This is a genomic window from Streptomyces sp. JH34 (assembly GCF_029428875.1).
Classification (GTDB): Bacteria; Actinomycetota; Actinomycetes; order Streptomycetales; family Streptomycetaceae; genus Streptomyces.
The window spans coordinates 4329418-4386296 of sequence record NZ_JAJSOO010000001.1 but is presented as its reverse complement, the minus strand read 5'-3'; the positions used below and the strand labels follow the sequence as shown (position 1 = coordinate 4386296).

Annotated in this window: 49 protein-coding genes and 2 pseudogenes (2 of these 51 only partly in view); 22 read left to right on the top strand and 29 right to left on the bottom strand. The window is 71.3% G+C overall.

From position 1 onward, the window contains the following. Positions 1-899, bottom strand: the 5' portion of a protein-coding gene (locus LWJ43_RS19640) for an N-acetylmuramoyl-L-alanine amidase (protein WP_277333533.1). Its footprint begins 532 nt before the window's first position; only the first 899 of its 1431 coding nucleotides appear in the window; its start codon is at positions 897-899; its stop codon lies beyond the left edge, outside the window. Positions 900-1037: 138 nt separating this feature from the next. Between LWJ43_RS19640 and LWJ43_RS19635 the strand changes: the two genes are divergently transcribed. The 4 genes from LWJ43_RS19635 to LWJ43_RS19620 all read left to right on the top strand — a co-directional run bounded on the left by LWJ43_RS19635 (position 1038) and on the right by LWJ43_RS19620 (position 7044). Continuing rightward, a complete protein-coding gene (locus LWJ43_RS19635; RefSeq protein ID WP_277333532.1) occupies positions 1038-1790 on the top strand; it encodes a TIGR03089 family protein in 753 nt (250 codons plus the stop codon). A 186-nt stretch (positions 1791-1976) separates the two neighbouring features. Next, entirely contained in the window at positions 1977-3392 is a 1416-nt protein-coding gene (locus tag LWJ43_RS19630) for an LCP family protein (RefSeq protein WP_277333531.1), read from the top strand. A 223-nt stretch (positions 3393-3615) separates the two neighbouring features. Continuing rightward, positions 3616-5313: an LCP family protein gene (locus tag LWJ43_RS19625; RefSeq protein ID WP_277333530.1), complete on the top strand. Its 1698-nt coding sequence runs from the start codon at positions 3616-3618 to the stop codon at positions 5311-5313. 63 nt (positions 5314-5376) lie between these two features. Next, a complete protein-coding gene (locus LWJ43_RS19620) occupies positions 5377-7044 on the top strand; it encodes an LCP family protein (RefSeq protein ID WP_462100954.1) in 1668 nt (555 codons plus the stop codon). Between the two features lie 60 nt (positions 7045-7104). Here the strand turns inward: LWJ43_RS19620 and LWJ43_RS19615 are convergent. Next, positions 7105-8128, bottom strand: a pseudogene (locus LWJ43_RS19615) (glycosyltransferase family 2 protein). Between the two features lie 190 nt (positions 8129-8318). Here LWJ43_RS19615 and LWJ43_RS19610 point away from each other — a divergent pair. Beyond that, positions 8319-9830 carry an LCP family protein gene (locus LWJ43_RS19610; protein ID WP_462100896.1) on the top strand — a complete coding sequence of 504 codons (1512 nt, stop codon included), beginning with the start codon at positions 8319-8321 and terminating at the stop codon, positions 9828-9830. A gap of 156 nt (positions 9831-9986) precedes the next feature. On the opposite strand, the gene LWJ43_RS19605 is transcribed toward LWJ43_RS19610, so the two are convergent. Then, positions 9987-10535: an acyl-CoA thioesterase gene (locus LWJ43_RS19605; protein ID WP_277333527.1), complete on the bottom strand. Its 549-nt coding sequence runs from the start codon at positions 10533-10535 to the stop codon at positions 9987-9989. 119 nt (positions 10536-10654) lie between these two features. On the opposite strand from LWJ43_RS19605, the gene LWJ43_RS19600 reads away from it, so the two are divergent. Then, complete coding sequence (locus LWJ43_RS19600; RefSeq protein WP_277333526.1) at positions 10655-11947, top strand: LCP family protein; 1293 nt, start codon at positions 10655-10657, stop codon at positions 11945-11947. A 396-nt stretch (positions 11948-12343) separates the two neighbouring features. Beyond that, positions 12344-13207 carry a hypothetical protein gene (locus LWJ43_RS19595; RefSeq protein ID WP_277333525.1) on the top strand — a complete coding sequence of 288 codons (864 nt, stop codon included), beginning with the start codon at positions 12344-12346 and terminating at the stop codon, positions 13205-13207. A 190-nt stretch (positions 13208-13397) separates the two neighbouring features. Here LWJ43_RS19595 and LWJ43_RS19590 read toward each other — a convergent pair whose 3' ends face one another. From LWJ43_RS19590 to LWJ43_RS19580, 3 genes are all read right to left on the bottom strand, one after another. Further along, a complete protein-coding gene (locus LWJ43_RS19590) occupies positions 13398-14681 on the bottom strand; it encodes an HTTM domain-containing protein (protein ID WP_277333524.1) in 1284 nt (427 codons plus the stop codon). A 1-nt stretch (position 14682) separates the two neighbouring features. Continuing rightward, positions 14683-15327, bottom strand: coding sequence for a DUF5819 family protein (locus tag LWJ43_RS19585; protein WP_277333523.1), 645 nt, complete (start codon positions 15325-15327; stop codon positions 14683-14685). 105 nt (positions 15328-15432) lie between these two features. Beyond that, positions 15433-16155: a hypothetical protein gene (locus tag LWJ43_RS19580; RefSeq protein WP_277333522.1), complete on the bottom strand. Its 723-nt coding sequence runs from the start codon at positions 16153-16155 to the stop codon at positions 15433-15435. Between the two features lie 340 nt (positions 16156-16495). On the opposite strand from LWJ43_RS19580, the gene LWJ43_RS19575 reads away from it, so the two are divergent. Beyond that, entirely contained in the window at positions 16496-16897 is a 402-nt protein-coding gene (locus LWJ43_RS19575; protein ID WP_277333521.1) for a thiol-disulfide oxidoreductase DCC family protein, read from the top strand. A gap of 663 nt (positions 16898-17560) precedes the next feature. On the opposite strand, the gene LWJ43_RS19570 is transcribed toward LWJ43_RS19575, so the two are convergent. After that, positions 17561-17779 carry a helix-turn-helix domain-containing protein gene (locus LWJ43_RS19570; RefSeq protein ID WP_277335944.1) on the bottom strand — a complete coding sequence of 73 codons (219 nt, stop codon included), beginning with the start codon at positions 17777-17779 and terminating at the stop codon, positions 17561-17563. A 271-nt stretch (positions 17780-18050) separates the two neighbouring features. Here LWJ43_RS19570 and LWJ43_RS19565 point away from each other — a divergent pair, with 271 nt between their 5' ends. Then, a complete protein-coding gene (locus tag LWJ43_RS19565; RefSeq protein WP_277333520.1) occupies positions 18051-19145 on the top strand; it encodes a tyrosine-type recombinase/integrase in 1095 nt (364 codons plus the stop codon). A gap of 199 nt (positions 19146-19344) precedes the next feature. Here LWJ43_RS19565 and LWJ43_RS19560 read toward each other — a convergent pair whose 3' ends face one another. Further along, complete coding sequence (locus LWJ43_RS19560) at positions 19345-20502, bottom strand: acyl-CoA dehydrogenase (RefSeq protein WP_277335943.1); 1158 nt, start codon at positions 20500-20502, stop codon at positions 19345-19347. Positions 20503-20687: 185 nt separating this feature from the next. Here LWJ43_RS19560 and LWJ43_RS19555 point away from each other — a divergent pair, with 185 nt between their 5' ends. Continuing rightward, positions 20688-22031: a UDP-glucose dehydrogenase family protein gene (locus LWJ43_RS19555; RefSeq protein ID WP_277333519.1), complete on the top strand. Its 1344-nt coding sequence runs from the start codon at positions 20688-20690 to the stop codon at positions 22029-22031. A 55-nt stretch (positions 22032-22086) separates the two neighbouring features. Here the strand turns inward: LWJ43_RS19555 and LWJ43_RS19550 are convergent, their stop codons facing one another. Genes LWJ43_RS19550 through LWJ43_RS19540 form a run of 3 tightly spaced genes read right to left on the bottom strand, consistent with a single transcriptional unit; the run spans position 22087 to position 24960 of the window. Next, on the bottom strand, positions 22087-23280 hold the full coding sequence (locus LWJ43_RS19550) for a dipeptidase (protein WP_277333518.1): 1194 nt from the start codon (positions 23278-23280) through the stop codon (positions 22087-22089). A 7-nt stretch (positions 23281-23287) separates the two neighbouring features. Then, entirely contained in the window at positions 23288-23824 is a 537-nt protein-coding gene (gene purE, locus LWJ43_RS19545; RefSeq protein ID WP_277333517.1) for a 5-(carboxyamino)imidazole ribonucleotide mutase, read from the bottom strand. After that, positions 23821-24960, bottom strand: a complete 1140-nt coding sequence (locus LWJ43_RS19540; protein ID WP_277333516.1) for a 5-(carboxyamino)imidazole ribonucleotide synthase — start codon at positions 24958-24960, stop codon at positions 23821-23823. Before LWJ43_RS19540 ends, purE begins: the two co-directional genes overlap by 4 nt. A gap of 165 nt (positions 24961-25125) precedes the next feature. Between LWJ43_RS19540 and LWJ43_RS19535 the strand changes: the two genes are divergently transcribed. Beyond that, entirely contained in the window at positions 25126-25644 is a 519-nt protein-coding gene (locus LWJ43_RS19535) for a GtrA family protein (protein WP_033305076.1), read from the top strand. A 36-nt stretch (positions 25645-25680) separates the two neighbouring features. Here LWJ43_RS19535 and LWJ43_RS19530 read toward each other — a convergent pair whose 3' ends face one another. Together LWJ43_RS19530 and LWJ43_RS19525 are read right to left on the bottom strand one after the other, a co-directional pair. Further along, entirely contained in the window at positions 25681-26949 is a 1269-nt protein-coding gene (locus LWJ43_RS19530) for an ATP-binding protein (RefSeq protein ID WP_277333515.1), read from the bottom strand. A 14-nt stretch (positions 26950-26963) separates the two neighbouring features. Further along, positions 26964-27641 carry a response regulator transcription factor gene (locus LWJ43_RS19525; protein WP_147963753.1) on the bottom strand — a complete coding sequence of 226 codons (678 nt, stop codon included), beginning with the start codon at positions 27639-27641 and terminating at the stop codon, positions 26964-26966. A gap of 489 nt (positions 27642-28130) precedes the next feature. On the opposite strand from LWJ43_RS19525, the gene LWJ43_RS19520 reads away from it, so the two are divergent. Next, complete coding sequence (locus LWJ43_RS19520; protein ID WP_277333514.1) at positions 28131-29621, top strand: oligopeptide:H+ symporter; 1491 nt, start codon at positions 28131-28133, stop codon at positions 29619-29621. Between the two features lie 79 nt (positions 29622-29700). On the opposite strand, the gene LWJ43_RS19515 is transcribed toward LWJ43_RS19520, so the two are convergent. Both LWJ43_RS19515 and LWJ43_RS19510 read right to left on the bottom strand, forming a co-directional pair. Then, the gene (locus LWJ43_RS19515; RefSeq protein WP_277333513.1) at positions 29701-30192 is read right to left on the bottom strand and encodes an ATP-binding protein; all 492 of its coding nucleotides are present in this window, start codon (positions 30190-30192) and stop codon (positions 29701-29703) included. Between the two features lie 202 nt (positions 30193-30394). Next, entirely contained in the window at positions 30395-30763 is a 369-nt protein-coding gene (locus LWJ43_RS19510) for an STAS domain-containing protein (protein ID WP_277333512.1), read from the bottom strand. Between the two features lie 291 nt (positions 30764-31054). On the opposite strand from LWJ43_RS19510, the gene LWJ43_RS19505 reads away from it, so the two are divergent. The 3 genes from LWJ43_RS19505 to LWJ43_RS19495 all read left to right on the top strand — a co-directional run bounded on the left by LWJ43_RS19505 (position 31055) and on the right by LWJ43_RS19495 (position 35396). Beyond that, positions 31055-32035, top strand: coding sequence for an RNA polymerase sigma factor SigF (locus LWJ43_RS19505; RefSeq protein WP_277333511.1), 981 nt, complete (start codon positions 31055-31057; stop codon positions 32033-32035). A gap of 129 nt (positions 32036-32164) precedes the next feature. Further along, positions 32165-33373: a DegT/DnrJ/EryC1/StrS family aminotransferase gene (locus LWJ43_RS19500; protein WP_462100895.1), complete on the top strand. Its 1209-nt coding sequence runs from the start codon at positions 32165-32167 to the stop codon at positions 33371-33373. Beyond that, positions 33366-35396, top strand: a complete 2031-nt coding sequence (locus LWJ43_RS19495; protein WP_462100894.1) for a lipopolysaccharide biosynthesis protein — start codon at positions 33366-33368, stop codon at positions 35394-35396. Before LWJ43_RS19500 ends, LWJ43_RS19495 begins: the two co-directional genes overlap by 8 nt. Here the strand turns inward: LWJ43_RS19495 and LWJ43_RS19490 are convergent. The 10 genes from LWJ43_RS19490 to hutU all read right to left on the bottom strand — a co-directional run bounded on the left by LWJ43_RS19490 (position 35371) and on the right by hutU (position 48120). Next, the gene (locus LWJ43_RS19490) at positions 35371-36504 is read right to left on the bottom strand and encodes a glycoside hydrolase family 26 protein (protein ID WP_277333510.1); all 1134 of its coding nucleotides are present in this window, start codon (positions 36502-36504) and stop codon (positions 35371-35373) included. The genes LWJ43_RS19495 and LWJ43_RS19490 overlap by 26 nt on opposite strands. Then, positions 36501-36923, bottom strand: coding sequence for a hypothetical protein (locus LWJ43_RS19485; protein WP_277333509.1), 423 nt, complete (start codon positions 36921-36923; stop codon positions 36501-36503). Before LWJ43_RS19485 ends, LWJ43_RS19490 begins: the two co-directional genes overlap by 4 nt. Before the next feature lie 60 nt (positions 36924-36983). After that, a complete protein-coding gene (locus LWJ43_RS19480; protein ID WP_277333508.1) occupies positions 36984-38873 on the bottom strand; it encodes a hypothetical protein in 1890 nt (629 codons plus the stop codon). A 145-nt stretch (positions 38874-39018) separates the two neighbouring features. After that, positions 39019-39849 carry a polysaccharide deacetylase family protein gene (locus LWJ43_RS19475; protein WP_277333507.1) on the bottom strand — a complete coding sequence of 277 codons (831 nt, stop codon included), beginning with the start codon at positions 39847-39849 and terminating at the stop codon, positions 39019-39021. Beyond that, on the bottom strand, positions 39846-41123 hold the full coding sequence (locus LWJ43_RS19470) for a glycosyltransferase family 2 protein (RefSeq protein WP_462100953.1): 1278 nt from the start codon (positions 41121-41123) through the stop codon (positions 39846-39848). Before LWJ43_RS19470 ends, LWJ43_RS19475 begins: the two co-directional genes overlap by 4 nt. Before the next feature lie 125 nt (positions 41124-41248). Next, positions 41249-42331, bottom strand: a complete 1083-nt coding sequence (locus tag LWJ43_RS19465; RefSeq protein WP_277335940.1) for a GNAT family N-acetyltransferase — start codon at positions 42329-42331, stop codon at positions 41249-41251. 155 nt (positions 42332-42486) lie between these two features. Further along, positions 42487-43668: an imidazolonepropionase gene (hutI, locus tag LWJ43_RS19460; protein ID WP_277333505.1), complete on the bottom strand. Its 1182-nt coding sequence runs from the start codon at positions 43666-43668 to the stop codon at positions 42487-42489. A 125-nt stretch (positions 43669-43793) separates the two neighbouring features. After that, a complete protein-coding gene (locus LWJ43_RS19455; RefSeq protein WP_277333504.1) occupies positions 43794-45164 on the bottom strand; it encodes a formimidoylglutamate deiminase in 1371 nt (456 codons plus the stop codon). Then, positions 45155-46369: an allantoate amidohydrolase gene (locus LWJ43_RS19450; protein ID WP_277335939.1), complete on the bottom strand. Its 1215-nt coding sequence runs from the start codon at positions 46367-46369 to the stop codon at positions 45155-45157. The genes LWJ43_RS19455 and LWJ43_RS19450 overlap by 10 nt, the downstream gene beginning before the upstream one ends. Positions 46370-46455: 86 nt before the next feature. Then, entirely contained in the window at positions 46456-48120 is a 1665-nt protein-coding gene (hutU, locus tag LWJ43_RS19445) for a urocanate hydratase (RefSeq protein ID WP_277333503.1), read from the bottom strand. Between the two features lie 302 nt (positions 48121-48422). On the opposite strand from hutU, the gene LWJ43_RS19440 reads away from it, so the two are divergent. From LWJ43_RS19440 to LWJ43_RS19425, 4 genes are all read left to right on the top strand, one after another. Further along, on the top strand, positions 48423-48827 hold the full coding sequence (locus LWJ43_RS19440; protein WP_277333502.1) for a hypothetical protein: 405 nt from the start codon (positions 48423-48425) through the stop codon (positions 48825-48827). Next, positions 48824-49630: a helix-turn-helix domain-containing protein gene (locus LWJ43_RS19435; RefSeq protein ID WP_277333501.1), complete on the top strand. Its 807-nt coding sequence runs from the start codon at positions 48824-48826 to the stop codon at positions 49628-49630. Before LWJ43_RS19440 ends, LWJ43_RS19435 begins: the two co-directional genes overlap by 4 nt. 38 nt (positions 49631-49668) lie before the next feature. Beyond that, a complete protein-coding gene (locus tag LWJ43_RS19430) occupies positions 49669-50136 on the top strand; it encodes a roadblock/LC7 domain-containing protein (protein WP_277333500.1) in 468 nt (155 codons plus the stop codon). Positions 50137-50243: 107 nt separating this feature from the next. Beyond that, positions 50244-50618, top strand: coding sequence for a hypothetical protein (locus LWJ43_RS19425; RefSeq protein ID WP_033305094.1), 375 nt, complete (start codon positions 50244-50246; stop codon positions 50616-50618). An 11-nt stretch (positions 50619-50629) separates the two neighbouring features. On the opposite strand, the pseudogene LWJ43_RS19420 reads toward LWJ43_RS19425, so the two are convergent. Together LWJ43_RS19420 and LWJ43_RS19415 are read right to left on the bottom strand one after the other, a co-directional pair. Continuing rightward, positions 50630-50936: pseudogene (locus tag LWJ43_RS19420) on the bottom strand (hypothetical protein). A gap of 149 nt (positions 50937-51085) precedes the next feature. Then, the gene (locus LWJ43_RS19415) at positions 51086-51934 is read right to left on the bottom strand and encodes a MurR/RpiR family transcriptional regulator (protein ID WP_277333499.1); all 849 of its coding nucleotides are present in this window, start codon (positions 51932-51934) and stop codon (positions 51086-51088) included. 167 nt (positions 51935-52101) lie between these two features. On the opposite strand from LWJ43_RS19415, the gene LWJ43_RS19410 reads away from it, so the two are divergent. Then, entirely contained in the window at positions 52102-52683 is a 582-nt protein-coding gene (locus tag LWJ43_RS19410) for a thioredoxin domain-containing protein (RefSeq protein WP_277333498.1), read from the top strand. 42 nt (positions 52684-52725) lie between these two features. Here LWJ43_RS19410 and LWJ43_RS19405 read toward each other — a convergent pair whose 3' ends face one another. Continuing rightward, positions 52726-53529 (bottom strand): maleylpyruvate isomerase family mycothiol-dependent enzyme, encoded by an 804-nt coding sequence (locus LWJ43_RS19405; protein ID WP_277333497.1) that lies wholly within the window; start codon positions 53527-53529, stop codon positions 52726-52728. Between the two features lie 129 nt (positions 53530-53658). Here LWJ43_RS19405 and LWJ43_RS19400 point away from each other — a divergent pair, with 129 nt between their 5' ends. Continuing rightward, positions 53659-54078, top strand: a complete 420-nt coding sequence (locus tag LWJ43_RS19400) for a hypothetical protein (protein WP_277333496.1) — start codon at positions 53659-53661, stop codon at positions 54076-54078. Positions 54079-54426: 348 nt separating this feature from the next. Here LWJ43_RS19400 and LWJ43_RS19395 read toward each other — a convergent pair whose 3' ends face one another. After that, the gene (locus LWJ43_RS19395; RefSeq protein ID WP_277333495.1) at positions 54427-55830 is read right to left on the bottom strand and encodes a cystathionine beta-synthase; all 1404 of its coding nucleotides are present in this window, start codon (positions 55828-55830) and stop codon (positions 54427-54429) included. A gap of 155 nt (positions 55831-55985) precedes the next feature. Between LWJ43_RS19395 and LWJ43_RS19390 the strand changes: the two genes are divergently transcribed. Then, on the top strand, positions 55986-56879 hold the 5' portion of the coding sequence (locus LWJ43_RS19390; RefSeq protein ID WP_277335938.1) for an SGNH/GDSL hydrolase family protein. Its footprint extends 201 nt past the window's final position; 894 of the gene's 1095 nt are visible here — the first part of the coding sequence; its start codon is at positions 55986-55988; its stop codon lies off the right edge, out of view.

Here is a 56879-nt window from a genome sequence, read left to right as displayed (position 1 = left end):
AAGGCGCGCTCGCGCAGGCTCTCGTCGGCACCCCAGCCCTTGCGGGTGACGATGCGCGGGCGCGGTCCCACGAACGGCTTGGCGCCCGCCGCGACGACCGCCTGCTCCTCCGACTCGGCCTTGCTCAGGGCGGGGATCTCGGCGGCGCCCGGCGGCGCGAGGTCGGCGTTCACCGCGGAGCTCTCGGCAGCGGCCGCGGTGAGTCCGGCGCCGTCCGGGAGCGCTCCCGGCTGGGCCGCCGTGGCGGGCGTCGCGATGCCCGCCGACGGGGTACCTGTGGCGGGGGTGGCCTCGGCTCGCGGCTGTACCGGGTCGTCGCCCGGGTCGACGAGCTCCACCTGGAGGCCGGCCGGAAGAGGGGCGGAGTCCACGGGACCGCTTCGCGGTCCGGCGTTCTCGGAACGGACGCGCACCTCGACGCCGTCCGAGTCTCCGACCCAGAGGGGGGCGGTGGAACCGCGCACCGTGCCGGACTCGCGCTCGGGGCTGCCCGCGTCGGCGCCGTGGTCGGTGTTGTGGGTCTCGAGGGACTGCCAGCCGGACCACTGGGTGGTGCCGGCCGCGCGGGTGCGGACCTGGACGGTGCCGTGGAGTTCGGCGTCGGCGTCGTCCCAGACCACGCCGACGAGGGAGAAGCGGTGGGCGTCGCGGCGCAGGAGCCCCCGTGCGGAGTCGGGGTGCATGGACTCGGTGGGTTCACCGGTGGCCCGCGGGAGTGCGCCGAGCGGCCGCAGGGGCAGTGACTGGGTCGAACCCGCGGGTTCTCCGGGAGCTGCCGCGGGCGTCTGTGCGACCGGGGCCCGGGCGTGGGCAGGGGCGGCGGGGGCGGGCGCGGCGAGCGGAAGGGTGAGCGCCGTCGCGCAGGTTACGCCGATCGAGGTTGCAAGAAGTGCACGCATACAGAAAATACTTGGCAGAGTCGGGCATTTCCGGCTACTGGAGTAAAGCCACCACCAGTTGACGCACCGTCTGCCGACCGGTGTACGGGGCACCCGTCGCGCCCGTCGGCCCGGCGCCCGCCGCGTACCCTTGCGCGGATGAACGCCAGTGATCGCACCCCCGCCGACCTGCTGCGATCCGCGCTCGCCGCGGACCCCGCCCGACCTCTGGTCACTTTCTACGACGACGCAACCGGAGAGCGCGTCGAACTGTCGGTGGCCACCTTCGCCAATTGGGTGGCGAAGACCGCCAACCTGCTCCAGGGCGACCTGGCCGCGGAGCCGGGTGACCGGCTCGCTCTGCTGCTCCCCGCTCACTGGCAGTCGGCCGTCTGGCTGCTCGCCTGTTCGTCGGTGGGTGTCGTCGCCGAGGTACAGGGCGACCCGGCCGGCGCCGATCTGGTCGTCAGCGGACCGGACACGCTCGACCGGGCCCGCGCCTGCCGGGGCGAGCGCATCGCCCTGGCCCTGCGCCCGCTGGGCGGCCGCTTCCCGCAGCCTCCCGAGGGGTTCGCGGACTACGCGGTGGAGGTCCCCGGCCAGGGCGACCGCTTCGCCCCGTACGCCCCGGTGGATCCGGCGGCCCCCGCGCTGACCGTGGGCGGGGTGGGCCTGACGGCGGACCAGCTGGTCTCGCGGGCCCGCGCGGACGCGGCGGAGCTGGGACTCGGCCCGGGGTCCAGGCTGCTGACGGGACGTACGTACGACACCTGGGAAGGACTGTCCGCCGGCCTCTTCGCGCCGTTGGCGGCCGGGGGCTCCGTGGTCCTGTGCCGTCACTTGGACCGACTGGACGCGGACGGGCTGGCCAAGCGCGCCGAAAGCGAGCGGATCACCGGTACAGCGGTATGACAAGCGCTCCGAAGGCCACCCGTCCGGCCCATGGCGGGCCGAGTCCCCGGGACTGAGCCCCGGTGGCGGTACATGATCGGGCGGTACGGGGCATCGTCGAGAACGCGGCCTGAATGCACAACCAAGCGTGAGGTTCAGCCGTCTACTTCTGCGACCGGCGGCCCCTCGCGCCGCCGAACGTGAAGGATGGACGCAGACGTGAGCGACAGCCCCGGCACCCCGGCCGAACCGGACCGCCCGGACCACCCGGCCGGGGGCGAGCCGGCCGAGGGGTCGGGGGACGCGTCCGGTCCGGCCCCCCAGGACGGGACGTCCGCCGGGCCCCCCGACGCCTCCGCGACGGGGGACACCGCCGAGGAAGCGGGCGGGACCGACGACGCTTCGGGGCCGGGCGGGAGCGGTGACGGGCCTGCCCCCGGGACCTGGGGTGAACGGCCCGGGCGCGGGCCGCAGGACGGCAGACGCCACTGGCTCCGCTGGACCGCCCTCGCCGCCTCGTTCCTCGTCCTGGTCGCCGCAGGGGTCGGCTGGTGGCTGTACAAGAAGCTCGACGGCAACATCACGACCGACACGAGCGCGGCCGCCGAGCTCAAGGCGTACGAGAAGGACCGCCCGCAGCCGATCGCGCGGAACGCCCAGAACATCCTGCTCATCGGCTCCGACACCCGCTCCGGCGACAACAGCGCGTACGGGCGCGACGACGGCGGCAGCCAGCGTTCGGACACCACGATCCTGCTGCACCTCGCCGCGGACCGCGGGAGCGCGACGGCGGTGTCGATCCCGCGCGACCTGATGACCCGGATCCCCAGCTGCCACACGGACGAAGGCAAGGCGACCGAGGAGCAGTTCGCCCAGTTCAACTGGGCCTTCGAGCTCGGTGGCACGGCCTGCACGATCCGTACGGTCGAGAAGATGACCGGCGTCCGCGTCGACCACCACATGGTGGTCGACTTCAACGGCTTCAAGGACATGGTCGACGCCGTGGACGGTGTCGAGGTCTGCCTCAAGGAGCCGGTCGACGACGCCGATGCCCACCTCAAGCTCCCCGCGGGCCGTCAGGAGCTCGACGGGGAGGACGCCCTGGGATACGTCAGGGCCCGTAAGTCGATCGGCAACGGCAGCGACACCGAACGCATGGACCGTCAGCAGAAGTTCCTGGGTGCGCTGGTCAACAAGATGCAGAGCAACGGGGTGCTGCTGAACCCGACGCGGCTCTACCCGGTGCTGGACGCGGCGACCAAGTCGCTCACCACGGACCCGGGCCTGGACTCGCTGAGGGACCTGTACGACCTGGTGCGCGGAATGCGGAACGTGCCGACGGAGAAGGTGCAGTTCCTGACCGTCCCCCGGACCGAGTACCGCGCCGACCCGAACCGCGACGAGCTCGTACAGCCCGACGCGAACCAGCTGTTCACGCGGTTGCGCAAGGACGAACCCGTCGCCGTGGTCCCCGCCGACAAAGCCGGTTCAGCGGATTCACAGGCGGACCACAGCTCCGAGAAGGATCCGTCGGGCCGGGAGCCCGGCGGTACGAGCGGGAGCCCGACCCCCGCCCCCACCTATTCGGGGTCGAATGCCGCGGACGACCCGTGCGGCTCGTAAAACAATGGCCAAGCCATGGACAGTAATCGGAGCGGAACAGGCGGAATGCCCGGTTGTAAGGAGCGTGGAATGTGTCACGCGCGTCCCCTCTGGCCGATTCCGCCGGATAGTGTGACGCGATCCGGTGCTCGCGGCCATCAGGCCGCGCACAGCCGGACCGAGCGACCGAGCGCCCGGCCGGGGAAGGCGCTTCGCGTGGCACCGACGGAGGATCCAGGAAACCGTGGACGGGAATAGCCGTGGGCGGGCGGACGAAATCGATCCCGCCGACCAGTGGGTGCTCAACCGGCGGACCGGCAATTACGAATTGCGACTGAACCACTCCGGAACAGAGTCGTCGGACCCTTCGCGTGCACGGGACCGCTCCGGCAGCCGGAGGGAATCCTCTTCGCGCCGCGGTGAGGTGCCCGCCCAGCGGAGCCGCAGGCAGACGGGGCGCGGCCAGCAGCCGCCGCCCGGCAGCCCGGGCCGCAGGCCGGTCCCGTCGCGGCGGAAGAAGGCCCTGCTGTGGACCGGCGGGGTCACGGCCTTCGTGCTCGTGGCCGGATCGACGGGCGCCTACGCGCTCTACCAGAAGTTCGACGGCAACCTGGACACCGTCGACGTCGGTGACGCGGGCAGCAAGAGCGTCGCCGCCGACGGACCGCTCGACATCCTGGTCATCGGCACGGACAGGCGGACCGGCGAGGGCAACGAGGGCTACGGCGACAAGGGCAGCTCGGGCCACGCCGACACCAACATCCTGTTCCACGTCTCCGCCGACCGGACCAACGCGACGGCGATGAGCATCCCCAGGGACCTGATAACGGACATCCCGGACTGCACCACCAAGCAGGCGGACGGTTCCGGGAAGGTCGTACCCGGCACGCGGAACGTGCGCTTCAACGTCAGCCTCGGCCAGGAGGGGCGCGACCCGGGCTGCACCATGCGGACGGTCAAGAAGATCACCGGCCTGTCGGTGGACCACTTCATGATGGTCGACTTCAACGCGGTGAAGACCCTCTCCACGGCCGTCGGCGGGGTCAAGGTCTGCCTGGACAAGGCGGTCAAGGACCCGGACTCGCACCTCGACCTGCCGGCGGGCGAGTCCACGGTCGAGGGCGAGGACGCGCTGGCCTTCGTCCGCACCCGGCACAGCTTCGGGAACCAGAGCGACCTCGACCGGATCAAGGTCCAGCAGCAGTTCATCGGCTCGATGATCCGTCAGATGAAGTCCGACGACACGCTCACCGACCCGGGCAAGCTCTTCGAGCTCGCCGACGCGGCGACCAAGGCGCTGACCGTGGACTCCGGGATCGGGTCGATCAAGAAGCTGACCTCGCTCGCCCAGGAGCTGGGCAGGATCGACACGAAGAACATCACCTTCGTCACCCTGCCGGTGAAGGACAACCCGGCCGAGCCGACACCGGTCACCGTGGTCGTCGAGCCGCAGAAGGCCGCACAGCTGTTCGCCATGATGCGCTCCGACACCTCACTCACCGAGGTGAAGAAGAAGGAGAAGGCGGCCGAGAGCAAGCAGCAGGCGGTCCTCGAGGGCAGCAGGGCCGCCGCGGCCGGCATACGCGTCGACGTCCTCAACGGCGGGGACATCACCGGCGCGGCGGGCGCGACCGTCGAATGGCTGCGGAGCGAGCACGGTGTCACACGGTCCACGAACAAGGCGAACGCCCCGGCGAAGATCGACACCACGACGCTGGCGTACACGCCCGGCCAGGCGGACCAGGCCCGCGCGCTCGCGGACATCATGGGCCTGCCCGCCACCGCACTCAAGCAGGGAGCATCCGACGCCGAAGGCTTGCAGGCGATGGTGCTGACCCTGGGAGCGGACTTCGAAGGGGCGGGAGTCCCTGTCACGGGTCCGGCGAAGGCGCCGGAGGACATGCAGAGGGCCGACGCCGACAAGGCGGTATGCGCGAAGTGACGACGGGTCGTCGCGCCACATCGGAATTCAGAGGAGCAGGGGGCCCTGGTGGGACGAAGCAGCATGCGCGGGGAGGGAACGCGGTCGCGCGGACGGCACGACGGGCCGCGCGGCGACGGCGGAACCGGCACGTCCGGCGGCCGGGCAGCCGCACGCGCCGGTCGCGGCCGGCGGGAGCGGTCCGCCCCACCGGAGGACGGGGACAGGCCGTCGGGGACCGACCGGCGGGCACGCCGGACGCCCAAAGGCGGTAAGCGACGCATACTGCGCTGGGTGGCGTCGGTCCTCGCGCTGCTGATACTCGGCACCGGCGGCGCCGGTTACCTCTACTACCGCCACCTCAACGGCAACATCAAGAAGGAGGACCTGACCCTCGGCGACAAGGAGATGGCCGACCACAAGGCCAACGCCGCCGGGCAGACCCCCCTGAACATCCTGATCATCGGCTCCGACGCCCGGGACTCCAAGGAGAACCAGAAGCTCGGCGGCGCCAAGGAGACCTTCGGCGGCACGCCGCTCGCGGACGTGCAGATGCTGCTCCACCTGTCCGCGGACCGCAGCAACATCTCCGTGGTGAGCATGCCGCGCGACACGATGCTCACGATGCCGAAGTGCACGGACCCGGACTCGAAGAAGGTGTACGCGGCGAGCACGACGCGCGTCCAGACGAACGAGAGCCTCGGCCGCGGCGGGCCCGGCTGCACCGTGGCCGCCTGGTACGAACTCACCGGGATCACGATCGACCACTTCATGATGATCGACTTCGCGGGTGTGGTCTCGATGGCCGACGCGGTCGGCGGCGTACCGGTGTGTGTCGACGCCAACGTGTACTCCCACGGCGCCGACGGCAAGGGGTCCGGACTGAAGCTGAAGGAGGGCACCACACCCGTCAAGGGCGAGCAGGCCCTCCAGTGGCTGCGCACCCGGTACGGATTCGAGGACAACACCGACCTGGGGCGGGCGAAGGCCCAGCACCAGTACCTGAACTCGATGGTGCGTGAGCTGCGCAAGGGCACGAAGCTCACCGACCCCGGCAAGCTGATGAACCTCGCCGAGGCCGCCACGAACGCGCTGACCGTCGACGAGGGGCTCGACACGGTCAAGAAGCTGTACGACCTGGCCGAGGAGCTGAAGAAGGCCCCGACGAACCGCATCACCATGACGACGATGCCGAACGTCTACGGAACGGGTGTTCTCGACGGCCGGGTGCTGCCCAAGCCCGGCGAGGCCGAGCAGCTGTTCCGGATGGTCCGGGAGGACATTCCGCTGGACGGCAAGGCCTCCAAGCGCAAGGCCCCGGTCGCCAAGGACGCCTCCGCCCCCGCGGGCGAGATCGCGATCACCGTGCGCAACGCGACCGGCACGGACGCCCAGGGTCCCGCCCAGGGCAGGGCGAGCACGGTCCAGGGACTGCTGGCCGACGCGGGCTTCACCAAGACGGGCATCGACTCCCAGAACATCGAACCCGCGGCCACGACGGGGGTCCTCTACCCCAGCGCGGAGCTGGAGGGCGACGCCCAGGCTGCCGCCAAGGCTCTCGGGATCCCGGTCTCGCAGGTCAAGAAGTCGGCCGAGGTCTCGGGCATCGTGCTGGCGGTCGGTGCCGACTGGCGTGCGGACGGGGCCTACCCGGCCAAGACGGGCGAGGAGAAGACGCCCGAGTCGGCGGGTGCGCTCAACGGCGCCAACGAGGAGGCGTGCATGCACGTCAACCCGAACTACACCTGGTAGACCACGAACGAGGAGGGCCCCGCCGTTCACGGCGGGGCCCTCCTCGTTCTCCCGGCGCGGTCAGGCCGTCTGCTCCCGCACGGCCGGACGGCGGCTGGCGATGACCTTCCTCGCCAGCGAGCGGGGGCTCGTCAGGAAGCCGTATCCCCACGACATGTGCATGGTGGCCAGCGCCACCGGGATCTGCGCCCGTGCCTTCACCGGCAGGCCCTTGCCGGCGGGCAGCGATCCGACGGCGATCGCCGCGGCGTACCCGGCGGGCACGACGAACGCCCACGGGGTGACGGTGGCGCCCACGACGATGCCGGCCGCTATCGCGCAGACGGCGGTCGGGGGGGGCCAGGTAGCGCAGGTTGATCGAGCCGGAGTGGTAGCGGGCCACGACGTGGCGCCAGCGGCCGTACTCCTTGTACTGCTTGGAGAGGGCGCGGATGCTGGGCCGCGGACGGTACTGGACCTTCAGCTCGGGCGAGAACCAGATCAGGCCGCCCGCCTCGCGGATGCGGAAGTTCAGCTCCCAGTCCTGGGCGCGGATGAACTCCACGTTGTAACCGTCGGCGCGCTCCAGCGCCTCGCGGCGGAAGACCCCGAGATACACGGTCTCGGCCGGGCCCGCCTTCCCGCCTGTGTGGAAGGCCGCGTTGCCGACACCGATCTTCGACGTCATCGCGGCGGCGACGGCGTCCTCCCAGGCGTTCTCGCCCTCGGCGTGCATGATGCCGCCCACGTTCTGCGCGCCGGTCTCCTCCAGGAGCCGCACCGCCGTCGCGATGTAGTTCGGCGAGAGCATGCCGTGGCCGTCCACGCGTACCACGATCGGGTGATGTGACGCCTTGATCGCGGCGTTGAGCGCGGCAGGGGTGCGGCCGGTCGGATTGGGGACCGTGTGGACCCGGGAGTCCTCCCGGACCAGCTCGGCGGCGATCTCGTCCGTACGGTCGTCCGACGGGCCGAGGGCGATCACCACCTCCATCTCGCCGGCGTACTCCTGCTCCAGGATGTGCCGGACCGAGTTCCTGAGATGGCGTTCCTCGTTGAGCACCGGCATGATCACGGAGACGGCGGGGTACTGCGCGGCAGACATGTGGTCCTCGGGGGGTCCTCGGGGGCGCCGGGGTTCCGGGGGATTTCGCACCCCAGGAGGCGGCGTGATTCGGCCGCCACGTTACCGCGAACGGGGGACAGCGGCGCGCGCCGCCGGTTCTCCTCCCGGTCTGCAAGTCGTATGGGCCTACCGTGCGAAAGTCCCACTCGCTCGCGCGGAGGTGTCCCTCGTGCCCACGCCGCACCGATCGCCCCGTCCACCACACCCCCGCACCGCTCCACCGCAGCGCAGGTCCTCACGGCAGCAGGTTCCGCCCGGCGGTCGCCCCGCCGGGCGGAACCGGAACGGGAAGCGCAAGCCGCCGCCCCGGTGGGGCATGCGGATCGTCACCGGGCTGTCCGTGCTGGTGCTCGGCGCCGGCGGGATCGGCCATGCCGTGGTGAGCGGTCTGGAGACGGGGATCGACCGGGTCGACCCCTTCAAGGACATGAAGAACCGTCCCGCGGGCGGTCACGGCATGAACTTCCTACTCGTCGGCACCGACGGCCGCGACAGGATCAGCCCCGCGGAGAAGAAGAAGTACAAGCTGGGCGGCGCGCCCTGCCACTGCACCGACACCCTCATGCTCGTACACGTCTCGGCCGACAAGCAGCGCGCCAGTGTCGTCAGCCTGCCGCGCGACAGCTACGCCGAGCTCCCGGAGCACACCGACGGCACGACCGGCAAGGAGCACTCCGCCCATCCGGTGAAGCTGAACGCCGCCTACGCCGAGGGCGGACCCCATCTCACGGTGCGGACCGTCGAGCAGATGACGGGCGTGAAGATCGACCACTATCTGGAGGTCGACTTCACCAGCTTCATGAAGACGGTCGACACCCTGGGCGGGGTGGAGATCTGCACGGCCAAGCCGCTCAAGGACTCCTACACCGGCCTGGACCTGACGGCGGGCACCCACGAGCTGGACGGCGGGCAGGCCCTTCAGTACGTACGCTCCCGGCACCTCGACGGGGCTGCCGACCTGGGGCGGATGCAGCGGCAGCAGAAGTTCATGGCCGCGTTGATCAAGCAGACGACCAGCAGCGGTGTGCTGATGAACCCGGTGAAGTTCCAGGAGGTCGCCTCGTCGATGCTCGAGTCGGTCCGCGCGGACAAGGGCTTCGGCACGGAACAGATGCTGGAGCTCGGCAAGGCCATGCGCGGCTTCACCCCGTCCTCGTCCGAGTTCGCCTCGGTGCCCCTGGAGGAGGAGGGCTTCCAGGTGAAGGGCATCGGCTCCACCGTGAAGTGGGACGCCGAGAAGTCGCAGAAGATGTTCCGAGCCCTGCGCGAGGACCGGCCGCTCGCCCCGCACGTGCCGAAGCAGCCCAAGGCGACGCTCGTCGACGTGGCCCCGGAGCAGATCCGGGTGCAGGTCTACAACGGGACGCCGAAGGACGGGCTCGGGCAGGACGTCGACGAGGCGCTGCGCTCCACCGGTTTCGACACCACGCGCTCCCCGCTGGGCGGCGCGTCGGGCGATCTGAAGCGGACGGTGGTCTCCTACGACCCGCGCTGGGACCGGTCGGCGAAGTCCCTGGCCACCGCACTGCCCGGGTGCGAGCTCCGGGCGGTGAAGGGGCAGGGCGGGACCATGAAGGTGACGGCGGGTTCGGACTTCACCGAGGTGCGGCGGGTGAAGGCGGAGGACCCGCAGCGGGGTGAGTTCGGCACGGTCACGGGTGACCAGGTCGTCTGCCCCTGACCGTGCCTCCGGGGGTCACGCCTCGCGGCGCCGTGAGGACACGGCCGCCGCGAGGGCGATGACCGCCGAGGCCGCCGGCCTGGGAGCGGTGTGGCCACCCTCGTCCGTTCGCCGGCCCGCCGGCCGGAGCGGCAGGACGGTCCTCGCGCGGCGTCCTCAGTCGCCGATGCCCTCGGCAACGCGCTGTTCCCGCAGCTCCTTGATCGCACGCCGCCTGGCGAGACGGTGGGTGCGCCGGATCTGCGCCTCCTGGTAGCGCCGCTTGTCGCGCTCCGTCTCCGGCACGACCTGCGGCACCTGCCGCGGTTTGCCGTCCTCGTCGACCGCCGCGAACACCAGGTAGGCGCTGCCGACCTGCTGGGCCGGGGTCGACTCGTTCCACCGTTCCGCCATGACGCGGACGCCGACCTCCATGGAGGAGCGGCCGGTCCAGTTCACCTGGGCCCGGACGTGAACAAGGTCACCGACGCGGACCGGCTCCAGGAAGACCATCTCGTCCATCGAGGCCGTCACGGCCGGGCCGCCGGAGTGCCGGCCCGCGACCGCCCCGGCCGCGTCGTCGACCAGCTTCATGATCACGCCGCCGTGCACCGTACCCAGGAGATTGGTGTCGTTGCCGGTCATGATGTGGCTGAGGGTGGTCCGGGAGGCCGAGGTCGGCTTGGCCGGAATCTCACCCTCCGGTGGCTGGGGCTGATCTGTCATACGGTCCACCTTATGCGGGGGCTTGCCCCCGGTTGCATTGCATCAGCTTCGCAACAGCCGTGACCCGATCCCCGGTACACCCTGTAAGAGGCACAGGTCGAGACGGCACACTGGTCGGCATGAGCGAATGGCCCGAAGGACGGAACGGCCGACCCGACGAGCGCTACGGGCGGGGCAGTGCGAGCCCGCGGCCCGAGAGCGCCCGCGCCATGCCGCACGTCCGGCGGCGCCCCGCGCCGCCACAGTCCCCGCCCCACATCCCAGCGCAGCAGGGTCAGGGGTACGACAGTCACGGCGAGGCACCCGGCTACGACAGCGGCTACAACACGGGCCAGGTCTACGGAGGCGGCCAGCGCGGCGGCGGCCAGGGCGGTGGTCACGGCGGTGGCGGCTTCGGCGGCGACGGCGGCTACGTCCGGCCCCGCCCCGCCCCGAACTGGGGCCGGCGCCTCAAGGTCGGCACCCTGACGCTCGTGGTCGCGCTGCTCGCGGTCTCCATCGGCACGTACTTCTGGGCCGACGGCAAGCTCAAGCGCGAGGTGGACCTCTCCAAGGTCATCGAGCGCCCCTCCGAGGGCGACGGCACGAACTACCTCATCGTCGGCTCCGACAGCCGTGAGGGCATGACGGCCGAGGACAAGAAGAAGCTGCACACCGGCTCCGCCGAGGGCAAGCGGACCGACTCGATGATGATCCTGCACGACGGGTCCAACGGCCCGACGATGATCTCCCTGCCCCGCGACTCCAACGTGGAGATCCCCTCGTTCGTCGGCTCCGAGTCCGGCAAGAAGTTCGCGGGCACGGGCCGGACGACGAAGCTGAACGCCGCGTACGCCGAGGACGGCCCGGAGCTGCTGGTCCGCACGGTCGAGTTCAACACCGGACTGCGCATCGACCACTACGTCGAGATCGGCTTCGGCGGCTTCGCCAACATCGTGGACGCCATCGGCGGCGTCGAGATGGACATCCCGAAGGCCTTCAAGGACAAGAAGTCCGGCGCCGACTTCCAGGCGGGCAAGCAGACGCTGAACGGTGAGCAGTCCCTCGCCTTCGTCCGCACCCGGTACGCCTTCGCGGGCAGCGACCTGGACCGCACGAAGAACCAGCAGAAGTTCCTCGCGGCCCTGGCCTCCCAGACGGCGACCCCCTCGACGGTCCTCAACCCGTTCAAGCTGTACCCGACCATGGGCGCGGGCCTGGACACACTGATCGTGGACAAGGACATGTCGCTCTGGTCCCTCGGCAACATGTTCTTCGCGATGAAGGGCGTCACGGGCGGCGAGGGCAAGTCGATGAACATCCCGCTCTCCGGCCAGAGCGTGAACGGCAACCTGGTCTGGGACAAGGACCAGGTCAAGAAGCTCGTGGAGCAGCTCAAGAACGACGAGCCGGTGACGGTCAAGGGCAGCTGACCCGCGACACCCAGTAGGTCCGGACGGTCCGCCGTCCGGACCTTTCCGTTTCTCCGGCTCCCAGGCTGCCGCAGCCCTCGGAGGCGTACGTCACAAAGGCCGCCGAGCCGGTCGGCGTGAAGCCGCGGTCGTCGCCGTCGCTGCGGCTACCAGCCGGAGGCACCACCCCGACCGACGGCTCCCCCGGACCCCGAGGCGCCCGCGCGCGGTGAGGTCGACGGGCCCGGCAGCGGCCGACGGACGGATACGACTACGTCGTCCAGGGGACGCCGCCTCCCATCAGGGGTCATTCTCCGGAACCGCGGTAACCATCCACAGCGCTCCCCCGTGTCGGCACCCAGGACGTTGCCGGCGGGAGCTCCGCGTTTCCGGACTACAGGAAGTCAGAAGTCACCCATGTTCACCCGCAGATCATCCATGCTCGCGGCGCAGGCCCTCTGCACCGCCGCTCTCGCGACCGTACTGGCCACCGCCACGCCGGCCTCGGCTCAGACAGTCGTCGTCTGCAGCGAGACCGCTCTGTCCACCGCGATCGCCGACGCCAACTCCTCCGGAGGCGACACCCTCCTCCTCACGCGGGGCTGCACCTACGCGTTGACCACGCCGCTGCCGGCCATCAGCAGCGATGTCGTCATCGTCGGCAACCGCGCCACCCTCACCCGCTCGTCCGCCGCGAGCTTCGGCATCCTCACCGTGAGCGCGAGCGGTGCTCTCACCGTCCGGGACGCGGTCATCACGAACGGAGACGCACCCGACTTCGGCGGCGGCATCGCGAACTTCGGCCGGCTGACCGTTTCCGGCAGCACCGTCCGTGGCAACCACGCCAACTATTCAGGCGGCATCGGAGGGGCGTCGGGGTCGACGACACGCATCGAGAGCACCGGCATCATGGGTAACACCGCCAATGTCAACGGCGGTGGCGTCGCCAACGACGGCAGCATGACCATCGCCAACAGCCGTGTCATCGGCAACACCGCCGTCAACGGCGTCGGGGGAGCCGCGGCCAACGACGGCACCCTGCAGATCGTCCGGAGCAATGTCAACGAGAACCGGGCCCATCGTGCCGGGGGCGTCGCCAACGTCGGCGGAGGCAGCACCACCATCTCGGAGAGCAACGTCAACACCAACACCGCGTCCGTGGCGCCCGGCGGCGTCCTGAACACCGGCGGATCCGTCGTACTGCTCTCCAGCCGGGTCAGGAACAACCAGCCCACCAACTGCGCCGGCAGCGACATCCCCGTTCCGGGTTGCACGGGCTGACAACCACGAGCCCCGGTCCGCTGGGGGCCGCCCGGCCAGGTGGCCCGTCGCCAGCCACCCGGCCAGGTGGCCCGCCGCCCCGCCGCCCGCCGCCCGCCGCCCGCCGCCCGCCGCCCGCGAAGAGGGTGACCTGGAGTGGGCCGTGGGTGCCGCGCGGGGGCCGGGTGGCCACCGCGACCGACGCCCTCCGTCATTTCGCTGTCGAGCCCGCCCCCTCGTCCGCGCTGTCGGCAGGCCTGGGCTGGGGCACCGCAGAGGGCTCGGGCGGGACAGGCCTCCCCGCCTGCCGACCGGCGGGCGCAATCCGCCCTGCCCGCAGTGCTTCCGGTGCGAACACGCGCAACCGAGCCCCGAGACGCACGCCGAGCGCGCTCAACGCGAGAAGGAACGGGGTGGGAAGGAACACCATGTCGCAGACGATCATGGCCATGGACAGGAAGGGGATGCCGAGCAGGACCGCGATGCCGAGGTGTTCCAGGATCATCAGGGCCAGGAGCGCGTTCTTGATCTTCCGGTGTGTGAGCGTGAACGGAAAGGCCACCTGCACGATCACGGTTCCGTAGGTGAGGGCCAGAACGAGCAGGGTCTGCTCCGCCACGAAGCCCGAGAGCGCCGGCCACGGGCTGAAGTAGTCCAGGTGCAAGGCGTAGTAGAGGGCGGTGCCGTCCTGCCACCGGCTGCCCTGGATCTTGTACCAGCCGGCGGTCGCGTAGATCAGGCACACCTGCGCGGCGATCACCAGCATCGCAGTGTTGTGGAGCATCGAGGCTGCCGCGTCGAGAACGGCTCTCGCCTCGTGGCGGGGGAACCAGCGCGTGGCCGCGTACCAGATACCCTGCGCGGCCCATGCGGTCCAGAAGACGGGCAGCCAGCCGGCGGTGGGGAAGGCGGAGAGCGCGGCCAGTGGCAGCAGGGCGGCGGCCCACAGGGCCGGCCCCAGGAGACCGGCGGTCTCCCCCGTCGGAGAAGTTTCCGTCCGTTGCCTCTGGCGAGCTCTGCGCCGGGCGTCGAGGGACCACACCGTGGCGCAACGGGTGAGGACCAGGTAGATGACCATGATCTTGACGACGTTGTCGCCGCCGTCGCCCACCAGGGTGTTGCGGTTGATCACCGACAGGACGCCGGCCATGAGCACCATGGACGTGCCTCTGGTGTGCCAGCCGAGCAGGACGGCGAGGGCGGCACCGATGGTGAGGAGGTAGACGGTCTCGAACCACAGGTTCCCGTCGCTCCACATCAGGACGGTGAACGTGCCCTCCTCACGGACGAGGATCTGCGCGAGGTCGAAGGAGAGCGCGCTGCTGTTCCCGTACAGCTCGTGGCGGTGCGGCCATTCGCGTAGGAGGAAGGCGAGCAGGACGGCGCCGAGGCCGATCCTGAAGACCGCCGCCTGGTACGGGGCCCTGACGGTGGTGATCCTGGGCAGGATCCGCGCGATGAGCCCGGTGGCACGAACCGCGATGGTGCTACTCACGTCACAGCCCCCTGTGATCCTGCTGCGTTACCGGCCACCAGCGCAGCAGCCGGTAGTCCGTGGTGTCGGAGGGTTCTTCAGGGCTCCACGCAGGCGGGTCGACCAGGGCGAAGCGTCCGGCGACCTGGATGGAGACGATCGGCCGGCCGTCCCACGTGGGGCCGGTGCGCTGGAGGACCACGCGCTTGAGGTAGTCGGCGGCGAGCCTGCCGCGGGCGCCCTTGGGGATGTCGTTCTTGAGGCTGTGGTTGGCCACGTACGCGTCCCAGGCACGGCGCAGCATGTTCTGGTTCAGGTGGCTGGGTGCCGGATTGCCCCGCACCGTCTCGACATCCTGCGCGGTGAGGTTGACCCACTCGCCGACCTGGTAGCCGCCGGCCTCGCCGCGCGTCCTCATCCGGACCCCCACAGCCTCGTTGCGCTGCATCGGGTTCGGTGCGAACAGCTTCCAGTCCTGGCCGAACGCGGGTTGTACGTAACCGTCGACAGTCTCGCGGTGCCTGGCGCTTGCGGCATTGGCCGGCGCGATGCTCAGAAAGACGAGCGCCAGGTGGACGAGAAGGGCGCCGGCCAGAACCAGCGCCGTCGCCATGAGCGCGGCCACGGCTTTGCCGGACCACCCGTCGGGCATCGTCGTTGCTCCCATCGTGCTCCTTACGTGGACGGACCGTGCGGTCGGCCGACCGCACGGTCCGTCGGAGGGTTCAGCTGGTGGACGGGCCGGCCATGCGGAGCGCTTGCCCGGACGGCACTAGAGCGGGCAGTTGTCCACCCGGGCGCCCGTGAAGTTGAGGCCCGCCTGGATGCTCAGGTAGTCGGCGATCTGGTTCGTGTCGTCACCGCCGTAGTACTGCGGGTGCTCGAGGGCGTAGAGGAGAGTCGGATCCGTCGGGGCACCGTTGGCGATGCCGGACGGGGTGCGCGTGGGGGCTCCTCCCAGGGCGCTGCTCCACAGCGTCGTCGTGGGTACCGGCCAGTCCTCCGGGTGGTTTCTCCAGAAGCCGGGCGAGCACCACTCGGCGTCACCGGGGGGAGTGGTGGTCCCTGTGGTGCCCGTGGTGCCCGTCGTCCCCGTGGTCCCGGTCGTGCCCGTAGTCCCCGTGGTCCCGGTCGTACCCGTGGTCCCCGTCGTCCCGGTCGTACCCGTGGTCCCGGTCGTGCCCGTCACACCGATGAGGCCGGTGGTGCCGATGAGGGCGACGGGGCCGAGCAGTTGGGGCGCGAAGTTGACGTTCTGGGTGCAGTAGCCGAACGTCCCGCCCTTGCAGCTGTGGCCGATGGAGTGCTTCGACTTGTCGACAACGATGTTGTCGCCCGCCTTGCCGTGGCCGTGGCCCTTGTCGTGGCCGTCGCCGCCGCGCGCCATGGCCGAGACAGGAACGGATGTACCGGTGATGGCCTCGGAGGTACTGACGGCCCCCAAGGTCAGCGCACCCACGGAGAACGCGACAAGCAGACCGCGCGTGTAACGCATGAGTCGTCCTTTCTCGCCGGCGGGGTCGAACCCCCGCTCTCGAGGCCGCTCAACCGAGTGCACGTGTCACTGGTTACGAGGCGGAGTTCCGATCGCCCCGAACGGAGCAGACGTATCACCCGGACCCCACGAAAACCGGGAAACATTCCGTGCTCAGCTCCGCGCAATTTCTCGTTCCGGCCATAATCTCGCAGCCGAGTCATCCATGAATCGGCATGGAGAGCAATCGAGTTCGAATAAATGACTCCCGGAAAGCTGACGAAAAAAATATGATGAAGTCGCCTACGGTGGAATTCCGGTGCGCGCCGGCCGACAGGGCCGACGGCCCGGAGGTCCGCCGATGAGCCAGGAGCCGGCCCTGCTGTTCGACGGTGACTGCGGTTTCTGTACCGCTGCGGTGCACCTGGCCCGCACCCGAGTGGCCCCGCACGTACGCTTCGTCCCCTGGCAGCTCGCCGACCTGGACAGCCTCGGCGTGACAGAGGCACAAGCCGATCACGAGATCATCTGGATCGGCCCTGGGGGCGACGTCCGAGGAGGCGCACGAGCGGCGGCTCTCGTGCTGATGCAGGGGTCCGCGCCCTGGCACCTCACCGGCCGGCTGCTCAGCCTGCCACCGTTCAACTGGGCCGCTCACGCCGCCTACCGCACCGTCGCCCGCAACCGCCACCGTCTGCCCGGCGGTACGGCCGCCTGCTCCCTGCCGGCCCACCGGCGCGGATCAGCCCCCTCCACTCCGTGACGGGAACATCCGCACCCTCGGGCTCTTCTGCACCACCGCGACCGACTTGGCCGCACGCGGGCCGTTCGCGGGGTCGCGGACCTCAGGCAGGGAGTGTCCGGCGATCGCGTGAATTCGGAGGTACCGCGTTCGCGGGACTTCGGAAGTACGCGTGGGAGCAGTTCACCAGGACAACGCCGGACAAGCACAGGACGAACCGCACCGTGTCGGCGCGCACCGGGTCGCGGAAATCCACGACCCGGTGGGCCACGACCTGGTGGACCGCGACGCATCACCGGCTGCCGCGACCTCGACCTCCTGCGCCAGTGGCTTCGCCGGGCCGCCACCGCCGACGAGATCCTTGACGGGGACCGCCCCGCCTGAGCCGGCCGATCACTCCTGGGCGCAACGGAAAAGGAGCCCCCGCCGAAGCGGGGGCCCTTCGTCCGAGGCGCGGGCGGAACTCCGGGTCGAAGCTGGGCAATGTCGCCACTATAGGGACCAAACTTAAAGGAACCATCCCTGTATGCGCCGCCGCTATTCGTTCGAACTCCGTCTCTTCCTGATCGGGCCAGAAGTCCGGCGACGGGTCCCATGTCTCGTCATCAGCCGCCTCCAGCAGCACATCCGCGCACCGCTCCAACTCAGCCTGTAGGCGTTCGCCCGACGGCGGGATTGTGTTATTCACGTGGCCCCTTCAGGAAACAAAAAAGCCCCCGGTTGCCTCGGGGGCGTCGTTCTGGTCGCTGTCCAGTTGTTTCGGTCTAGCCACTTCTCCAAGTCAGCCGGACGGCACCGAAGGGACTGACCCACCTTCCGGAAGGGGATCTGTTCATCCCTCCAGTTTCCGTACACCCACGACCGTGGCTTGTTCAGGTAATCGGCTACATCGTCAACAGTCATCAGCTTGGCGAGCGCCATTCGTCCTCCAAGAAACAAGGAAGCCCCCGAAGACCCTCGGGGGCTCAATGCGCATGAAGCGCTGGGGAGTTCAGCCTCGTTGGCTACCTGCTTCAGCCATTTCCTCAAGTATCGCTTTGGTCTTGTCCGTCAACTCTCCTCCCGCCTTACCGGCAACTGTGGTCAGGAACCCGTCCCTTCTGGCCCGCTTCAGGTGATCCTTCACCGTCTCAGGCCGGCGACCGATGAGGCGGGACAGCCATGGGACAGGCGCATGAGCCCCGAAATCCGCCATGGCGGTGTACGTAGCGACAAGCAAGGTCAAGCGGAACAGGAACTCGACGCCGGGACCTACCTGGACGACCGGTTGGGCAAGCAGCCCGTGACGGCTGTCTGGGAGCAGTGGACGAACCAAAGGAAGCTGGAGAACAGCACCAAGAAGCAGTACCGGTCCATCCAGAAGACAACCCTTGAGCCGTTCTTCACGGCCCGTTCCATCGTGTCCCTGAAGGTCGCTGACATTGAGCAGTGGCTCTTGTGGATGGAGCAGGACCGGAAGCTCTCGGCCCGCACTCGGCGTCAGCGGTTCTCGTTCTTCTCCGGAATGATGGACTGGGCCGTCGTCAACGAGATCATCGGCCGGAACCCGTGCAAGAAGGTCAAGGGCGCCGGGAGCCGCGCCAAGGAGATCAGGGAGCACAAGAGCACCGCGCGGCGACTCACGACGCGGGAAGTCCTGGCGATGCTGGATGCCGCTCCTCCGCGATACCGGGCAATGCTGTGGCTCATGGCCGGGTGCGGTCTACAGCTGGGTGAGGCCATGGCGGTATCCCGCGATCAGATCGACTTCAAGGCCGAGACGCTTCGCGTCGACTTCCAGATTGCGGAGGACGGAGACACCGAGTCGGGGAAGAACAGCGCCATCCAGCGTCGGCACATCAAGGCTCGTGACGAAGGGGAGCCAGGGCGAACCGTCCCCCTCCCGCCGAACGTCGCCTTCGAGCTTCGACGGCACATCAGAAACCACGGCGTATGGGGGCCGGAACGACTCCTCTTCCCCAACGTGACGCGGACCGGGTACCTCTACGCGTCGTACTTCTACCCGAAGATCTGGATGGAGGCTCTGGGCAAGGGCCAGGTGAAGTACTGCAAGGCCCACTCGCTGCGGCACTACTACGGGTCGCGACTGCTGTACGCCGGAGTCCCCGAGAACGACGTGGCCGACTGGATGGGCCACGGCAGCACGGACGTACTGAGGGAGTACTACCACTACATCTTCGAAGGGGCCGAGCAGCGCGGCCGGGCCGCCATCGCGACGATGTTGACGCCCGGCGCCGACGACCCTACGGAGGCGACAGAGGTCGCCTGACCCGTGTACGACAACAGCCCCCGACATCACGCCGGGGGCTGCGTTGTTTGTGCAGGTCAGTGGCCATTTTCAACCCGGCGCCCACCCAGGATTCCCCCAGCATGACGCTCAGGAACGGGCCTGATCGGGCCGCAACGGACAGAAGGCCAACGATGCCCCATCGAACCCTCGAAACATCCTCTGACCTGCAAAAACCCTGCTACGGCAGGTTCCTGGCCATCACGATCCGCTGCACCTGATTCGTGCCTTCATAAATCTGGGTGATCTTGGCGTCGCGCATCATACGCTCGACCGGGTAGTCCCGCGTGTAGCCGTAGCCGCCGAGCAGCTGCACGGCGTCCGTGGTGACCTCCATCGCGACGTCGGAGGCGAAGCACTTGGCCGCGGCACCGAAGAAGGTCAGGTCGCCGTCGACGCGCTGGGACTTGGCGGCCGCCGAGTAGGTGAGCTGACGGGCCGCCTCCAGCTTCATCGCCATGTCGGCGAGCATGAACTGGATGCCCTGGAAGTCGGCGATCGGCTTGCCGAACTGCTTGCGCTCCTGGACGTAGCCCTTGGCGTAGTCGAGGGCGCCCTGCGCGATGCCGAGGGCCTGGGCCGCGATCGTGATGCGGGTGTGGTCCAGGGTCTTCATCGCGGTGGCGAAGCCGGTGCCCTCCTCGCCGATCATGCGGTCGGCGGGGATGCGGACGTTGTCGAGGTAGACCTCGCGCGTCGGGGAGCCCTTGATGCCGAGCTTCTTCTCCGGGGCGCCGAAGGAGACGCCCTCGTCGGACTTCTCGACGACGAACGCCGAGATGCCCTTGGAGCGCTTCTCCGGGTCGGTCACGGCCATGACCGTGTAGTACTCGGACTCGCCCGCGTTGGTGATCCAGCGCTTCACACCGTTGAGGACCCAGAAGTCGCCGTCGCGGACGGCCTTGGTCTTCATGCCCGCGGCGTCGGAACCGGCGTCCGGCTCCGACAGGGCGTACGAGAACATCGCGTCGCCCTTGGCCAGCGGGCCCAGATACTTCTTCTTGAGGTCCTCGGAGCCGGAGAGGATCACCGGGAGCGAGCCCAGCTTGTTCACGGCCGGGATGAGGGAGGAGGACGCGCAGACGCGGGCCACCTCCTCGATCACGATGACCGTGGCCAGCGCGTCGGCGCCCGCGCCGCCGTACTCCTCCGGGACGTGGACCGCGTGCAGGTCGGAGGCGACGAGGGCGTCCAGCGCCTCCTGCGGGAAGCGCGCCTCCTCGTCCACCGCGGCGGCGTGCGGGGCGATCTTCGCCTCGGCGAGCGAACGGATCGTCTCGCGGAGCATGTCGTGCTCCTCGGCCGGACGGTACAGGTCGAAATCGGTCGAACCCGCCAAGACGTTCACTCCCCAAGGATGCTAACTACCGTTAAGTAACCCAATTTTAATGGCCTGGTCGAGCCGAGGCATACGGGCGCGGCACGTGAGCTTGCCGACAGCCCCGGCGGCGGCCGGAAACCGGCGTTCCGCCCGCCCGGATATGCTCGGCTCCGCACGTCTGTCCGCATCGTTCAGGAGCACCCATGGCCCTCAGGATCACCGTGATCGGCACCGGCTACCTCGGCGCCACCCATGCCGCGGCCATGGCGGAGCTGGGCTTCGAAGTGCTCGGGCTCGACGTGGTGCCCGAGAAGATCGAGATGCTCTCGGCCGGCCGGGTGCCGATGTACGAACCGGGGCTCGAGGAGATCCTGCAGAAGCACGTGGCGGGCATCGAGGGGTCCACCGGACGCCTGCGGTTCACCACCTCCTGGGAAGAGATCGGCGCGTTCGGCGATGTCCACTTCGTCTGCGTGAACACCCCGCAGAAGCACGGCGAGTACGCCTGTGACATGAGCTACGTGGACAGCGCCTTCGAGTCGCTCGCCCCGCAGCTGACCCGTCCCGCGCTGGTCGTGGGCAAGTCGACCGTCCCGGTGGGCTCCGCCGCGCGGCTCGCGGCGCGGCTGGCCGAGCTGGCACCGGCGGGCACCGACGCGGAACTGGCCTGGAACCCCGAGTTCCTCCGCGAGGGCTTCGCGGTGAAGGACACCCTGCACCCGGACCGGATCGTGGTCGGGGTCGAGAGCGAGCGGGCCGAGAAGCTGCTGCGCGAGGTCTACGCCGGACCGGTCGCCGAGGGCTCGCCCTTCGTCGTGACGGACTTCCCGACCGCCGAGCTGGTGAAGACCTCCGCGAACTCCTTCCTGGCGACCAAGATCTCCTTCATCAACGCCATGGCCGAGGTCTGCGAGGCCGCCGACGGCGACGTGGTGAAGCTCGCCGAGGCCATAGGGCACGACGAGCGCATCGGGAAGAAGTTCCTGCGGGCCGGGATCGGCTTCGGCGGGGGCTGCCTGCCCAAGGACATCCGGGCCTTCATGGCGCGCGCCGGTGAGCTGGGCGCCGACCAGGCGCTGACCTTCCTGCGGGAGGTCGACTCCATCAACATGCGACGCCGGGGCCACATGGTGGAGCTGGCCCGCGAGGCCGTGGGCGGTGGGTCCTTCCTGGGCACGCGCGTCGCCGTGCTGGGCGCCACCTTCAAGCCGGACTCCGACGACGTACGCGACTCGCCCGCCCTGAACGTCGCCGGGCAGATCCATCTGCAGGGCGGCCAGGTGACGGTCTTCGACCCGAAGGGCATGGACAACGCCCGTCGGCTCTTCCCGACCCTCGGCTACGCGGACACGGCGCTGGACGCGGTGCGGGGTGCGGACGTGGTGCTGCACCTGACGGAGTGGCGTGAGTTCCGGGAGCTGGACGCCGCGGAGCTGGGCGAGGTCACGGGGCGGCGGATCATCCTCGACGGACGCAACGCCCTCGACCCGGCGGTGTGGCGCGAGGCCGGCTGGACCTACCGGGCCATGGGCCGGCCGAAGGCCTGAGGCGAGGAGGCGGTGGCCACCGGGCCACCGCCTCCTCCGCGGTACCGTGCGGGACTCAGTTCGCCGGACCGTCCAGCTCGTCGATCGTCGCGTGGGACGGGCCGACGCGGGCGCTCAGGTCACGGGACACCGCTTCCGCGTCACGCAGGACGCGCACGGCGTTCTGCCACGTCAGCTTGGCCAGGTCGGTCTCCGACCAGCCGCGGGTGAGCAGCTCCGCGATCAGGTGCGGATAGCCCGAGACGTCCTCCAGCCCCAGCGGGAGGAAGGCCGTGCCGTCGTAGTCGCCGCCGACACCGATGTGGTCGATCCCGGCGATCTCACGCATGTGGTCGAGGTGGTCGGCGATCGTCGCCACGGTGGCCATCGGGCGCGGGTTGACCGCTTCGAAGTCCGCGTGGATCCGCATGGCGGCCGGGGTGGTGTCCAGGTGGTGCAGGCCGTGCTCCCGCATGTTGCGGTCGGCGGCGAGCGTCCACTCGACGGCCGCGGGCAGGACGAACTTCGGCACGAAGGTCGCCATGGCCACGCCGCCGTTGGCGGCGAGCATCCGCAGCACGTCGTCGGGGATGTTGCGCGGGTGGTCGCAGACCGCCCGGGCGGAGGAGTGCGAGAAGATCACCGGCGCGACGGAGGTCGCGAGCACGTCGCGCATCGTGGTGGCCGCCACGTGGGAGAGGTCGACCAGCATCCCGACGCGGTTCATCTCGCGCACGACCTCGCGGCCGAACTCCGACAGCCCGCCGACGCGCGGGGAGTCGGTCGCCGAGTCCGCCCAGTCGGTGTTGTCGTTGTGGGTGAGTGTCATGTAGCGGACGCCCAGGGTGTGCAGGGCCCGGAGGGTCGCCAGGGAGTTGTTGATGGAGTGGCCGCCCTCGGCCCCCATCAGGGAGGCGATACGGCCCTCGGCGCGGGCCTTCTCCATGTCGTCCGCGGTCAGGGCGCGGCGCAGGTCGTCCGGGTAGCGGGCCAGCATCTCCCCGACGACGTCGATCTGCTCCAGCGTGGCGCTCACCGCGTCGTCACCGGCCAGATGGGAGGCGACGTAGACGGACCAGAACTGCGCGCCGACACCGCCGGCCCGCAGCCGCGGGATGTCGGTGTGCAGGGTGCCGGTCTGGTCCCGGGAGATGTCGCGGGCGTCGAGGTCGTAGCCGACCTGCTCGCGCAGGGCCCAGGGGAGGTCGTTGTGGCCGTCGACGACGGGGTGGCCGGCGAGGAGCAGCCGGGCGCGGTCCAGGTTGTCCATCGCCTGCCTACTTCCCGAAGCCGAAGTGGTCCGCGCCCTGGGTCTTGGCGCGCAGCCGCTTGCCCTTCTCCGTCGCCTGGTCCTTGAGCTCCTGCTGGAAGTCCTTCATCCGTGCGAGGAGCTCGCCGTCGTGGGCGGCGAGGATGCGGGCGGCGAGCAGCCCGGCGTTGCGGGCGCCGCCGACGGACACGGTGGCCACGGGGACACCGGCCGGCATCTGGACGATGGACAGCAGGCTGTCCATGCCGTCGAGGTACTTCAGCGGGACCGGGACGCCGATCACGGGCAGCGGGGTGACGGAGGCGAGCATGCCGGGCAGGTGGGCCGCGCCTCCCGCTCCCGCGATGACCGCCTTGAGACCGCGGTCCGCCGCCGACTCGCCGTACGCGATCATCTCGTGCGGCATGCGGTGGGCGGAGACGACGTCGACCTCGTACGGGATCTCGAACTCGCCGAGGGCCTTGGCGGCCGCTTCCATCACGGGCCAGTCGGAGTCCGAGCCCATGACGATGCCGACGACGGGGGCGGAGCCTGGTGCGGTCATTCGGTGATCGTTCCTCGCAGGTAGTCGGCCGCGTGCCGGGCGCGCTCACGCACGTCCGCCAGATCGTCGCCGTAGGTGTTGACGTGGCCCACCTTGCGGCCGGGCTTCACGTCCTTTCCGTACATGTGGATCTTGAGCTGCGGGTCGCGGGCCATGCAGTGCAGGTACGCCTGGTACATGTCCGGGTAGTCGCCGCCGAGGACGTTGGACATGACCGTCCAGGTGGCGCGCGGGCGGGGGTCGCCGAGCGGGAGGTCCAGGACGGCCCGCACGTGGTTGGCGAACTGCGAGGTGACCGCGCCGTCCTGGGTCCAGTGCCCGGAGTTGTGCGGGCGCATCGCGAGCTCGTTGACGAGGATGCGCCCATCGCGCGTCTCGAAGAGCTCGACCGCGAGGTGGCCCACCACGCCGAGCTCGGCGGCGATCCGCAGGGCGAGCTGCTGGGCCTCGCCCGCGAGGCGTTCGTCCAGGTCGGGCGCCGGGGCGATGACGGTGTCGCAGACCCCGTCGACCTGGATGGACTCCACGACGGGGTAGGCGACGGCCTGGCCGTGCGGCGAGCGGACGATGTTGGCCGCGAGCTCGCGGGTAAAGTCGACCTTCTCCTCGGCGAGCACGGGGACACCGGCGCGGAAGGGCTCGGCTGCGTCCGCCTCGGAGCGGACCACCCAGACGCCCTTGCCGTCGTAGCCCCCGCGGACCGTCTTGAGGATGACGGGGAAGCCCCCCACCTCGTCGGCGAAGGCCGCGGCGTCCGCCGGGTCGGCGACGATGCGGTGGCGGGGGCAGGGTGCGCCGATCTCCGTGAGCTTGGCGCGCATGACCCCCTTGTCCTGGGCGTGCACCAGGGCGTCGGGGCCGGGGCGCACGGGAATGCCGTCCGCCTCCAGGGCCCGCAGGTGCTCGGTCGGCACGTGCTCGTGGTCGAAGGTGATCACATCGCAGCCGCGGGCGAAGGCGCGCAGCGTCTCCAGGTCGCGGTAGTCGCCGACGACGACCTCTCCGACCACCTGGGCGGCCGAATCCTGGGGTGTGTCACTGAGGAGCTTGAATTTCAGGCCGAGGGGGATGCCCGCCTCATGGGTCATACGGGCGAGCTGACCGCCGCCGACCATGCCGACTACAGGGAACGTCACGCGTACCAGGGTATCGGGCGTGCGGAAGGTCCCCCTCACCCTCTCCTTCCGGGACCCGGCCGACTCCCTCGTCACGCGGTCCCCAGGGCTCACAGGCATCACACGGGAGGGCTGGTTAGCATGGCCGGGTTGACGGAAACGACCGGACGGGGCTGAGCGATCACCATGAGCGAACGGGGCGCACTGCGGGCCCGGCTTGATCTGCTGGCACGGGAGGTCGCCAAGTTCGGCGCGGTCGGCGCCCTCGGGCTGGTCGTGAACATCGCCGTCTCCAACCTGATCTGGCGCACCACGGATATCCCGGTGGTGCGGGCCGGTCTGATGGGGACGGTCGTCGCCATCCTCTTCAACTACGTCGGCTTCCGCTACTGGACCTACCGGGACCGCGACAAGACCGGCCGGACCCGGGAGCTGACGCTGTTCCTGCTGTTCAGCGCCGTCGGTGCGGTGATCGAGACGGGCGTGCTCTACGCGGCGACGTACGGCTTCGGGTGGAACAGCCCGGTCCAGAGCAACGTGTTCAAGATCCTCGGCATCGGCATCGCCACGCTGTTCCGGTTCTGGTCCTACCGCACCTGGGTGTTCCGGGCGCTGCCCGCCAAGGAGGCCGTGCTCGACGCGGAGCGGTTTCTGGAGCAGCGACGACCCTCCGACGAGGTAGCGCCCGGCCCGGTGCCACACTGACGACGGCGCCTGCCACCGCGCCTGCGCCCGGAGGGCTCAGCGCACGGGACGCACGTACTCCTTGCGGCTGGGCACGACGCGGCTGAGGAAGAGGGCGAAGACCGGTGGCTGCTGCTGGAGCAGTTCGAGCCGGCCGCCGTCGGCCTCGGCGAGGTCCCGGGCCACCGCGAGGCCGATCCCGGTGGAGTTCCGGCCGCTGATGGTGCGCTCGAAGATCCGCGCCCCGAGGTCGGCGGGGACGCCGGGGCCCTCGTCGGTGACCTCCACGACGACCTGGTTGCCGGTGACACGGGTGCGCAGCGCGACCGTGCCACCGCCGTGCATCAGCGAGTTCTCGATCAGGGCGGCGAGCACCTGGGCCACGGCGCCGGGCGTCCCGACGGCCTCCAGTCCTTGCTTGCCCGAGCAGACGACGGCGCGGCCCGCACTGCGGTAGGCCGGGCGCCACTCCTCGATCTGCTGCTTGACGATCTCGTCGAGGTCGAAGACGACGGCGGAGCCGGTACGCGGGTCACGGGCGTTGGTCAGGAGCCGCTGCACCACGTCGGTCAGCCGCTCGACCTGGGTGAGCGCGATGTTCGCCTCCTCCTTCACCGTGTCGGGGTCGTCGGTGACCGAGATCTCCTCGATCCGCATGGAGAGGGCCGTCAGGGGCGTACGGAGCTGGTGCGAGGCGTCCGCGGCCAGGCGCCGCTCCGCCGTCAGCATCCGGGCGATCCGTTCGGCGGAGGAGTCCAGGACGTCGGCGACCCGGTCCAGCTCCGCCACCCCGTACCGCTTGTGCCGCGGACGCGGGTCGCCCGATCCGAGGCGCTCGGCTGTCTCGGCGAGGTCGGTGAGCGGGGAGGTCAGCCGGTCGGCCTGGCGCACGGCGAGGAGCACGGCGGAGATGATGGCGAGCAGGGCCACCGCCCCGATGATCAGCAGGGTCCGGCCGACCTCCCGCGTCACGGTGGAGCGGGACTCCTCGACGGTGACCTTCTCGCCCTGTTCCCCCGTCTCCGTACTGCGGATCGAGTCGCCGTCCGCGGGGCGCTCGCCGACCTCGATCGGGGACCGCCCCGGGATCTCGACGCGGGCGTAGCGGCTGGGGTCCACCTGCTCGGCGAGGACCTGGGGGGTGATCCGCTCGGCACCGAGCAGCCGGCTCTCGACGACGCTGATCAGCCGGAAGGCCTCCGCGTCGACGCTCTCCTGGGCGCTGTTGCTGATGGTGCGGGTCTCGACGATGACGAGGGACACGCCGAAGACGGCGATCACGACGAGCACCACGGCGAGCGTGGAGTTGATCAGTCGGCGGCGCATGAGTGTTCTGTACGTCAGCTCTTCTCGAACCGGAAGCCGACGCCCCGGACGGTGGCGATGTACCGCGGATTGGCCGCGTCGTCGCCGAGCTTCTTGCGCAGCCAGGAGATGTGCATGTCGAGGGTCTTGGTGGAGGACCACCAGGTGGTGTCCCAGACCTCGCGCATCAGCTGGTCGCGGGTGACGACCCGGCCGGCGTCCCGGACGAGGACCCGGAGCAGGTCGAACTCCTTGGCGGTGAGCTGGAGTTCCTCGTCGCCCATCCAGGCCCGGTGCGACTCGACGTCGATCCTGACACCGTGCGTCGCGGGCTGCGGGGCCGGCTCGACCGCTCCGCGGCGGAGCAGGGCCCGGACCCGGGCGAGGAGCTCGGCGAGGCGGAAGGGCTTGGTCACGTAGTCGTCGGCGCCGGCGTCCAGGCCGACCACGGTGTCGACCTCGTCGGCGCGTGCGGTCAGCACCAGGATCGGCACTGCGTGGCCGTCGGCCCGCAGTCGCCTGGCGACCTCCAGGCCGTCCATGCCGGGAAGCCCCAGGTCGAGGACGACCAGGTCGACGCCTCCCTGGAGTCCGGCGTCGAGTGCGGTCGGACCGTCCTCACGGACCTCGACCTCGTAACCCTCACGACGCAGGGCGCGGGCCAGTGGCTCCGAGATGGATGCGTCGTCCTCGGCGAGCAGTACACGGGTCATGCAGTGATGGTAGTCCGCGCGGGACCGCCGGGGTGAGGCACTGGCGAGGCCCTGCGGGTCCGGTCCACGAATCGGTCATCCTCCTTCGAATATGGGACTGTGGTTCCACCTGGACCTGTGATCCATGTCTCAAGTCCTTCCATATCCCCGCGTGTCGTGTCGTATGGTTGCTCGACGCCTGTTGCACCGTCGAATGACCTTTGGGCAGCTTTTAGCGCCAAGGGTCGCTTTTGTGTACGGGCCGGATTCTTGCCGGCCCCGACCAGTGAATGACCTGTGGGCCGGGCCCGGAGCGTGAGACACGCGCCGGGCGTGGATCCCGGAGCGGTCTGTCCCGCGATACCGCCCCCGAACTCCCTTCGGAGCCGGTGGCCGGATCGAATCCCCTCGAGGCGTCAGGGGTGGGGCGTTCCCGCACCGGTGCCGGCTACCCCCCACCGGGCGCGTACCGCTCACGAGGCGACGCGTCCCGACCAGCAAGGATCGACCATGGCGTCCAGCCTGACGAAGGACTCGGCCAGCACTCCTGGTTCGGAGAAGACCTTCTTCGGCCACCCCCGCGGCCTGGCCACTCTCTTCATGACGGAGATGTGGGAGCGCTTCAGCTACTACGGCATGCGCGCCCTTCTCCCGCTCTACCTGATCGCTCCCAACGGGCTTCACATGAACCCCGCCACGGCCACGGCGATCTACTCGGTCTACCTGTCGCTGGTGTACCTGCTCGCCATGCCCGGCGGTTGGTTCGGCGACCGCGTCTGGGGCCCCCGCAAGACCGTCGCCATCGCAGGCGGCGTGATCATGCTCGGCCACCTGACGCTGGCACTGCCCACCGAGGGGACCTTCTTCGCCGGGCTCGGGCTGGTGGCCATCGGCTCCGGTCTGCTGAAGTCCAACATCTCGACGATGGTGGGCCACCTCTACGACGGCCCGGACGACCCGCGCCGTGACGGTGGCTTCACGATCTTCTACATGGGCATCAACATGGGTGCCTTCGCGGCACCGCTGGTGATCGGCACCGTCGGCGAGAACGTCAACTGGCACCTGGGCTTCGCCCTGGCCGCGCTCGGCATGGGACTCGGCGTCGTCCAGTTCCTGCTCGGCACCCGCCACCTGAACGAGCGCAGCCTCGTCGTGCCGAAGCCGCTCTCCGCGGACGAGCGCGCGGCCACCCTGCGCAAGTCGATGATCTGGCTCGGCATCGCGGCCGTGTTCTACATCGGCACCGTCGTCACCGGCGTCTACACGCTGAACTGGCTGCTGGTCCCGATCACGATCGCCGGCCTGGTCATCCCGGTCATGGTCCTGACGCGCATCAAGCGCGACAAGGAGCTCAGCGAGACCGAGCAGAAGAAGATGTCCGGCTACATCTGGTTCTTCGTTGCTGCCGCCATCTTCTGGATGATCTACGACCAGGGCGGTTCGACCCTGGCGATCTTCGCCGACTCCTCCGCGGAGAACTCGGTCCTCGGCTGGGACTTCCCGGTCTCCTGGTACCAGTCGGTCAACCCGGTCCTGATCATGGCGCTGGCTCCGGTCTTCGCCGCCTTCTGGATGGCGCTGAACCGGCGGGGCAAGGAGCCGAGCACGGTCGTGAAGTTCAGCTCCGGTCTGGTGCTGGTCGGCGCGTCGTTCTTCCTCTTCCTGGCGCCGCTGACCATCGCGGGCGACGGCCACAAGGCCGCCGCGATGTGGCTGGTCGCGATCTACTTCGTGCAGACCGTCGGCGAGCTGACGCTGTCCCCGGTCGGCCTTTCGGTCACCACGAAGATGGCCCCGGCGAAGTACGCCAGCCAGATGATGGGTGTCTGGTTCCTGGCCGTGACCGCCGGTGACTGCACCACTGGCCTGCTCTCCCTCGCGGGTGTCGAGCTCAACGGCACCGGGGTCGTCGCGCTCCAGGCCGCGCTCGCCGTCCTCGCGGGTGTCGCGGTCTTCATGTACCGCGGCAAGGTCAAGGAACTCATGGGCGACGTCCGCTGACGCGGCCCCGGCCGTACGGCAGAGGCCCCGCACCGGTCGGTGCGGGGCCTCTGCCGTACGCGTGGAGCGGAGAGCCGGGTCACGCCGGTGCCGCGAGCTCCGCCCAGACGGTCTTGCCGGGCTCGTCCGGGGTGCGCGACACACCCCAGTCGAGGCAGAGCCGCTGCACGATGAACATGCCGTGCCCGCCGGGCCGCCCCGCGCGGTGCGGGGTACGCGGCGCCGGCTGTCCCGCGCCGCCGTCCACGACCTCGACCCGCAGGCTCTTGGGCGAGCAGGCGATGCGGAGCTCCTCGGGGCCCTCCGCGTGCAGGCAGGCGTTCGTGACGAGCTCGGAGACGACCAGCAGGACGTCCTCGGCCGCAGCCCGCCTGTCGGCGCCCGACGCGGGCAGCCAGCCCCAGTCGTGGAGCGCCTGCCGGGCGAAGTCACGGGCCATCGGCACGATGCCGGTGGCGTCCCTCAGCGAGAGCGTGCGCCACTGCCGGTCGGCCGGTACGGCAGAGGCGGTGCCCTTGCCGTCCGGCTCGCGGCCGAGGCCGCCCGGCGGATGCTGCCGGGTGGTGCTCATCAGCGCTTCACCTCACCGATTCACCGTGTGTTGCCATCGAACAGATATTGATCAGATACAGAGTGTGCGGGCTTCATGACCCCGACGGGATCTCTCCTGCCCGGCCGAATGGTGACGACACCCACTTCCGCTACGCCAACAGCGTGACGCGCGCGATAGTCGGGGCACCGGGTGCCGGGCAGACGCATGGGATGCGCCGCTGTCAGGTGCTCAGAGCGTCTTCGAGCGAGGCGTGGACGGTGAAGACCGCCTCCGCACCCGTGATCTCGAAGACGCGAGCCACCACGGGCTGCATGCCGGCCAGGTGCACCGCTCCGCCGGCCGCCTCGGCCTTCAGGCGGGCACCGAGCAGCACGTTGAGCCCGGTGGAGTCACAGAAGTCGAGTTGCGAACAGTCCACCACCAGGCGCGTACGCCCTTGCTCGACGGCGCGCTCCAGTGGTTCGCGCAGCAGATCGGCGGTGTGGTGATCGAGCTCACCCGCCGGTGTCACGACTTCGCTTCGGCCCTCGGTCCGGACCTCGACCTGTAGCCGACCCCGGTTCGCACTGCCGACCGTCCCGCGGTCCATGCCGTCCCTCTTCGCCGTCCGTCACTACCCGCGTCCCTGTGTACGCGGCTTCATCGTGGCTGCCCCCGACGTGCGTAAAACATTACGCGTTTCCCTCGCCACACGGTAGTCGGAGAACTCCACAAAGCGGACATACAGGCGCATTTGGCGCTTGTAACTCATGGCTGGAACCGGGTAAGGGTAGAAGGGACATCTGCACGAGGAATCCCGATCGGCTACGGAGGCGCCGCTTCACCGCAGGAACACGTATGGGCATCGGCAGCCATATGCCGAGAACGATGGAGGAGAACCATGTCACCCCGGCTCGACGTATCGCGTACCCACATCGCGACGTCGGCATGTCCTCAGGGACCGACCGATTCCGACTCCGCTGCCGCGAGCGCCGTGCCCGGCCCGCGCATCAGCACCAGCACCACCGGCCCGACCACCGACGACCACTTCGCGGTCGAGGAGTTCGAGGGCCTCGAAGGGCTTCCCGAGATCCCGCACTACGCCGGAATCGGCGCGCTGGACGCCAGGGCCCTGTCGAAGACGCTCTTCGCGCGGCTCGAAGCCCTCGAGGAGGGAACCCACGAGTACGCGTACGTCCGCAACACCCTCGTCGAGCTGAACCTGGCCCTCGTCAAGTTCGCCGCCGCCCGGTTCCGCACCCGCAGCGAGCCCATGGAGGACATCGTCCAGGTCGGCACCATCGGCCTGATCAAGGCGATCGACCGCTTCGAGCTCAGCCGGGGCGTCGAGTTCCCGACGTTCGCGATGCCCACCATCGTCGGCGAGATCAAGCGCTTCTTCCGTGACACCAGCTGGTCCGTGCGCGTCCCGCGCCGGCTCCAGGAGCTGCGTCTGGAACTGGCCAAGGCGGGCGACGAGCTGTCCCAGCAGCTGGACCGCGCCCCCACGGTCGTCGAACTCGCCGACCGCCTCGGCCTCACCAGGGACGAGGTCGTCGAGGGCATGGCCGCGAGCAACGCGTACACCGCGAGCTCGCTGGACGCCAAGCCCGACGACAACGGCGACAGCGGCGAGGGCGCCCTCGCGGACCGCCTCGGCTACGAGGACAACGGACTCGAGGGCATCGAGTACGTCGAATCCCTCAAGCCGCTCATCGCCTCGCTCCCCCTGCGCGACCGCACGATCCTCTCCATGCGGTTCGTCTCCAACATGACGCAGTCCGAGATCGGCGAGGAGCTCGGCATCTCCCAGATGCACGTGTCCCGGCTGCTCTCCCGGACCCTGGTCAAGCTCAGGAAGGGCCTGACCGTGGAGGAGTGACCCGGCGTCACCGGAACCCCCCGGTACACCTTGCGGAAGGACCTGCCCCGGACAATGGGCGGGTCCTTCCGCATTGTTGACGAAGTGCCACGGACTGGGCCACATTGGGCGGGGTTCTGGGGGGAACACATGGCTCATGGGGAAAACGGTCCGGCGGACCGTGCCGTGGCGGGAGCGCTGGAAGCGGCGATGCGCACCCGGCTCGGCCGGGAGTGCCTGTACGTCCCGTCCTGCAGGCTCGGCCTCTACGTGGCGCTGCGCCACTGGTGCGAGCCCGGCGGGAAGATCCTCATGTCCCCGGTCAACGACGACGTCATCCTCTTCGTCGTCCTCGCCGCCGGTCTGCGTCCCGTCCAGGCCCCGCTGTCCGCCTCCGACGGTTCGATCGACGTGGACGCCGTGCCCGATTCCGTGTGGAACGGCCTCTCGGGTGTCCTCACCACCAACCTGTACGGAAACCCCGACCCGGCCCGGCGGCTGCGCGAGCGCTGCGACCGGCTCGGCGTCCCGCTGATCGAGGACGCCGCACACGCCATCGGCAGCTTCACCGACGGCGCTCCCGTCGGCTCGTTCGGCGACGCCGCAGTCTTCAGCCTCTCCAAACACGTCGGCGCCAAGGCCGGAGGCTTCCTCGCCGTCGCCGACCCGGCCCTGCGCACCCCGCTGGAGCAGGCCCGGGACGCCCTGCTCGACCCGGCCCGCCTCACCGCCGAACTCGCCTACACCGTCCGCCCGTACGCGGAGGCGGCCGTGCGCGGGCTGCGGCTCGCCCCGGCGGCCTGGTGGGCCCTGCGGCTCCTCGGCCTCCAGGAACGGGAGGACATCCGGATGCCGTTACGGCCCGGGGAACTGCGGCGTGCCCTGGGCGCCGCACCCTCGCTCACCGCCCTCCACTCCTGGGTCCGCGTCGACATGCACGACTACCGCATCGCTCCCGGCCGAGCACGGCTGCGCCGCATCCAGCACCTGCTGGCCGGGCTCGACGGACGGCTCGCCGCGCACCGGGCGGGGACCGAGCGCCTCCTCGCGACCCGCTGGGCGCCTCGCGCCCTCACCGGCTCCCCCGTGCAGCCGCTGTTCCGGGTGCCGCTGCTGGTCGCCGACCGGGACGCCGCCGTCGCCGCGCTCGCCCGCCGCCGCGTCACCGTCGGCTACCTCTACGACCCGCCGCTCGACACCTACGCGGGCGAGCGGTTCACCGACCCCTCGCCGTCCCCCGCGGGAGCGGCCCGGTTCGCACGGCACGCCCTGCCCGTCGACCCGCTGCGGGCCGGCCCCGTCATCGAGACCCTCGCCTCGGCGGGCATACGCCCCCTGGCGGAGCAGCCCGGTGACTGACACGGCGAGAGCCCGCCCGCCGGAGGCCGGAGCGGTGCCCCCACCCGTCCCGGAGAGCGGTGCGAGCGGCGACTCCATGTTCCGCAACGCCTATGCCCTCATGCTCTCCACCGGTGTCTCCGCCGCTCTCGGTCTCGGGTTCTGGCTGGTCGCCGCCCGCTACTACACCGAGGAGGCCGTCGGACAGGGGTCCGCCGCCATCGCCGCGATGCGGCTCCTCGCCTCGGTCACCGCGACCACGATGATCGGCGCCGTCGTCCGCTACGTCCCCCGCGCCGGACGCGCCACCGCGTCCCTGGTCGCCCGCACCTATCTGGTCAGTTCCGCCGTCGTCACCCCGGCCTGCGTGGTCTTCCTGCTCACGCTGGACCTGTGGGGCGACTCCTACGCACCGCTCGGCACCCTGTCCGCCGGACTCGTCTTCACCGGTTCCTGCGTCGCCTGGGCGGTCCTCACCCTCCAGGACGGGGTGCTGACGGGACTGCGCAAGGCCGTGTGGGTGCCCGTCGGCAACGCGGTGTTCTCCGTCGGCAAGCTGCTGCTCCTCGCCGCGTTCGCGACCGCCCTGCCCGTCCTCGGCGTCTTCGTGTCCTGGGCGGCGGCCATCGCCCTGTCCGTCCTGCCGCTCGGCTGGCTGGTCTTCCGCCGGCTGATCCCCGGTCAGGCCGGAGCAGACCGGGACCGCGAACCGCCCAGGCCGCGCGAGATCGGCAGGTTCCTGGCCGGTGACTCGGTCGGCGCGCTCTTCAGCCTGGCGATGATCAACCTGCTGCCGGTGATGGTCGCCGTACGCTTCGACGCCGCGCACAACGGCTTCTTCTACATCGCCTACACCGTCGGCGGCACCATGGAGTTCATGGCCATCAACATGGCCTCCTCCCTCACCGCGCACGCCTCGCACAGCCCCGGCAGGCTGGCCGAGGGCGTGCGCGGGGCACTGCGCCGCATGGCCGTCCTGCTGGTCCCCGTCGTGCTCGTGCTGGTCCTCTTCGCCCCGCAGATCCTCCGGCCCTTCGGCGCCGACTACGCCGAGCACGGCACCCTGGTCCTGCGGCTGCTGGCCGCGGCTGCCCTGCCCCGGGTCGTCGTCGAGCTCCACATCGGTGTGCTGCGGGTGCAGGGCCGTACCGGCGCGCTGGCCGTCCTGCAGGGCGCGATGTGCGTCCTCGTCCTGGGTGGCGCGGCCCTGCTGCTCGGCCCCGCGGGGATCGCGGGGGCCGGCTGGGCGGTGCTGATCGCCATGACCGCGGTGGCGACGGTGTCCGCGCTGGGACTGGGCTCGGCCCTCGGCGGGCGGCCACCGCGCGGTCTTCGCCGCGGGCGGCGGGAGAGCGAGGGGTTCGGGACGAGCTGGGCCCGGCCGGCGGCGGGGCGGGCCTCCGACGTCCCGTACCCGGTGGCCCCCGGCCGGGACACGGGATCCGGCGGCGCGGCCTGGCTGTGGGGGCTGCTGGGGTTCGCGGCCGTGCTGTTCTGGGTGCCGCTGTCACGGGTGGCGTCCGACGGGCGCGGACGGATCACCGGCACCCAGCTGATCGACGCGCTGCCGCCGGCCACCGTGGCCTCCGGGATCCTGCTGGTCGTCGTCCACTGCGCGGCCGCCGCCCTGCGCCGCCCACGGCCCGTGCTGCTGGGCGTGACCCTGCTGCTGACCGTGACCGCCCTGCACTCCGCCCCGTTGTTCCTCGGTATCCGGCCGGCCGCCGCGTCGGGGGAGTGGCACGGGGCCCTGGCCCGGCTCCTCGCCGGGACGACGGGGACCGCCTCCCCCGCCGACGTGCTCCTCGCCCTGCCGTTCGCCCTCCAGCTGCTCTGTCTCGCTCTCGCCGCGGTCCTGCTGCGGACCGCCGGGGCCCACTGGCGTTTCACGGCCGCCTCGTTGTGGGTGCTCGCGGTCGCCGGATGGGTCGCGCAGGACGCCTTCGCCGCGGTCGGACTGCCCGTCCTGTGCGGCCTGTCCGCGGTCACGGCGGCGGCGTACGGCGTCCGGGCAAGGTTCAGCGGCCGGGCACCGGCTGCCTGAACCAGTCGTCCCGGCCCGCCGTGCGGTACCCCTCAAGGCCCGGCCCCTCGTCGACCGTGAGGTCGCAGCCCTTGCCGGGGACCGCCCGGTTCCAGTGCACCAGCGCCTTGGCCCCGGGCATGGTCCGGGCCACCTCCGGGATCGCCTCGTACCACTCGCGCTGGCGGTCCTCGTCCGCCGGGTCGGGCACCGTCGAGAACTCCGCGAACATCAGCGGCTTCCCCGCGCTGATGTGGGCGCGCAGCCATTCGTACGCCGGCCGCTGACTGCGGTCGAAGTCCTTCCAGTCCGTGGTGTCGTGGCAGGTGAAGTAGTTGTACTGGTCCATGCCGATCCAGTCGACGTAGTCGTCCCCCGGGTAGAGCCGTTCGAAGAGCCCGCCGTTGGCGAGGTAGCCGGAGACCGTCCACACCCACACCACGTTGTCCACTCCGAGCTCCTCGAAGCGGTCGTGGAGGTGGCGGTAGGCCGCGACGTACTCCTCGGGTGTGCCGGCGTCGCCGACCCGGGCGTCGGCCTCCTGGTCGAAGGAGAGGAACACCCGCTTCCCGTACGCCTTGACGCGCCGCGCCTGGGGATCGATGATCGCGCGGTCGTACGCCCCCGACGCGACCTCCGCCCAGCCGAGCTGGTCCTCGGTCCAGTCGGCGTGGTGGGGTTGCCGCCACACCGTGGACTCCCAGGCCAGCATCAGCATCCGGTCCCGGCCGAGGAGCTGCTCGTCGGGGGTCAGGAGCTGACCGTCGAGCTCGGTGTTCGACATGTCGTGGTACGTGTACAGGAGGTCGAGCCTCCGGCCGATCTTCTCCTCGAACGCGTGCACCGCGCTCTTGAGCGAGCCGTTCGCGGCGTACGGCACATAGGCGCCCCACCAGGCCCCGCACGGGGGCACGAGCGTGGCGGTCGGGGCGCACGTCCCCCCGGTCACCGGACCGGAGGCGGCGTCGGCGGGGAGGGCGCCGGCGGAGGGCGCCGCGTCGTCGTCCTCACCGGAGGAGGGCGTGCCGGCCCAGGCGAGGAGCCCGGTCAGCAGCGCCGCGACGGAGACCAGGGCGAGCACGAGGTACGTACGGGGACGACGCTCCTCCGGGAAGCGGCGGCGGGTCACCGCCGCCTCACCGACGTCGTCCGGCCCTTCTCGGCGGCACCCCGGCCGGCCGCGGGCAGCGGCAGTCCCGGGAGGACCGAGGCGAGGGTGGTCGTCGCGGCGAGCGACACCAGGAAGGCGGTCCCCGAGAAGCCCTTCACCAGGAACAGCGCGGTGGCCACGACGACGGCCAGGGAGAGCCCGAGAGGGGCGGCGAGCGCCACCGTTTCGAGCCTGGCACCCGGCCCGAGGAGTCCGGTCCGCGGATACAGCAGGGCGAGGCCGGGTCCGAAGCACACGAAGAGGAGCACGGGGGCCCAGCGCAGGGGCGCGCCCCCCGGCAGCGCGGTCGCGGCGAGCGCCGCCCACCCGGAGAGCGCGAGCACCGCTCTGAGGAGGGTCGGCCGGGCGGGGAGCGTCGGTTGCCGGTTCTCGGACACGTGGCTGCCTTCCTGGTCTGGGGTTCGGCGGACGCCCGGAGCGGGCCGGGCGGTGGGGCCTCAGGGGCTGTCGTAGCGCAGGACGACGCCGTGGTCCGTCCGCTCGACCACGTGGAAGAGCGGTGAGGCGGTGAGGTCCCGGGTGAGTGCGGCGAAGCCGCCGGGGGGCAGCAGCCCCTCACCGGCGGTGTAGACGTCCTGGGTGCGCGTGAGGATGACGAAGGCGGTGGTGCCGGGCGGCAGCCGGGTCGAGAGGTAGTGAGCCGGGTCCTTGAGCATCTCGACGTTCCCGGGCAGTTCCTGCTCGGCGAAGAACCAGTGCTCCAGGCGGTCGTAACGGTGCAGCGCCTGTGGGAAGGAGCCCGTCGTCGCGAGGATCAGGGCCCCTTCGGGTGCCCCGTCGATGGTGCGGGTGACGAGCGCGGTCTCGGCGGGCGGGGTGTAGTTCATCCGCTCCTTGCCGTAGTAGGAGGGCATGAATCCCGCCAGCAGCGCGGTCAGCACCACGGGGAGGGCGATCGCGCACGCTCTCCGGACGGCAGGCCGGACCCGGTGCTCCCCGACGTCGCCGGCAGCGGGGACGAGCGTCGCCGCGGCGAGGAACGCGGCGCCGGGGAGCGCGAACAGATAGACGCGGAAGAGCATCTCGCCGCCGTAGTCGTTGACCACGAACAGGGGCACGGGCGCGGCGGAGGCCAGCAGCAGCGGCAGGGCGCTGTGCACCAGGCGGCGGCGCAACAGGAGGGCCGCGCCCGCGAGACCGGCGACGGCCAGCACCATCAGGACGTTGGCACGGCCGGCGAGCTCGGGGCCCGCACCGGTGAGCTGTCCGGCGTATCCGGCCCGGGAGTTCCGGGTGAGCTGCCCCAGGGAGTCACGCAGGGTGCCCAGGGTCTCGGTGAACAGGGGCCTGCCCATGGTGAGGTCCCAGGCCAGCATGATCAGCACGGCCACGGCCAGGAGTCCGGGATTGCGGTAGCGGCGGGTGAGGTTGAGCGCGAGCAGGGTGACGCAGAGCATCACCGGGGTCAGCTGGTGCACCGCGTTGACCGCCACGATCAGGGGCACGAGGACGACGGCGCAGACCGCGCGCTGCCGGGTGGCTGTGGGTGGCGGGACGCCTGCCGCGGCAGGATCGAGCCATGCGCGCGAGCGCAGCCGGCCGGCCGAACCGGGGCGCACGAAGTGCCGTACGACGACGGCGAGTACGGCCAGATGGAGGAGGTAGGCCAGGCCCTGCGGAGCCAGGTAGTCCTGGCCCACCCAGTTGGCGAGCTGGAAGATCCAGACGGCGGTCCAGACCAGGCGCCAGTCGTCGCTGAAGGTGCGGTAGATCAGGACCAGGACGGGCATCATCAGCAGGCCGAGGACGACGGGCGCCCAGTTCAGGTAGGCGGCGGCGCCGTCCACACCGAACGCCCGGACGAGTCCGCCGTTCAGCGTGAAGAAACCGGGCCACTGGTCGTAGGCCGACATGTTGCCGGACAGGCCCTCCCCGGGGCGCAGTTCACCGTTCGCCAGCAGGTGGTCGATGACGGCGTCGTGCTTCGAGGCCCACGGGTAGCGCTCCGAGTCGTACAGGACGGCCGGGACGCCCTTGAGCGCCATCAGCAGTGAGGCGCAGTACAGCGCCGGCCACCACGGCGCCGTGCCCGCGCGGCGCAGACCGGCCAGGAAGCCCGCGGTCAGGACGAGCAGCGAGAGGTAGTAGGTGAGCGGCAGCCGGTCCAGGAGGCCGTACTCCCCCATCGAGCGGAAACCGACGTGCGGCAGCGAGGAGGTCCAGAGTCCGGCTGCCAGGGGTAACGGCAGCCAGGTGAGGAGCGTCCCGGGTCTCAGCGTGCCGGGGAGGCGACGGAGCGCTCCACGGGGTGCGGTGCCGGGCGGCGGCCCGGGGGGAGGCGCGGTCCCGGCGTCCCCCTCGACCGGTGCGGGCAGATGCTGCGGCACGGTGCGACTCCCCCCACGGATGTGGTCGCGGCCGTCACGCCGCTGCCCCTTCGGGCTGCCCCCCTCGGGGCTGTCCCGCCAAGTGAAGTATAGGAATGTACTTGGGTTTTGTGGCGCTCTGGTCCCTTTCTCCCCGCGCCACGCCTCACCCCGCGAACTCCGGTCCGCGCACCGCTGCCCGCGCCCGCCGGTACCAACGCCACCCCACGGTCGGCGGCGAGTCGGGGAACGGGGCCACGCGCGCGCCCTCGCCCGCCATCCAGCGCTCGACGTCCCGTACCGTGTGGCTGCGCCGCAGGATCAGCCGGGCGATCCGGTACGGCTCGTCCCGGCGGGAGCTCAGCGCGTGCCGTACGGCCACCGCACTCTCGTAACCGGCGTCCCGTGCGGCGCGGCGTACGCGCGCGCTGTTGTATCCGTGCGGATAGGCGAGGTGGGTCACCGGATGGCCCAGCACGTCCTCCAGCACGGCCTTGGAGTCGACGAGTTCGGCCCTCAGGCCGGCTCGGGGCAGCGTGTCCAGCTGGGCGTGTGTGACGGTGTGCCCGCCCACCTCCATGCCGTACCGCTCGAGCAGTGGCGCCTGGTCCAGCCTCATCATCGGCCCCGGCGGCAGCAGGCTGCCCCCTCCGGACCGTGTCAGCGCACCCGTCGTGAGATAGGCGGTCGCCGGCATCGCGTGCCCGGCGAGGGCTTCGGCCGTCGGCCCCGGCAGGTCCGCGAAGCCGTCGTCGAAGGTCAGTACGACCGGACGGTCCGGCAGCGGTCCACGCCCGGCGAGATGGTCGACGAGGGCTCCGACCGTGACCGCCGTGCGGCCACAGGCACCGATCGCGTCCAGCTGCGCGGCGAACGCCCCCGGTGTGACGGTGAACTCGGCGATCCAGCCGGGCGGTTCGTCCATCACCGCGTGGTACAGCAGCACGGGGATCCGGTTCTCCGCGCCCCGCCCCCCGGGCCCGCCGGGCGCGCTCATCCCCCCTCCCGGGGGCGTGACGCGCCGCGGAGCGCGAGCCGGGCGCGTACGTATCCGAGCGGACCGTACAGCAGACCCCTGCGCTCCAACCGGGACAGATGCCGGGGCCACGGGTAGGTGTACGTGCCGTGCGCGCCGGGAACACCGAAGCCTCCCGCCGCGCCGGTGTCACGCGGCGCCGTCATCGCGCGGGCATGGGCGAGGCCCCGTGGCAGCCGGGCCAGGAGGGACGGCACCAGGGCGGGCCTGCGGACCAGGAGCGCGGTGAGACAGGCGGTGAGCCCGGCACCGTAGCCGTACGCCTGTCCGCACAGGTCGCCCCAGCGCTCCCGGTGGTGGTGCCAGACGATCGCTTCGGGCGTGTAGTGCAGCGGGTACCCCTCGGCGAGGAGGCGTACGAAGGCGTAGAGGTCGTCGCCCCCTCTGGCCGGGGTGCCGGTACCGGTGGCGGGGTCGAAACCGCCGACCGCCCTCAGCGGACCGGCGCGGAAGGCCATGTTGGCTCCGGAGCCGAACCGTCCGGCGGTGAACGGGAAGAGCGGCTCGTCCGCGGGCGGGCGCGCGGGGTCGTGGTCGCGTGCCGTGAACCCCTTGGCGAATCCGCCGTGGCTCTCCAGCAGGACCTGCGCCGGGGTGGTCAGCCTGGCGGGCAGGATAAGGCCGGTGACGCAGGCCGTCCTGGGGTCCTCACCGAAGGGCCGGGTCAGGGCGGTGAGCCAGTGCGGGTCGGCGACGACGTCGTCGTCGGTGAAGGCGAGGACGCCGGACGTGGCGACGGCGACGCCCCGGTTGTGCGCGGCGGCCAGACCGGGCACCGGCTCCAGCACGTAGCGCACGCCACGGCCGGCGTAGACGGAGGTGACGAGCTCCCGGGTGGAGCCGGTGGCCGGGGCGTTGTCGACGACCACGAGCTCGAAGTCCGGGTGGTCCTGGGCCAGGAGTGAGTCGAGGGCGCGGGCGAGCCGGTCGGGCCGCTCCCGGGTGGCGACGACCACCGTGGCCCTGGGGATCTCCCCGGCCGGCGGCCGCCGCGGAGCGTCCGGGACGACGATCTCGTCCACCGCCTGCTTCGCGAGGACCGAGGCGGGGTCCTCGCCCGCCCGGACGCGCCCGACGACCGTGCCGACCGGGCGCCCGCGCAGCCGCACGAGGGCGAAGTACCGCCGCCCGTCGCCGTCGCGCGGTTCGGCGTCCAGGGGCGGCCCGCCGGGTACGGGCCCGATCCGCACGCCCGTACCGTCGGCCGCGTCGAGCTCCAGTTCGGCGACGGTCAGGCCGGCGAGCCGGCCGATGTCGGGTAAGGGCCGCGTGTGGCCCGCCCGTTCGTTCCGGTACGGCATCCGGTCCCCCCGGTCGTGACGTGTGGATGTTCCTGATTCGGCGCCGGTCGTCGTCGTGCTCAGGGACGTCTCGGTTCCCGCAGCCCTCCGGCCCGTCGGAGGCCGCGCTGCGCCAGGCCCGCCAGCCGGGGCCGGTCGCGTACGAAGCCGTGCGCGCGGCGGGAGGGCTCACGGCCGAGCCAGTGCAGGACCGCTCCGGCGCCCGGCCTGACGGTGGCGCCCTCGTACACCGTCAGTTCGCCGGTCCTCAGGGCGTCCTTGTACTCGGCCGCCCCGCGCCCCATGTCGAGCATCCCGATGCCGTCGTCCGCCGCGGCCCGCGCCATCCGCAGGTGCAGGACCAGGCCCGGCGAGAACTTCGCGAACTCCGGGTCGTACGCCGGGAACCAGCACGAGAGCACCGTCCGCGACCGCAGCCCGAAATGCGCGGCCACGGGCCGGTCTCCCGCGTAGAGGACGGAGAGCAGACCGGAGCATCCGGGGGCCCGGGTGTGGAAGAGGAACTCCACCAGGTCACGGATCCACCGCTTCGCGAAGCGGTCCCGGCGGCCCGTCCTGCGGTACTGGGCGGACTTCCACCCCATCAGGGTCCGCAGCGCCTCGGGATCCCGCTCGTCGAGGACGAACCGCACCTCCCCCGCCGTGCGGCCGAGCTTGCGCTCCTTGGCCAGAGTGGTCCTGAGGAACTTCGGCGACTGGGCGCGCAGCACCTTCTCGTAGCTCTCGTACCCGTGGCCGACGTCGATGACGTACGTGGCGTACGAGCGGGCCGCGGCCGGCTGGAAGAGAGCCTGACGCTCCTCCAGGTTGTCGAACTCCCAGGCGGACAGGCCGCAGGCACGCAGCAGGTCCCTCGCCTCCAGGGCCAGGCCCGGCCGGAGCACCGCGCCCTGGACGTCGGAGACCCCGAGGCCGATGGCCCGGCCGTGACCGAGCCGTCCCCGCTCGAAGGGGAGGAAGCCCGCCGTGCCCCCGCCCTCCTCACCGATCACCGCGACCCGCGCGCGCGGCCGGACACGGCCGACGGCGAGGGCGAACTCCGGTTCCATGAACGGGTGGGCCGGGGCACCGGACTCCGCCCGGAGCTCCCGCCACGTCTCGATGTCCCCCGTGCCCAGATCTCCGGGCCTGACCACACGTATGCGCCTGCCGCTCACAAGACCCCCCGGTCCTACCCCCCGAGCCACGCTGCCCCAGAACGGTACCGGGAGGAGTCACTCGGCGGTAGACAGCCGCGACATCGTGTGACCGACCGGTGGAAACCGGATCACACCCCTCCCCCGGCTCGGCGCGCCCGTCACACCGCCCTCTCCCCCGCTCGCCACACCTCGCCGATCAGCGGGACTCCCGGCCGGTAGGCGAGGTGGACGTGGCTCGGCGCGTCGAGGATCACCAGGTCGGCGCGGGCCCCGGGGGTGATGCGGCCGATGTCGGTGCGGCGCAGGGCGGCGGCGCCGCCGGCCGTGGCCGACCAGATCGCCTCGTCGGGGGTCATGCCCATGTCCCGTACGGCAAGGGCGATGCAGAACGGCATGGAGGAGGTGAACGACGAACCCGGGTTGCAGTCCGTGGACAACGCGACCGTGGCACCCGCGCCGAGGATGCGGCGGGCGTCGGGCCAGTCGGCGCGTGTGGAGAACTCGGCACCGGGGAGCAGGGTGGCGACGGTGGAACCCTGCCCGAGGGCGTCGAGGTCGGCGTCGTCCAGGTGGGTGCAGTGGTCGGCGGACGCGGCACCCAGCTCGACGGCGAGCCGGACACCGGGGCCGTGGCCGAGCTGGTTGGCGTGGACGCGGGGCTGCAGGCCCCTGGCCTGGCCGGCGGTGAGGATCGTGCGCGCCTGGTCCTCGTCGAACGCGCCCCGTTCGCAGAAGACGTCGATCCAGCGGGCGTGCGGGGCGCAGGCGTCCAGCATCGGACCGGTGACGAGGTCCACGTAGCCGGCGGGGTCGTCGGCGTAGTCGGGGGACACGATGTGGGCGCCGAGGAAGGTGACCTCGTCGGTGTGGCGGGCGGCGACGCGCAGGGCACGCGCCTCGTCCTCGACGGTGAGGCCGTAGCCGGACTTGGTCTCGAAGGTGGTGGTGCCCTGCCGGAGCGCCTCGGCCAGGTAGCGGGCGACGTTCGCGGACAGCTCCTCGTCGGAGGCGGCGCGGGTGGCGGCCACGGTCGTGCGGATGCCGCCCGCCGAGTAGGGGCGGCCGGACATGCGGGCGTTGAACTCGGCGGTGCGGTCGCCCGCGAACACGAGGTGGGAGTGGGAGTCGACGAAGCCGGGGATCACCGCGCGGCCGCCCGCGTCGACGGCGTTGTCGGTGGCGGGTGCTCTGCTGGATTCACCGGTCCACACGATGCGGTCGCCGTCGATGACGACGGCCGCGTCCCGGATCAGGCCCAGGGGGGTCCCGTCACCGAGGGAGGGGTCGTTGGTGACCAGGTTCGCGATGTGGGTGATGGCGGTCGTGGCGGTCGTCGTCATCCGGACACAGCTCTCTTCGGGTTCGCCCGGCGGGGCTGCCGGGGTGGTCGGCCGGGGGCACCGGCCCGGGCGGGCATCCGGTGCGCGGCCCGCCCGGGTGGCCGGCGGACGGGCCGGCACGGCGGTCAGCGGTGCAGGGCGGCGACGGCCGAGGCGAGTGCTCCGGGCACGTCCTCGATCCGGGTGTGCCGTCCGTCCCGCACGATGTGCCGCCCGGCCACCACGGTGTGCCGCACATCGGCGGCCGTGGCGGCGAATACGGCCGTTTCGGCTCCCAGCCGCGGTACCGGCCCCGCCGTCCTGACGGAGTCCAGGGCGACGGTGGTGAGGTCGGCGGGCGCACCCGGTTCCAGCGTCCCCCCGTCCGGGCGGCCGAGCGCGGCGTGGCCGTCGGCGGAGGCGGCCCTGAGCAGGGCGGAGGCGGTCCAGTGGCCGCGCACACGGGTGCGCAGGCGTTCGTTGAGCTCCATGGCCCGCGCCTCCTCGAAGAGGTCGATCACGGCGTGGCTGTCGCTGCCCAGCGAGAGGGGGGAACCCGCGGCCTGGAGCGCGGTGGCGGGGCCGATGCCGTCGGCGAGGTCGCGTTCCGTCGTGGGGCACATGCAGGTGCCCGTCCGGGAGGCGCCCAGCAGCTCGATGTCCTCGGCGGTGAGGTGCGTGTTGTGGATGCCGGTGGTGCCCGGGCCGAGGACCCCGTGGTCGGCGAGGAGCCGTGTGGGGGTGCGGCCGTGGGCGGCGCGGCAGGCGTCGTTCTCCGCGGTCTGCTCGGAGAGGTGGACGTGCAGCGGAACGGCCCGCTCCTGGGCCCACCGGGCGACGGTGGCCAGCTGGCCCGCCGGCACGGCGCGCACGGAATGGATCGCGGCGCCGATCACCACCAGGTCGTCGTCGCCCTTGAGGAGGGAGGCACGCTCGGCCCAGGCGTCGGCGGTGACGTCGGAGAAGCGCGTCTGGTGACGGTTGGGCCGCTCCCCGAACCCGGCGGCGAGGTAGGCGGTGTCGAGCAGGGTGATCCGGATGCCGGCCTCGGCCGCCGCGGCGATGAGCGCCTCGCCCATGGCGTTCGGGTCGTCGTAGGGCGTGCCGCCGGGCGCGTGGTGCAGGTAGTGGAATTCGCCGACCGCGGTGATCCCGGCCAGCGCCATCTCCGCGTACGTGGCGCGGGCCAGGTCGTAGTACGTGTCGGGGGTGAGACGGGACGCCGTCCGGTACATCGTCTCGCGCCATGTCCAGAAGGTGCCGGAGCCGACCTGCACGGTGGAGCGCAGCGCGCGGTGGAAGGCGTGCGAGTGGGTGTTGGCCAGGCCCGGTACGGTCAGCCCGTGCAGCGCCGTGGCGCCGGGCGGCGGTGCGTCGACGCCCGTCCGGACGCCGGCGACGCGCCCCCCGGACACGTCCAGGAGGACGCCCGGCTCGACATGGGTGCCGAGCCAGGCGTGCGACATCCAGTACGTCGCGGTGACCGGTGTGCCCGTCGGTTGCGTCGTCAGCTGCACGCGAGGCCCTCCAGTACGTCGGCGAGTGCCCGCACCCCGGCCACGCAGTCGTCCTCCGCGGCGTGTTCGGCGGGTGAGTGCGAGACCCCGGTGGGGTTCCGTACGAACAGCATGGCGGTCGGCACGGAGGCGGACAAAATACCCGCGTCGTGTCCCGCTCCCGTGCCGAGCACCGGCACGGGACGCCCCGCGGTACCCGCACCGCGCTCCTCCAGGACCCGGCGGATCTCGTCCCGCAGCGCGTGCTGGAAGTCCACCACCGGCGTGAACGACTCGCGTGCGACGTCGAGATCGACCCCGGCCCGCTCGGCGTGCTCCCGCGCGGCCCGTTCGACACCGCTCACCACGGCGTCGAGAGTGTCCTGGTCGGCGGCCCGCGAGTCGAGCCAGCCCCGTACGAGGGACGGGATCGCGTTGACCCCGTTCGGCTCGACGGCGATCTTGCCGAAGGTCGCGAGGCCCCCGGCGAGCTCCGCCTCCCGCCGGGCCGCGAGCACGGTCTCGGCGTACGGGAGCATCGGGTCCCGGCGGTCGGCGAGCCGAGTGGTTCCGGCGTGGTTGGCCTCGCCCCGGAAGTCGAAACGCCAGCGGCCGTGCGGCCAGATGGCCGAGGCGACCCCGACCGGGTCGCCGCTCAGGTCGAGGGCGCGCCCCTGTTCCACGTGGAGTTCGACGAACGCGCCGATCCGGGCGAGGCGTCCGGGATCGGGCCCGATGGCGTCCGGGTCGTACCCGGCCGCCTCCATGGCCCGGGGCAGGGAGACCCCGCTCCCGTCGGTGAGCCGGTGCGCGTCCTCGACGGTCAGCTGTCCCGCGGCGAGCCGGGAGCCGACGCAGGCGAGCCCGAAGCGGGCCCCCTCCTCGTCGCCGAAGTTGACGACGGCGAAGGGCCTGGTGAACTCGGCTCCCCTGCGGCGGAGTTCGTCCAGGGCCGCGAAGGAGGACACCACGCCGAGGGGGCCGTCGAAGGCCCCGCCGTCGGGCACCGAGTCGAGGTGGGACCCGGTGACCACGGCGTCCCCCGCGAGGGGATCGCCGTGCCAGGCCCACTGGTTGCCGTTGCGGTCGACCTCGTGGACGAGCCCGCGGGCCTCCGCCTGGGCGCGGAACCACTGCCGGCACTCAAGGTCGGCCCCGGTCCAGGCGTAGCGGCGGTAGCCGCCGCTCCCGGGGTCCAGCCCGAGGGGCGCGAGGCCGCGCCACATCTCCTGGAAGGACTCGGGCCCGCCGGCGCGGGGCGTGGGCGCGACCGGACCCGGGCCCCGCTGCCGACGGTCGTCCACGGTCCCGGTCACCGGGCGTCGCCCTCCGCCATCGGGACCCGCACGCCCTGGTCCGAGGCGACGGTCTCCGCGATGTCGTACCCGGCGTCGACGTGCCGGATGACGCCCATGCCGGGGTCGTTCGTGAGGACCCGCCGGATCTTCTCGCCCGCGAGCTCCGTGCCGTCGGCAACCGTGACCTGACCCGCGTGGATCGAGCGGCCCATGCCCACGCCGCCCCCGTGGTGCAGGGACACCCAGGACGCCCCCGACGCGACGTTGACCATGGCGTTGAGCAGGGGCCAGTCCGCGATGGCGTCGGAGCCGTCCAGCATGGCCTCGGTCTCGCGGTAGGGGGAGGCGACCGAACCGCAGTCCAGGTGGTCGCGCCCGATGGCCAGGGGCGCCGCGAGTTCGCCGCTCGCCACCATGTCGTTGAACCGCTCACCGGCCCGGTCGCGTTCGCCGTAGCCGAGCCAGCAGATCCGGGCCGGCAGCCCCTGGAAGTGGACCCGCTCGCCGGCCATCCTGATCCAGCGGTGCAGCGACTCGTTCTCCGGGAAGAGTTCGAGCAGGGCCTTGTCCGTCCTGTGGATGTCCGAGGCCTCGCCGGACAGCGCCGCCCACCGGAAGGGCCCCTTGCCCTCACAGAAGAGCGGCCGGATGTAGGCGGGCACGAAGCCCGGGAAGTCGAACGCCCGCGCGTATCCGGCGAGCTGGGCCTCGCCCCGGATCGAGTTGCCGTAGTCGAAGACCTCGGCCCCCGCGTCCATGAAGCCGACCATCGCCTCGACGTGCGCGGCCATCGACTCCCGGGCACGCCGGGTGAAGTCGGCGGGCTTCTCGGCGGCGTAGGAGGCCATGTCGTCGAAGTCGACGCCGACGGGGAGATAGGCGAGCGGGTCGTGCGCGCTGGTCTGGTCGGTGACGATGTCGACGGGTGCGCCCTCGGCGAGCATCCGGGGCAGCAGCTCCGCGGCGTTGCCCAGCAGGCCGATGGAGAGCGGACGTCGCGCGTCGCGGGCCTCGACGGCCAGCTGGAGCGCATGCTCGAGCGAATCGGCGCGCACGTCCAGGAAGCGGTGCTCGATCCGGCGCTCGATGGCGCGCGGGTCGCAGTCGACGCAGAGGGCGACACCGTCGTTCATCGTGACGGCCAGCGGCTGGGCGCCGCCCATGCCTCCGAGTCCGGCCGTCAGCGTGATGGTGCCGGCCAGCGTCCCGCCGAACCGCTTGGCGGCGACGGCCGCGAACGTCTCGTACGTGCCCTGGAGGATGCCCTGGGTCCCGATGTAGATCCAGGAACCCGCGGTCATCTGCCCGTACATGGTGAGCCCGAGGGCCTCCAGGCGGCGGAACTCCTCCCAGTTCGCCCAGTCGCCCACCAGGTTGGAGTTGGCGATCAGGACGCGCGGCGCCCACTCGTGGGTCTGCATGACACCGACCGGCCGCCCGGACTGGACGAGCATCGTCTCGTCCTGCTTGAGCGTCCGGAGGGTACGGACCATGGCGTCGAAGGACCGCCAGTCGCGGGCGGCCTTGCCCGTGCCGCCGTAGACGACGAGCTTGTCGGGGTGTTCGGCGACCTCGGGGTCCAGGTTGTTCTGCAGCATGCGGAGGGCGGCTTCCTGCTGCCATCCCAGGGCGCTCAGTTCCGTACCGCGCGGTGCCCGTACGGGGCGGGGTCCTGACATGGGGCTGCCTCCTCGCGAATGTGACTCACCTATTCACATCCTGTCCGCCTGAATAGTCCTAGTCAAGACGCCCGCCCGGCCGACGGGAAGGACCGACAGGGGGCACGGACGGATCGAATTGCGCCACGGTGCGACGACCGGCCGGACATCTTCGACCGGCTGCCACGCGCTCACCAGCGGCCCCTTACACGGCCGCTCGCATGTACCTCTGGAAAATGCCAGAACTCCCACCAGGAACGCACACGTTGCGTAGCCTCTCCACTACACCTGTACGTCACGTCGGGAGGGGAGTTGAGTTCGCGTTGCCCGGAATCGACGAGTGCCTGATCGAAGTCATGAGGCTGCCCGGTGCCCGGGGTGCCGCGGTGGTCGACTGGACCAGCGGTCTCGCGCTCGGCACCATCGGCGAGTCGCCCAACGGCGACCACGAGGCCACGGCCGCCGAGACGGCGGAGGTGGCGAGGATGGCCGCTGAACAGCCGGTCTTCGCCCAGGCCGACGCGTCCGTCGGATCGACGGGCCCGCCCGTCCCCTCGGTCGAGGACGTCATCGTGACCACCGCCCCCGGCTACCACATCCTCCGTTTCGTCGAGACGGCCTTCGACAGCAGCGTCTTCCTCCATCTCTGGCTGGACCGCGCGGAAGGCAATCTGGCGATGGCCCGGATACGGCTCGGCGAGATAGCGCAGCGGCTGGTCCTGGCATGACACCCACCGTCGCCGACCGGCCCGGCACACCGGAACGCGCCGCTCCCTCACCGATGTTGCAGCGGCTCGCGGCGGAGCGCGCAACGGGCGCACTGATGCGCGACCGCGGCACCCTGTATCTCGCCGACGGCCAGGTGGTCCACGCGGAGAGCCCCTCGACCCCCGGAATCGACGTCCTGCTCACCACGGGCGGCGCGCTGCGTTCCGAGGGCTGGTGGGACGCGGTCGCCCAGGCGGGGGCCGGACAGCGGGTCGGCCGCTACCTCGTGGACAGCGGACGGATCCCCGGCGGTGCTCTGGAACTCTGCCACCTGGGGGCGCTGTACGACGCGGCCTTCTTCGCCCTGGCCCCCACGCACACACCGGCCCGCTTCCGCTACGGGGTCTCCCACTGGATCGGGCCCGTCCGCCCCGTACCCGTGCACGCCGTCCAGCGTGAGACGCTCCGGCGCCGGGAGCTCCTGGACCGCATCTGGCCGGACGCGCTCACCGACAGCGCGCCGCTCGGGCCCACGGCCCACCCGGTCGACGCCCCGGTACCCGCACGCCAGCGGCACGTGCTGGCCCTGGTGAACGGCGAGCGCACGGCCACCGACATCGCCCGGGAACTGGGCCGCTCGGCCTTCCACACCCTGGTCGACCTGCGCCGACTGGCGGCCGCCGGGCTCGTCGAAGCGGTCCGCCCGGCCGCGTCCGGCTCCGCCGCGGTGTCCGGGCACAGCCGCGTCACGCTGCCGGAGGTCACGAACGACCCAGACGTCGCCCTGCTGCGCCGGCTCAGAGACGCATTGGAGGCCCTGTGATACGCGCGCTCAGACAGCGTGCCGGGAGGAGACAGCTGATGGTGCCCGAGGCAGAGGTCGAGGACGTCCTCGACGAGCTCCAGCGATTACGCGCCCGGGTGCCGCTCCTGACCGGCGCGCTGGCCGCCAGCACCGACGGCCTGATCCTCGCCCAGGACACCCCGGGCATCGAGGCCGAGGGCGTCGCAGCACTGACCGCCGCCGCACTGGGCGTCTCGGTCCGGATGTCCGACGCGACCGGCCGCGGCGGCTTCCGCGAACTCCTGATCCGCGGCGAGAACGGATACATCGCCACGTACGCGGCGGGGTCGTCCGCCGTCCTCACCCTGCTCGCCGAGGACCGCATCAACGTCGGACGCCTCCATCTGGAAGGCCGCCGCGCCGGCGCGCGCATCGGCGAGGTCGTCGACGCCTCGCAGGACCACGCCGACCGCCCCGTGCCGCCTCCGCGCCCGCAGCGGCCGGGCGCCCTGCCGCGCCGCAGCACCACACCGGACCCCACGTGACACCCGCACCAGCCAAGGACGGCCCCGGCCGTTCACGCACCGACCGGAAACGCGCCACCCAGTTACGGACCGGCCACCGGGCCGGCCAGGGAAAGGAAACGAGCACTATGGCCAACACCGAAGCGTCACTGAAGGATGCGATGGCGTCGATCGAGGGGACCCTCGGTGTCGCACTCGTCGACTACACCAGCGGCATGGCCCTCGGCACCCTCGGCGGTGGCAAGGACTTCAACCTGGAGGTCGCCGCGGCCGGCAACACGGACGTCGTACGGGCGAAGCTCCGGACCATGGAGCACCTGGGCATCAAGGACGAGATCGAGGACATCCTGATCACCCTCGGCACCCAGTACCACCTGATCCGGCTGCTCAAGACCCGCGGCAGCAACGGCCTGTTCCTCTACCTCGTGCTGGACGGCGGCAGAGCCAACCTCGCGATGGCCCGCCACCAGCTGCGGAAGATCGAGGCGGACCTGGAGGTCTGACCTCCGCCTCCTCACCGGCGGCGACGCCGCGCCCCTCCGGGTGCGGCGTCCCCCGCCACGGGCCCGGTCGTCCGGTGGCCCTTGACGTCCCTGCCCGCGGGCCGGCGCCGCTCGACCCGGTCGGTGCGCACCCGGTACAGGACGTCGTCCCGCCGCGCCCGCCACCCGAGCCGTACCGCCTTCACCACAGCCCGGCGCCGGCCCCTGCCAGCAGTCCGATCCGTCGCCCGGTGAGCCCCGGGACGAACGCCCGACGGCGGCCGCCGGCAGGCCCGGCCACCACAACGGCGCGGCCCCGGCCCGCACGACCACGGCCACCCTCGCCGACGACTGCGCTCCGCGCCCCACGTCCGTACCCCTCTCCCACGATTCGTTCAGGACCCTCTGGGCACGGAGATCGATAGGCACAGACGAGCGACGTCCGAGAACGGGGGAAGACGGGCCCCGAACTGCTCCAGGCGCCTCGGCTACTCGACGAACAGTCCGCGGGCGGCGGCCCTCGCGTCGAAGTCCTCCAGCCGGGCCTGCGCCTCGGGCAGCCCGTCGCACATCGCCTCCAGCAACGCACGGCCCAGCAGCATCGGTGCGCACGCGGTGTCGAAGGCCAGCCCGGTGCCGACGGCGGCCGGGATGAGCAGGTCGCTGTGGGCCGCCACCGGAGCGAACGCCGAGTCGGCCACGGTCACGACGGTCAGCCCCTGCTCGCGGGCGTATGCCAGCGCGTCCACCACCTCGCGCGGGTGCCTCGGCAGGGCGAAGCACATCAGCGCGGTCGCGCCCGCCCGCCTGGCGGCGTCGACACGGTCGTGCAGCATGCTGCCGCCCTCGTCGACGACCCGTACGTCCGGATGCACCTTGGCCGCGAAGTAGCCGAATCCCCGGGCCTGCGAGGAGGCCGCCCGCAGCCCGAGCACGAGGAGGGGCCTGGAGGCGGCGAGCAGCCGCCCCGCCCGCTCCACCGGCGCCGGGTCGGCGAGCAGTTCGGAGAGCTGACGCAGGTTCTCGATCTCCGCCCGCACGGCCTGCTGGTACTCGTTGAACGTGTCCTCCACGCCGTCCCCGGCGGCCGCGTCGGCGGGCGAGACCTCCCTCAGGTGCTTGCGCAGGGCGGGATAGCCGTCGAAGCCGAGGGCCACGGCGAAGCGGGTGACGGACGGCTGGCTCACTCCGGCCAGCTCGGCCAGTTCCACACTCGACAGGAAGGGGGCATCGGCGGCCCTGCGCACCATCGAGTGCGCGATCCGCCGCTGGGTGGGTGTGAGCCGCCGCCCCTCGAAGAGCCGCTGCAACCGCGCAGCCGGGCTGCTCCCGCTCATGCTGTCCCCTCCAGTGTTCCGCCGCACCGGTCCGGCGCCGAGGAATCCATTCAGCCAGCAAGCGGTCTGCATGTCCATATACAGCCCACGCTCCGGACACCGCCCGTGGGGTCCACCGATCCGCCGCTCGCATTGCGGGACCGCCCCACCCTGCCGACCCTGGGGTCATGATCCCAGCGAACACGAGAGGGCCGGGCGGCATCGTCGTCCGCTACGGCGACCCCGACGCCGCGCACGTGCTGAGCGTCTACGCCGATCTGCGCTGCCCCTACTGCAAGCGCATGGAGCTCGGCCTCGGAGCAGTGATGGAGCGGGCCGCCGACGAGGGCAGATTCGCGGTGGACCACCACTTCGGCACGTTCATCGACGACTCGGCGGGCGGCAGCGGCTCCCTGGAGGCGCTGGCCGCACTGGGAGCCGCGGCAGACGAGGGCCAGAAGCCGTTCATGCACTATCTCCGGGCTCTGTACGCCGATCAGCCCAGCGAGGACGTGGACGCCTTCGCCGATCACGACACCCTGCTCCGGCTGGCCGACGAGGTCCAGGCGCTGCACACCGACGCCTTCCGGCAGAAGGTCATGGAGCGCACCTACCTGCCCTGGGCGGCACAGGTCTCCGCGGCCTTCAAGACGAGCGGTGTCCGCTCCACCCCGACGGTCCTGATCGACGACGTCCCGATCGCCGTCATGAACCCCACGGGATACGCCGTGACGCCCGAGGCCTTCCTCGCCGGGGCGACTCCTCGGTGAACGTCTTCGGCGCCCGCCCGGACCGCGCGTGCGCCGAGGGCGTCAGAAGACGACGCGTGCCGCCGTCAGCGCGGCCCGCGCCCCGGGGTCGCCCTCCAGTTCCAGGGGGCCTCGCGTCTGCCGCCCGGACACGTGGCGGGCGAAGTCGACCGCGTCCGCGCGGAGCGTGGCCGCCGGGGTGCCGATGCCCAGCAGACGGCGTCCTCCCGCCGGGCCGTGGAGGTCGATCTCCACGGCCGGGCCCGTCCAGGTGAGGGCGAGGTCCAGCACCACCTGGTCGACGATCTCCCGGTCGTGGCCGTCGAGGACCAGATCGGCCCCGAGGGCGTCGCCGAGGTCAACCCGGTGCATCCAGGTGTCGCGGACCACGAGGACGCTGCCGAGGTAGTCCACCGAGTCGTCGGGCAGGGCCCTCGCCTCCGGGTAGAGGAGGCTCAGCCGGACCTTGCGGCGGACCGGGGCCGGGACGCGGCGCAGGGCGATGAGCGCCTGCGGCGCGAAGTGGGCGAGGGCGCCGATCAGTTCGCGCCCGGGAACGGCCTGCCGGTCCTCGATCTGGATCTCGTTGTGCCCGTCCAGCCGGCCGAGGTGCGGATGGGTCCGCGCGGCGCGCCGGATCCGGCGCACGGCGACCCAGGGGCGCGGCACCTCCTCGTACTGACCGACGGTGTGGGCCAGCATGTCCCGGACCGTCCAGCCGGTGCACCGGGTCGGCCGCTGCCAGTCCTCGTCGGAGAGCTCACGGAACGTCGAGAGCGTCGCCCTCAGCTCGGCCTCGTTGACCAGACGTGCCCTCGTCCCGGAGGTCCGGGGAATGGCGCGGGCGGACGATGTCGTGGTGGCCATGGGCGCGCCTCCCGTCTCCCGGCAACAACGCTACGCCGACCCGGCCCGGCCCGCCCTGCGCGGCGGACCGCCGGAACAGGGGGGCTGTCCCCACTGACGCGGGCGCCCCGGATTCGTACCGTGAGACGCATGGAAGCCCGTGACCCTGAGCTCCGACGAGAGCTCGACGCCACCCTGCAGGCCCGCGGTGAACTGGGCCCCGAGTACGAGTCCGTGCTCATCGACTCCTTCGTGGAGAAGGTCGAGCAGCGACTCGCCGGCTCCCAGGACCGGCGGACACGGCGGCTGTCGGCCGAAAGGCGGACGGCCGCCGCCCGGAGTGCCTCGCAGCCCGCCAGGCCGTTCGGGACCTTCGCGGAGCGGTTCGGCTTCGGGATCGTCTCGCTGGTCCTGGCCATCCCCCTGTCCGCGATCGGCGTCGCGAACGCCGGGATCGACGGGCTCGTCGTGGCCTGGCTGGGGATCTTCGGCGTGAACGCCGTCCACGCCGCCCGCACCTGGCCGTGGGCCCGGGGCGGGCGACGTTCCTCGTCCGACTGGGACGACTGAGGCACCGGAGGTGGCCGAGTACCCGCGAGACGCGTACCCGCGAGAACGGGGACGGCCGACGAGCCCGCGTGTCCGCGGACATGAGTAGTCGCGGGGACCGCCGCACCCCCGGTTGCCCGGAGGGCGGGACGACGGCGGTCCCCGCGAGGGACGCGATCCCGGGTCAGGGCCGGGCGTCACGTCCTGGCGACGGTGGAGGTCCGGGAGCCGCTCCGTAGTCCGTGTCGCCGTATGTGGTGTCGGCGGGTCTCCCTGCCGACACCCATCACTCTGCCGGAGCCGTGTTAAGCCGGTGCTGCGTCGACGTGTCGCGCTCGTACCGTTTTCGCGAACCCGGAGAACCGGCGGTCACTGCTTCGGGGCCGAGCCCTTCGCCAGGAAGGCCAGCAGGTCCTGCCTGCTCACGACGCCCGTCGGCTTGCCCTCGACGAGGACGATGGCCGCGTCGGCGCCGTTCGTACCGCTGAGCACGGCCATCAGGTCCTCGACCGGCTCTCCCGAGCCGACCTGCGGCAGCGGGGCCGACATGTGCTTCTCCAGCGGGTCGGAGAGCGTGGCCCGCTGGGCGAACAGCGCGTCCAGGAGCTCCCGCTCCACCACGGAGCCGATGACCTCGGCGGCCATGACGTCGGGGTGGCCGGCGCCCGGCTTCACGATCGGCATCTGCGAGACACCGTACTCCCGGAGCACGTCGATCGCCTCGCCGACCGTCTCCTCGGGGTGCATGTGGACGAGCGAGGGGAGGGGCCCCTCCTTGAAGTCGAGGACGGCGCCGACCCTGGCTGACGGGCCGGTGTCCTCGAGGAAGCCGTAGTCGGCCATCCATTCGTCGTTGAAGATCTTGCTCATGTAGCCGCGGCCGCTGTCCGGCAGCAGGACGACCACCACGTCGTCGGGGCCGAGGCGCTTCGCGACCTCCAGTGCCGCCACGACCGCCATGCCGCAGGAGCCGCCGACGAGGAGGCCCTCCTCCTTGGCGAGGCGCCGCGTCATCTGGAAGGAGTCCTTGTCGGAGACCGCGACGATCTCGTCCGTGACCGTGCGGTCGTAGGCGCTCGGCCAGAAGTCCTCGCCGACGCCCTCCACGAGGTAGGGCCGTCCCGAACCGCCGGAGTAGACGGAGCCCTCCGGGTCGGCGCCGATGACCTGCACGCGGTTATCGCTGATCTCCTTGAGATAGCGGCCGGTGCCACTGATCGTGCCGCCCGTGCCGACGCCCGCGACGAAGTGGGTGATCCTCCCCTCCGTCTGCTCCCAGAGCTCCGGGCCCGTGGTCTCGTAGTGCGAGCGCGGGTTGTTGGGGTTGGAGTACTGGTCGGGCTTCCATGCTCCCGGCGTCTCGCGGACCAGACGGTCCGAGACGTTGTAGTACGAGTCCGGGTGATCGGGGTCGACGGCCGTCGGGCAGACCACGACCTCCGCGCCGTACGCGCGCAGGACGTTGATCTTGTCCGTGGACACCTTGTCCGGGCAGACGAAGATGCACTTGTAGCCCTTCTGCTGGGCGACGATCGCGAGGCCCACACCGGTGTTGCCACTGGTGGGCTCGACGATCGTGCCGCCGGGCTCCAGCTCGCCACTCTGCTCGGCGGCCTCGATCATGCGCAGCGCGATGCGGTCCTTCACCGACCCGCCGGGGTTGAAGTACTCGACCTTGGCAAGGACCGTCGCCTGAATGCCTGCCGACACATTGCGCAGCCTGACGAGCGGGGTGTTGCCGACAAGACTGATCATCGAATCGTGGAATTGCACCGTGTACTCCGGGATCTCCGTAATGGTCAGGCAAGAGTATGCGTACGGGCAGGAGATTGGACTGCGCGATTGAGCTACGCCTCCCACGGGGCAGGTAGTGCTGTGTACGGCTGTACGGCACGGAGGAGGTGGACCGGACTGTGTCGAGAGCGAGGGTGGCACGGCGGATCGCAGCGGGTGCGGCCTACGGGGGCGGCAGCGTCGGGCTGATCGGCGCCGCGACGGTGGGCCTGGTGCTGGCCGAGGTCCAACTGGCGAAACGGCAGGTGGGCGGGGGAAAGGCGCCTGTACCGCCGAGCGCGGACGGACGGTACGGGGTGGCGTTCGCCGGACCCACCGATCCCTTGCGTTTCGTCATGCTGGGCGACTCGACGGCAGCCGGCCAGGGGGTGCGCAGAGCGGGCCAGACACCGGGGGCGCTGTTGGCTTCCGGACTCGCGGCGGTGGCCGAACGGCCGGTGGATCTTCGTAACGTGGCCCTGCCGGGTGCCCGGTCGGACGACCTGGAGCGCCAGGTGTCCCTGGTCCTGGCGGATCCGTCGGGGGTACCGGACGTCTGCGCGATCATGATCGGCGCGAACGACGTGACCCACCGGATGCCGGCGACGCAGTCGGTGCGCTGTCTGAGCACGGCGGTGCGGAGGCTGCGTACGGCCGGCGCGGAAGTGGTGGTGGGCACCTGCCCCGACCTGGGCACGATCGAGCCGGTCTACCAGCCCCTGCGGTGGCTGGCCCGGCGGGTGAGCCGACAGCTCGCGGCGGCCCAGACGATCGGCGCGGTGGAACAGGGCGGGCGGACGGTCTCGCTGGGCGACCTGCTCGGCCCGGAGTTCGAGGCGAACCCGCGGGAGCTCTTCGGCCCCGACAACTACCACCCCTCGGCCGAGGGGTACGCCACCGCCTCGATGGCGATGCTGCCGACCCTGTGCGCGTCCCTCGGCCTGTGGCCGGACTCCGATCGCCTGGACGGCTCGCGCCGGGAAGGCATTCTGCCGGTCGCCAAGGCGGCCTCCCGTGCCGCACGCGAAGCCGGCACGGAGGTGACGGCG

Excerpts from the sequence above, each read along its gene's own strand:
- LWJ43_RS19535 (WP_033305076.1), top strand. The coding sequence starts at position 25,126 with ATGAGCGAACGGGGCGCACTGCGGGCCCGGCTTGATCTGCTGGCACGG.
- LWJ43_RS19570 (WP_277335944.1), bottom strand. The coding sequence starts at position 17,779 with ATGACTGTTGACGATGTAGCCGATTACCTGAACAAGCCACGGTCGTGG.
- hutI (WP_277333505.1), bottom strand. The coding sequence starts at position 43,668 with ATGACGACGACCGCCACGACCGCCATCACCCACATCGCGAACCTGGTC.
- LWJ43_RS19415 (WP_277333499.1), bottom strand. The coding sequence starts at position 51,934 with ATGAGCGGGAGCAGCCCGGCTGCGCGGTTGCAGCGGCTCTTCGAGGGG.
- LWJ43_RS19520 (WP_277333514.1), top strand. The coding sequence starts at position 28,131 with ATGGCGTCCAGCCTGACGAAGGACTCGGCCAGCACTCCTGGTTCGGAG.
- LWJ43_RS19550 (WP_277333518.1), bottom strand. The coding sequence starts at position 23,280 with ATGGACAACCTGGACCGCGCCCGGCTGCTCCTCGCCGGCCACCCCGTC.
- LWJ43_RS19525 (WP_147963753.1), bottom strand. The coding sequence starts at position 27,641 with ATGACCCGTGTACTGCTCGCCGAGGACGACGCATCCATCTCGGAGCCA.
- LWJ43_RS19565 (WP_277333520.1), top strand. The coding sequence starts at position 18,051 with ATGAGCCCCGAAATCCGCCATGGCGGTGTACGTAGCGACAAGCAAGGT.
- LWJ43_RS19435 (WP_277333501.1), top strand. The coding sequence starts at position 48,824 with ATGACACCCACCGTCGCCGACCGGCCCGGCACACCGGAACGCGCCGCT.
- LWJ43_RS19580 (WP_277333522.1), bottom strand. The coding sequence starts at position 16,155 with ATGCGTTACACGCGCGGTCTGCTTGTCGCGTTCTCCGTGGGTGCGCTG.
- LWJ43_RS19450 (WP_277335939.1), bottom strand. The coding sequence starts at position 46,369 with ATGTGGCGCGGCCTCGCGCCCCTCGGGCTGGACCCCGGGAGCGGCGGC.
- LWJ43_RS19605 (WP_277333527.1), bottom strand. The coding sequence starts at position 10,535 with ATGACAGATCAGCCCCAGCCACCGGAGGGTGAGATTCCGGCCAAGCCG.
- LWJ43_RS19510 (WP_277333512.1), bottom strand. The coding sequence starts at position 30,763 with ATGGACCGCGGGACGGTCGGCAGTGCGAACCGGGGTCGGCTACAGGTC.
- LWJ43_RS19515 (WP_277333513.1), bottom strand. The coding sequence starts at position 30,192 with ATGAGCACCACCCGGCAGCATCCGCCGGGCGGCCTCGGCCGCGAGCCG.
- hutU (WP_277333503.1), bottom strand. The coding sequence starts at position 48,120 with ATGTCAGGACCCCGCCCCGTACGGGCACCGCGCGGTACGGAACTGAGC.
- LWJ43_RS19575 (WP_277333521.1), top strand. The coding sequence starts at position 16,496 with ATGAGCCAGGAGCCGGCCCTGCTGTTCGACGGTGACTGCGGTTTCTGT.
- LWJ43_RS19585 (WP_277333523.1), bottom strand. The coding sequence starts at position 15,327 with ATGGGAGCAACGACGATGCCCGACGGGTGGTCCGGCAAAGCCGTGGCC.
- LWJ43_RS19475 (WP_277333507.1), bottom strand. The coding sequence starts at position 39,849 with ATGAGCGCGCCCGGCGGGCCCGGGGGGCGGGGCGCGGAGAACCGGATC.
- LWJ43_RS19595 (WP_277333525.1), top strand. The coding sequence starts at position 12,344 with ATGTTCACCCGCAGATCATCCATGCTCGCGGCGCAGGCCCTCTGCACC.
- LWJ43_RS19505 (WP_277333511.1), top strand. The coding sequence starts at position 31,055 with ATGTCACCCCGGCTCGACGTATCGCGTACCCACATCGCGACGTCGGCA.
- LWJ43_RS19405 (WP_277333497.1), bottom strand. The coding sequence starts at position 53,529 with ATGGCCACCACGACATCGTCCGCCCGCGCCATTCCCCGGACCTCCGGG.
- LWJ43_RS19410 (WP_277333498.1), top strand. The coding sequence starts at position 52,102 with ATGATCCCAGCGAACACGAGAGGGCCGGGCGGCATCGTCGTCCGCTAC.
- LWJ43_RS19400 (WP_277333496.1), top strand. The coding sequence starts at position 53,659 with ATGGAAGCCCGTGACCCTGAGCTCCGACGAGAGCTCGACGCCACCCTG.
- LWJ43_RS19425 (WP_033305094.1), top strand. The coding sequence starts at position 50,244 with ATGGCCAACACCGAAGCGTCACTGAAGGATGCGATGGCGTCGATCGAG.
- purE (WP_277333517.1), bottom strand. The coding sequence starts at position 23,824 with ATGACCGCACCAGGCTCCGCCCCCGTCGTCGGCATCGTCATGGGCTCG.
- LWJ43_RS19555 (WP_277333519.1), top strand. The coding sequence starts at position 20,688 with ATGGCCCTCAGGATCACCGTGATCGGCACCGGCTACCTCGGCGCCACC.
- LWJ43_RS19430 (WP_277333500.1), top strand. The coding sequence starts at position 49,669 with ATGGTGCCCGAGGCAGAGGTCGAGGACGTCCTCGACGAGCTCCAGCGA.
- LWJ43_RS19620 (WP_462100954.1), top strand. The coding sequence starts at position 5,377 with ATGCGCGGGGAGGGAACGCGGTCGCGCGGACGGCACGACGGGCCGCGC.
- LWJ43_RS19530 (WP_277333515.1), bottom strand. The coding sequence starts at position 26,949 with ATGCGCCGCCGACTGATCAACTCCACGCTCGCCGTGGTGCTCGTCGTG.
- LWJ43_RS19630 (WP_277333531.1), top strand. The coding sequence starts at position 1,977 with ATGGACGCAGACGTGAGCGACAGCCCCGGCACCCCGGCCGAACCGGAC.
- LWJ43_RS19635 (WP_277333532.1), top strand. The coding sequence starts at position 1,038 with ATGAACGCCAGTGATCGCACCCCCGCCGACCTGCTGCGATCCGCGCTC.
- LWJ43_RS19600 (WP_277333526.1), top strand. The coding sequence starts at position 10,655 with ATGAGCGAATGGCCCGAAGGACGGAACGGCCGACCCGACGAGCGCTAC.
- LWJ43_RS19500 (WP_462100895.1), top strand. The coding sequence starts at position 32,165 with ATGGCTCATGGGGAAAACGGTCCGGCGGACCGTGCCGTGGCGGGAGCG.